Genomic DNA, 56,533 nt, shown 5'->3' with positions numbered 1-56,533 from the left:
CGCAGACACCAATCGTTCATAATCGACTCGTTACCAGCAATCGTGGCCGCTATTCGTTTCCCTCCCCGGCACGGACAGCGCGCGACCGTGCCAAACCGACCGATGATCGAGAGGCTGCCTCGCCAGACAACCTCGCCGACCGGAGCGCCCCGCCCAACGGATCCCAACCCCGCCCGGCAGGGTTTATGATGGCCGACCGCGAAGACCGGGCATGATCCTGGTCCTCGACGACGAAGTCAGGCCGGAGTATCGGTATCTCGCGCCCGAGATCGCCCGGCTCCTCTCGGAGAGCGAGTACCGCGTCTACGCCGACGACGCCGAACTGCCCGACCTCGGGGCGTACGAGGGAGTCGTCATCAGCGGCAGCACCGCGAGCGTCTACGACACCGAGCACGCGTGGATCCCGGAACAGAAGCACCTCGTCGAGGCGTGTATCGAGCGGCGCGTCCCGCTGCTCGGCGTCTGTTTCGGCCACCAGCTCGTGAACGCCGCGCTCGGTGGCGAGGTGGTCGGGCGGCGTCGCCGGGCGACGTTCGTCGAGATGGAGGTTCTGGAGGCGGACTCGATCCTCGACGGCGTCGAGTCCGTCGTGCCGGTGCTGCACTCGGATCTCGTGGTCGAGCCAGGCGACGGGATGGAGTCGACAGCACGGACCGCCTACAACGACCACTTCTGCACGCGGCACGCCGACGCACCCGTCTGGACCGTCCAGTTCCATCCGGAGTTCACCGAGCGCGTGAGGGATCGACCGAGCGACTGGACCGACGGCGAACACACGTTCGCGGACTCGAACGCGACCCGCGTGCTCGACAACTTCGCCGCCGAGTGCGACCGGCGAGCGACCGAGAGTGTGGCGGCGGGCGACGACTGACCGACTCACACAACAGCGTGGGTACCGCTTCGTTCGCTCACCGATCGGGCCAGCGCTCGATGTAGACCGTCTTGTCGGTGTAGAACTGGATCATGTCCTCGCCCTGGGCGTGGAGATCGCCGAAGAAGGAGTCCTTCTGCCCGCCGAAGTGGAAGAACGCCATCGGCGCGGCCGTGCCCGCGTTGACCGCGAGGTTGCCGGCCTCGGCCTCGTGGCGGAAGCGCCGCGCGTCGCCGCCGCGTTCGGTGAACAGGCTCGCGGCGTTCCCGAACCGACTCCGGTTGAGAACCGAGAGCGCCTCGTCGAGGTCGTCGACCGGCGTGACGCCGAACACCGGCCCGAACACCTCCTCGCGCGCGAGCGTCATGTCGGGTGTGACGCCGTCGAAGATGCACGGACCGAGATAGTTTCCGTCCGCGTCTCCCTCGACCGCGTCGCCCTCGGTTGTCGAACCGCCCGCCGCGGCCGTCGCGTCCCGGCCGTCGTACACCAGATCCGCCCCCTCCTCGATCCCGGTCTCGACGAGCTCGCGGACGCGCTCCTCGTGTGCGGCCGTGATGAGCGGGCCGACATCCGTCTCGGGAGCGGTGCCGTCGCCGAGGACCTGGTCGCCGGCGAGTCGAACGAGGTGGTCGACGTACTCCTCGTGAACCGACCGATCCACGAGTGCGATGTCGTTCGCGAGACATCGCTCGCCGGAGCACGCGAGCGCCGAGGAGATCGACTGCTCGGCCGCGAACGCGACGTCGGCGGAGTCGGCGACGATGACGTGGTTTTTCGCGCCGCCCTGGGCCTGGACCCGCTTGCCGGAGGTCGCGGCGCGCTCGTAGACGCTCCGCGCGACCGGCGTGCTCCCGACGAACGAGACGCCGGCGACGTCGTCGTGATCGATGAGCGCCTCGACGGTGGCCTGGCTGCCGTGGACGAGCTGGACCACGCCGTCCGGGAAGCTCGCCTCGTCGATCAACTCGAAGAGATATTTCGCGGTCAGCGGGGTCCGCTCGCTCGGCTTGAGGACGAACGCGTTGCCGGTGGCGACCGCGTAGGGGAGGAACCACAGCGGGATCATCCCGGGGAAGTTGAACGGCGTGACCGCCGCGAACACGCCGAGGGGCTGGCGGACCGCGCTCTCGTCGATCCCGGGGGCAGCGTTCGCGAGCGTCCCGGACTGCATCATCGAGGGGATCCCGCAGGCGACCTCGACGTTCTCGATCCCGCGGCGGAGTTCGCCGCGCGCCTCCGCGAGGGTCTTGCCGTGTTCGGCCGTGAGCTGCTCGGCGAGCTCTTCCTGATGCTCTTCGAGCAGCGTTTTGAGCCGGAACAGCGGTTGGATCCGCTCCTCGACCGGCCGTCGCGACCACTCCTCGAACGCCTCGGTCCCGGCCGTGACGGCCGTGTCGATCTCGCCGTCGCTGCTGAACGCGACCGTGGCGAGCGACTCGCCGGTCGCGGGATTCACGACCGCCTCGCCGTCGTCGCTATCGGGCGTTCGCCACGCCCCGTCGACGTAGTTCTCGACAGTCTCCTCCGTGGAACGCGTTTCGCTCGACGCCATGAGCGGGCTATCGACAGACTGGTGCATAAACCTTCGGTGGCCGTAGCGGTAGCGCCAGACGGACGTCGGCCCGGTTCGTGGACGTTCTGCATCACCGTCCCACGCTTCCCTGTCGTGACTCGTGAGACGGGGGTATGACTTTTTGTTCGACCGGCTCGTCCCTGCCTCATGGCAGAAACCAGTACCCGAATGACCGCTGCCGGTATCGCGAGACGGATCAGGGATGGCGATCTCTCACCGACCGAAGTGGTCGAAGCGCATCTCGACCGCATCCACGAGCGAAACGCGCGGACGAACGCCTTCGTGACGGTGACCGACGACCTCGCCCGCGAGACGGCCGCGGCCGCCGAGCGCGCCATCGACGACGGCGAACCGCTCGGCCCGCTTCACGGCGTCCCGATCGCGATCAAGGACCTCGCCGACGTCGAAGGGGTGCGGACCACGGACGGCTCCCTGCTCTTCGCGGACCGCGTCGCCGACGCCGACTCGCCGTTCGTCGCGCGGCTGAGGAGCGCGGGCGCGATCGTCGTCGGCAAGACCAACACGCCCGAATTCGGACTCGGCACGACGACCGATAATCTGTTAGTGGGGCCGACGGGAACGCCGTTCGATCCCGACCGCGTCGCCGGCGGTTCCTCGGGTGGGGCGGCCGCGGCGCTCGGCGATTCGCTGGTGCCGCTCGCTCCGGGCTCCGACGCGGGCGGTTCGATCCGCATCCCGGCGAGTCTCTGCGGTGTCTACGGACTCAAACCCACCTACGGACTGGTGCCGAACGTCACGCGCCCCAACGCCTTCGCGGACCACACGCCGCTGTCACACAACGGGCCGATGGCCCGCACCGTCGAGGACGCGGCACTCTCGCTCGACGTGATGGCCGGCGCGCATCCACGCGATCCGTTCTCGATACCAGCACAAGAGAAGTACCACGCCGCCGTCGACCGGCCGATCGACGGGATGAAGATCGCCTACAGTCCCGAAATGGGGACCTTCCCCGTCGAGCCGGCGGTCCGGGAGACGCTCGACGACGCCGTCTCGGCGTTCGAGCGGGCCGGTGCGACCGTCGACGAGGTGGACCCAGATCTCGGCCACGACCAGGGTGAGATCGTGGACGCCTACTACACGATGGCCACCGTCCGGTGGCAATCGCTGTTCGACGACCTCGAGGCCCAGGGGTTCGACCCGCGCGGTGAGGACCGCGACCGCGTGCGCCCCTATCTCGCCGATCTCGTCGTGGACACCGAAGAACCGACCGTGCGGGAGTACAAGCGGGCCGACGTGGTTCGGACCCACGTCTTCGACGGGCTACAGGACTGCTTCGAGGAGTACGATCTGCTCGTCACCGCGACGCTCGGAACGACGGCGTTCCCCCACGGCGAGGAGCCAACCCGAATCGACGGCGTCGAGATCGAACCGCTCCGCGGGTGGGTGCTCACACAGCCGTACAACTTCACCGGCCACCCCGCCGCGTCGGTGCCCGCCGGGTTCGTCGACGGACTGCCCGTCGGGATGCAGATCGCCGGCCGACGCCACGCCGACGCCACGGTCATCGCCGCCAGCGCCGCGTTCGAGCGGCAGCGGCCGTGGCACGATCGGTACCCTTGACGTCGATTCGGGGTTCCTCGGACGAAACGGGATTCGGCGATCGAGAGACGACTACCTGGTGAGGACGACCGCGTTCCCCGGCTTCCAGCCGACGGTGACGTCGTTGCCGGCCGAGAGATACTCGCCCCGGTCGGTGATCTGGAGGTCGAGACTGAGCTCCCGGCCGTTCGCGAGGCGGACGGTGAACTTCCCGACGTTGCCCTTGTAGATCTCCTCGATCACCTCGGCCTCGAACCGGTTTGCGAGCCCGGCGGCTTCCTCGCCGAGCCGGATCTTCTCCGGCCGGATGGCGAACGATACGGTGCCGTCGGCCCCCTCGGTCGCGGGGACTCGATACTCGGTGCCGTCGGCCTCGATCACACCGCCCTTCGCGTCCTCTCGGTACTCGCCGCGCACGAGGTTGGTCTCGCCGATGAAGTCCGCGACGAACTCGGAGGCGGGCTCCTCGTAGATCTCGGTCGCCGTCCCGAGCTGTTCGAGCCGGCCGTCGTTCATCACCGCGATCTCGTCGCTCATCGTGAGCGCCTCCTCCTGGTCGTGGGTGACGTAGACGAACGTGATCCCGAGCTGCTCCTGGATCTCCTTCAGCTCGACCTGCATGTTCTTCCGGAGCTTGAGGTCGAGCGCCCCGAGGGGTTCGTCGAGCAACAGGACTGTGGGCTCGGTCACGAGCGCGCGGGCGAGCGCGACCCGCTGTTGCTGGCCGCCCGAGAGCTGGTCGATGTCGCGGTCCTCCATTCCCGGCAGCTCGACGAGTTCGAGCGTCTCCGAGACCCGCGTGTCGATCTCCTCGGAGTCCTCCCGGCTGACGAGCCGGCGCAGCGACGTCCCGACCCCGCTCCGGGTGGCGGTCGCACCGCCGTCGGCCGCCGTCCGCGTTTCGGGGATCCCCTGCATCTGGAGGCCGAACGCGACGTTCTCGCCCACCGTCATGTGGGGGAAGAGTGCGTAGGACTGGAACACCATCGCGGTGTCGCGCTCGAACGGCTGGAGGTCGTTCACGCGCCGGCCGTCGATGGCGACCTCGCCCTCGGTCGGCGTCTCGAACCCCGCGATACACCGGAGGGTCGTGGTCTTCCCACACCCCGACGGCCCGAGCAGGGTGAGGAACTTGCCCTGCTCGATATCGAAGTTCACGTCGTCGACCGCCACGACGTCGTCGAAGCGCTTCGTGACGTGGTCGAGGCTGACGTCCTGCTGGGTCATCGATCCGTTCCACCGCCGGATTGGTGCGCGCGTGGTGTTGTCATGCTGGTGCGTTGAGCGGAGAGCGAGTTAGGCGTTCTGGATCTCGGTCCACGCCTGGCTGTACGTCTGGGTCGCCTGGCCGATGTTCTCGATGAACTCGAGTTTGTCCATCGTGGCCTGTTCGGGGTAGATCGCCTTCATCTCCAGCAGGGAGTCGTCGATGTACTCCTTGGCGGCCTTGTTCGGGCTGCCGTACGCGACGTAGTTCGCGTTCTTCGCGGCAATCTTGGCGTTGAGGAGGAACGTCATGAACGCGTACGCGGCGTTGACGTGCGAGGCGTTCTTCGTGATGTCCATCGTGTCCATCCACACGACGCCGCCCTCCTTCGGGACGAAGTACTCGATCGGTGCCTCGCCGTCCTCGACCATGGCGTAGTACGCCTTGATCGCGTCGCCGTTCCAGAGGTGGACCGGGCTCGCGTTCTCCTTCTGGAGCGCCGCGTCGCGGCTCACCGACGAGTACGTCGTCAGGAGCGGCTTCTGCTCGATGAGCGCCTCCTTCGCCTCCTCGATCTTGGCCTCGTCCTTCGTGTTCAGCGAGTAGCCGAGTCGCTTGAGCGAGGCCCCGATGGTCTCGCGCATGTCGTTGAGCATCGTCATCTGCCCCTTGTACTCCTCGTTCCACATCAGGTCCCACGAGGGCGTGTCGCCGATGCCGTCGACCATGTTCGTGTTCCAGCCCGTCCCGCTGGTGCCCCAGAAGTACGGAACCGAGTAGCGCTTGTCGCTCGGATCGTACGACGGGTTCTTCGCCCACCGCTCTTCGAGGTTGTCCCACGTCGGGATCTTTCCCTTGTCGATCGGCTGGATCAGGTCCTGGGACGCGAGGATGTTCACCATGTAGTCCGACGGGAAGATGAGGTCGAACTGGCCGGAGCCACCGGCCTTGAGCTTGTTGAACATCTCCTCGTTCGACGCGAAGTTCGAGACGTTCACCTTCACCCCGTAGGCCTTCTCGAAGATCCCCACCGTCTCCGAGGGCCAGTAGTCGGTCCACTGGAAGATATTGAGTCTGTTCTCCAGCTCGTAGTCGAGTTCGGGGAGCCCGTACTCCTCGCGAACCGACGCGTCACCGCCCGACGGAACGCTACTGTTGTTTCCCGTTCCGCCGCCCCCGCCGCTGATGTTCCCGCCGCCAGTGCCCCCGTTGGTGTTCCCGCCGCCGTCACTCCCGCCTCCGCCACCGCTGCCGACGCAGCCCGCGAGTGCGATGGCGGAGCCGACGCCGAGCGTGCCGGTTGCTTGGAGGAATTTCCGACGGGACGCTGTGGTATCTCCTTTCATGATCGTACCGCTCCTCTCGACAGTTGGGAACTTCGGTAATAAACGTTCCGGTAAAATCCACCGTCAGATGTGGCGGGAAGATCTCACCACGTGATCCCGCCGATCCACTGGGCGAGCGCGACGAACCCGAACGTCGCCACGAGGATCGCCGTCGCGATGACGTTCACGCCGGGGGAGATCCCCTGGCGAACCATCCCGAAGAAGAAGATCGGGAGGGTGTTCTCGTTCCCGATGATGAAGAACGTCACCACGAAGTCGTCGAACGACATCGCGAAGCCGAGCAGCGCCCCCGCGATGATCCCCGGCTTGATCAGCGGGAACGTGACCCACCGGAACGTCTCGAACTCCCGCGCGCCGAGGTCCTTCGCGGCCTCCTCGAGCGTCCGGTCGAAGCTCTGGAGGCGCGCGAGCACGATCACGGTCACGTAGGAGATGTCGAACGCGATGTGGCCGACGATCGCCGTCCCGACGCCGGTGGCGATCCCGAGGAGATTGAAGAAGAGGAGCAGCGAGATCCCCATCACGATGCTCGGGATGATGAGCGGCATGTAGGTCACACCCTGGAGAAGGCCCTTGCCGGGGAACTCGTAGCGGTTCAGCGCGAGCGCGAGCATCGTCCCGAACGTCGTGGAGACGACGACGGTGACGACGGCGATCAGGAGGGAGTTCTGGAGGGCGTTCCACGCGACCGTGGGGTTGACGCGCGCGATGGTCTCGCCGCTGAACAGCGCCGCGTACCACTCGGTCGTAAAGCCCTGCCAGACGATCGCGAGCCGGGAGTCGTTAAAGGAGAGCGCGACCATCACCGCGATCGGGGTGTAGAGGAACGCGTAGACGAGGATCGCCTCGATCCCCAGCGCGGTGCCGCCGTGGCGGTCGATGAGCCGCGATCGGATCCGCTTGAACCGGCTCACGGTGGTGGTGCTCACAGGAAGTCACCCCCGGCCCACGTCTGGTACGCCCAGAGCGCGCCGAACATGATGACCATGAGGACGAACGCCGCCGCCGCCCCGAGCGGCCAGTTGCCCGCCGCGCCGAACTGACTCGCGATGAACTCCCCGATGGTCGCGGTGCTCGTCCCGCCGAGCAGTTCCGGGATGACGTACGTCCCCACCGCGGGGATGAACACGAGGATGCTGCCGGCGATCACGCCGGGCAGCGACAGCGGCAGCGTCACCTTCCGGAACGCGTCGAGACGGTCCGCACCGAGGTCCATCGCGGCCTCCTCCAGGGTCGGGTCGAACTGTTCGAGGCTCGCGTACACGGGCAGGATCATGAACGGGACGTAGACGTAGATGAGGCCGGTCCCGACCGCGATGTCGGAGTAGAGCAGCGTGACGTTGTCCGCGATCCCGAGGGTGGTGAGCAGGCTGTCGACGAGGCCGCCCCTCGCGAGGAGGATCTTGATCGCGTAGATCCGGACGAGGTACGACGCCCAGTACGGCAGCACGACGAGCGCGACGAGGAGGTTCTGATAGCCCGACGGCGTCTTTCGAGCGACGAAGTATGCGAGCGGGTAGCCCATCGCAAGCGCGAAGACCGTCGTGATCACGCCGAAGTAGAGGCTCTTGAACAGCAGCTGGACGTACGGCGTCGGCGTCCCGCCCGCGACGTTCGGCACGAACGGCACGAACTGGCCGAACAGCCAGCCGACGGTGTACCACGCGGCCTCCAGAACGGACGCGTCGTCAGGAATGAAAAACGTCACGTACTGCTGGAGGCCGAGGTTGGCGGCGTCGAGGAGCACCACCCCGAACGCCCCGCGGGTGCCGAAGCTGTAGTAGAACATGACTGCGAGCGGGACGAGGAAGAAGGCCACGAGCCACACGCTCGCTGGCGCGATGTTGAACACCAACCCGACGTACCGGTGGCGGCGGAGCCGGTCGAACAGGTCGACCGACTCGCCGCGCGCGTGATCAGTTGCCATGTCGTATCGTGTGCCACGTCTCGACTCGGACGATAAGAAGGTTTCCCCTCTCCGGGCCAGGCCGTCGCACGCGAGGATTCGACTCAGGTGACTCGATACGTGCGTACGAGGGCTGAGAACGTGAAAGCGTCCCGAACCGAACAGGCTGCGGGTCGAACGAACTGCGAGCCGCTCGCGCCTGGCCGACGGCCCGAGCCGAGAGCCGTGCGCGAGAAAGGTTTTTGCGGTAGTAGTTCGCATGGCCGTGAGGACACATGAGACAGCTATACATCGACGGCGAGTGGGTCGAGGCCGATTCGAACGACGGCATCGAGGTCGATTCGCCGATCGACGGATCGGTGCTCGACGAGGTGCCGGACGGTTCGGCAGGGGACGTGCGGCGTGCGGTCGAGGCGGCGCGCCGTGCCGAGCGCGAACTGGCGGCGATGACGGTGTTCGAGCGCGCGGCCGTGCTCGACGAGGTGACCGAGTACTTCGAGGCCCACGAGGACGAGATCGCCGAGGGGATCACGCGCGAGGAGGGCAAGCCCCTTGAGGAGTCCTACGAGGAGACCGAGTACGTCATCGCGTCGAGCGACGACTACGCCCACGACGCGATCCGCCTCTTCGGCGACGTCGTCCCCTCGGAGTTCCGGGGACGGTTCGCCTACACCCAGCGCGAGCCGTACGGCCCGTGTGCGGTCATCAGCCCGTGGAACTTCCCGCTGGAGATCCCGGGTGGCAGCATCTACTCCGCCATCGCGACCGGCAATCCCGTGGTGTTCAAACCCGCCGAGGAGACGCCACTCACCGCCTACCACGTCGCACGGGCGTTCGACCAGTCGAGCCTCCCCGACGGCGCGTTCAACCTCGTCACCGGCGCGGGCGACACCGGCGCGTCGCTCGTCGACCATCGCGACGTCAGGCTGATCGCGTTCACCGGCAGCACCGCGGTCGGTCAGGAGATCGCGAAGACCGCCGCCGAACGCAACGCCCAGTGCCTGCTGGAGATGGGCGGGAAGGATCCGATCCTCGTGCTCGACGACGCCGACGTGGAGCACGCCGCCGAGAGCATCGTCGTCGGAAGCACGGCGAACGCGGGTCAGGTCTGCTGTGGCACCGAGCGCGTCATCACCACCGAGGGCGTCCACGACGAGCTCGTGGAGGCGATCACCGAGAAGACCGAGGCGCTCCAGGTTGGCGACCCGCTCGACGAGGCGACCGAGATCGGACCGATGGTCAGCGAGCGCATCCAGCGAACGGCCGTCGAGCACGTCGAGAGCGCGGTCGAGGCGGGCGCGACGCTCAGAACCGGCGGCGACACCGACGGGCGCTACTACACCCCCGCCGTGCTCGACGACGTGACCGAGCGCATGGACATCGCTCGCGAGGAGACGTTCGGGCCCGTCACGCCCGTCATCCGGGCCGAAGGGTACGACGACGCCATCGAGATCGCCAACCGATCGCGCTACGGGCTCCAGGCTGCGATCTTCACCGACTCGCTCGAACGCGCCCACGACGCCGCGAACAGGCTGCAGGCGGGCGGCGTGTTCGTCAACGAGACCAACAACTACTGGGAGCGCCTGCTGCCGTTCGGCGGGTACGGCGAGAGCGGCTCCGGCGGCCGCTACGGTAGCAAGTGGCATCTCGAATCGATGACCCAGGTGAAGGCCGTCATGATGAACTACAAAAACGACTGACGAGCGGCCGCCCGCCGATCCAGTTAAGGCCCCCACCATCGAACGAACGGAACGACCATGTCGGCCGAGCAGACCCAGACAGCGGACGTGATCGTCGTCGGTGGCGGGGTCGCGGGGATCGCGATCGCACGCGATCTCGCCGCCGACCACGACGTCGCCGTGATCGAGAAGGGCCAGGTCGCCGCCGAGGCGTCGGGGCTCGCGGCGGGCCTCATCGGGCTCCGTGCGACCTACCCCGAGGAGCCCGCGATCAGCGACCACGCGGCGGCCTTCTTCGAGTCGTACGACGGGACCGGACAGTTCGCCTACGAGCGCCGGGAGTACGTCCGGCTCGTCCCGTCGGACGCGGCTGTCGAAATCCACCGCGAGGCGAACGCCGCCGGCGACGGTCACGCCGGCACCTTTCGCACGCCGGCGGAGCTCCGCGAGCGATACCGGCGGCTGAACGCGGACGGATTCGCCGGCGGGGTCGAGTACGACGCCGCGCCAGGCCACGGCTGGCTCGACCCGTTCACCTTCGCCGCGACGCTTCAGGACGACGCGGAGGCCCGCGGAGCCACCGTTCACACCGAGACGCCCGTGACCGACCTCCTCGTCGAGGGGGGTGAGGTCGTCGGCGTCGAGACGCCGGACACGACGTTCCGCGCGCCGACGGTGGTCGTCGCGGCGGGCTGGTGGACGCCGCGGCTGCTCGACGGAATCGTCGAACTCCCGATCCGGCCGTACCGCACCCAGTGTCTCGTGCTCGATCCCGGCGAGGACGTCTCGGATCTCCCGATGGGGTCGCTCCCCGAGGAGCACGTCTACTGGCGACCCGAACGGAACGGCGACCTCCTCGTCGGCGGGTGGTCGTTCGCCGTCGAGGAGCCCGCAGCGGCGAGTCGCTCCGAGGACGAGGGGTTCCGCGATCACGTCGCGCGGGTCGTCCCGCGGATCTTCGAGGGGATGGACGGGGCAGGCTTCGTCGACGGCTGGGCGGGCGTCGACGCCGCGACGCCCGACACTATACCTGTGATCGACGCGCCGGCCGACGCTCCCGACGGCCTCGTGGTCGCCACCGGCTTCCACGGCCGCGGGGTGATGACCGCTCCCGTGACCGCGACCGCGGTCCGCTCGCTCGTCACCGACGCCGACGCGCCGTTCCCGCTCGATCCATTCCGGGTGAATCGGTTCGAGTCCCGATCACCCGACTTCGAGTTTCGGAGCATCAGCGCGACGGAGTGAGCAAGGCGATCACGGCAGTCCGAGCACAGCCGGGAGAAACGATACGGCGTCGTGCTCAGAGCGTGGGGACGTACCGCTCGCGCTCCCAGTCGGTCACCGTCTCGTCGAACGCGGCGCGGTCGCGGCGCTTCGACGCGACGTACGCCCGGACGAGCTCCGCCCCGAGTGCGTCGACGAGCTCGTCGTCGGCTTCGAGCGCGGCGAGCGCCTCGCCCTGGGTGCGCGGCAGCCGCGGCCGCCGGCCCGATGGATTGCCCTCGACCGCCTCGCCCGGATCGATTTCGTCGCGAAGCCCGTGGAGCCCCGCCACCAGTGTCGCGGCGATCACGAGGTAGGGGTTGGCGTCCGCGCTCCCGATCCTCGTCTCCACGCGGGGCGTCCCGTTCGGGAGCCGGACGGCGACGCGGCGGTTGTCCCGGCCCCACGAGGCGGTGGTCGGGACGAACCCCTCCGGATCGTAGCGCTTGAACCCGTTCATCGTCGGCGTGCCGATAGCTGTCAGCCCGGCAGCGTGTTCGAGGAGCCCGCCGACGAACTGGCGTCCCCGCTCGGAGAGGCCGCCGTCGCCGTCGGCGAAGACGTTCTCGCCGCCGTCGAACGCGCTCACGTGGAGATGATAGCCGCTGCCGGAGTGGTCGGCGAACGGTTTCGCCATGAACGTGGCGTACCGATCGGCGGCCCGCGCGGTTCGCTCGACGACCCTCTCGAAGTCGAACGTCCGGTCGGCCTGGTCGAGCGGTGCGCCGTGCTCGAAGAGGATCTCGAACTGGCCGGGCCCGTGTTCGTGCTGGAGCGAATCCAATGGGATACCGTACTCGCGCGCCCACGCCGCCAGGCGCTCGTAGAACGGCGTGATTTCCTCGGTCGCCCACGAGACGTACTCGTGGGGGCCATCCGTGACCGGCTCGTAGCCCGCGTCGGTGTCCTCCAGCAGGTAGAACTCGAGCTCGCTGCCGACGCCGAACTCGAACCCGAACTCGTGGTCGTCGAGGACCCGTCGGAGGGCGTCCCGCGGCGCGGCCGCCACGGGCTCGCCGTCGAACGCCAGATCGCAGAGCACGCGGGCGGTGTTCTCGCGCCACGGCAGCACGCGGAACGTCGTCGGGTCCGGTCGGAGCGTGGCGTCGGCGTAGTCGACCGCCGCCGCGAGCCCCGATCCGACGGGCATCTCGTTGCCTGGCGTCTGGCCGAGCACGGCGAGGTTCATGCTCGGGCCCTCACTCCAGGTTTCGAGGAACTGCTCGGCGGCGAACTGTTTCGAGCGCGAGATCCCGTTGAGGTCGGCGAACTCGGTGAGGACGTGCTCGATCCCGGCGGTCTCGATCCGCTCTTCCATCTCGGCGGCGGTCGTGGGTGCTGTCATGGCTGAATCGGCTGTGGTGACATTGCTTCGTCCCGTTCGCTCGCTCTATGACCAGTCGGTACTTGTAACTACCCCTGCCGAGGGGTCGGTACCGATCGACCGAAGCGAATGGTGGCTGTCCCGATCGTCGTGCCGGGATCGTGATGACAGCGAGCGGGTAAATACGCTTATTACCTCCCACCGATTGGGTCCGCTCATGAGTCTGCAAGACTCAGACAGCCACTTCCAGCGGTTGCGCGAGCAGACGCCGGAAAGCGAGTCGTACCACGAGCGCGCCCGCGAGGTGACGCCGCTCGGTGTGGAGTCGAACGTCCGGTCGATGGACCCCTATCCGTTCTACCTCGGCGAGGCCGAGGGGTCGTACGTCACCGACATCGACGGCAACGAGTATCTCGACTTCCTGATGGGGCTGGGGCCCGGAATCCTCGGCCACAACCACCCGGCGGTCGTCGAGCAGGTCAAAGCCCAGGTCGAGAAGTGTGGCGACATCTCCGCGCTGCCCCAGACCGTGGCGATCGACGTGATGGAGCAGATCCGGGACATGACGCCCAGCATCGAGACGGTCCGGCTCGCGAACAGCGGGTCCGAGGCCACGATGCACGCGATCCGGGTCGCGCGCTCCTATACTGGCAAGTCGATGATCGCCAAACCCGAGGGCGGGTACGCGGGCGCGCACGACTACGCGCTCCAGTCGGTTTCCGCCTCCGTCGAGGCACTCGGGCCGGAAGAGCGTCCGAACACCGTGCCCTATGGGACTGGGATCCCCGACGAGGTGGCCGAGACCGTCGTGGCGTTCCCGTTCAACGACCGCGAGGCCACCGAAGAGATCCTTCGCGAGCACGCCGACGACCTCGCCTGCGTCGTCATCGAACCCGTGCTCGCGTCGTGTGGCGTCCTGCCGCCCGCCGACGGCTACCACGAGTTCCTCCGCGAACTCACCGCGGAGCTCGACATCGTGTTGCTCTGGGACGAGGTCATGACGGGGTTCCGGCTCGGGCCGGAGAGCGCCCAGGGCCGGTTCGGCGTCACGCCCGACATGACGACGCTCGCGAAGGTCGCGGGCGGCGGCTACCAGCTCGGCGCGTTCGGCGGCCGCGAGGAGATCATGCGCGAGATCGAGCCCCCGGCGGACGATCCCGAGGCCGCGTGGCGCGAGTCGGCGTTCCACGGCGGGACCTACAACGGCCATCCGGTGTCGTGCGCGGCGGGCCTCGCGACCCTCGAACTGCTCGACGGGGAACCGGTGTACGACCACATCGAGCCGCTCGCCGACCGACTGTTCACCGGGCTCGAAGAGGCCGCCGACGAGGCCGGCGTCGACGCCGCGGTCCAGCACATCGGCTCGATGGGGACGGTGTTCATGATGGACGAGGTCCCCGAGACCCAGCGCGAGACGTGGGAGGCCGACGCCGACCGCTTCGCCGACTGGTGGTTCGAGGCCGCGGCGAACGGCGCACTGTTCGGCAACGACGACCAGTACGAGCGCTTCTTCACCGCCTACTCCAATACGGAAGAACAGATCGACGAGGCGATCGAGATCGCCGAAGACGCGTTCCGGGCCATCGCCGACGAGTGAGCGAGGGTTCGTCACCGAACTGACACGGTCGTCGCGCGTCGACGCCGTTTTCCGTTGCTATTCGCCGCGTGCGTGAGTCGCCACGAACTCAGTCGAGTTCGACTGCTGCATCCAGAATCGAGAGTCCGTCGTCGGTGGCGACGACGGGGTTGAGGTCGAGTTCGTCGATCGCGGGGTTCTCGATCACGAGGTCGGAGACAGTACACAGAAGGTCGGCGAGCGCGTCGCGGTCGACCGCCGGCCGGTCGCGCGGGCCATCGAGGAGGGCTTGGGCCTCGATCTCGTCGATCATCTCTCGGGCGTCGTACGCCGTGAGCGGGAGCGCGCGGAACGCCACGTCGTCGATGGCCTCGACGAGCACGCCGCCGATGCCGCAGGTCACGACCGGGCCGACCTCCGGGTCCTCGACGACGCCGACGATCAGCTCGACGCCGTCGTCGACCATCGGCGAGACCAGGACGCCGTCGATTTCGGCCGACGGGTCGTACGCCGCGACGCTGTCCATGATCGCCTCGAACGCCGCTCGGATCGCGTCCTCGCTGGCGATGTCGAGCTCCACGCCGCCGGCCTCGGTCTTGTGAACGATGTCGGACGAGGCGATCTTCATGGCGACCGGGCCGTCGAACCCCGCGGCGGCGTCGACTGCCTCCTCGGGATTCGCGGCCAGTTCGAACGGCGCGACCGGCGCACCGTACTCCGCGAGAAGGCGTTTCGCGTCGTGTTCGGCGAGCCGCGAGCCGTCGACGATACGGCTCCGGTTCTCGTCGCGCGCGGGGAGAGCGAAGTCGGACTTCTCGTCGGCGTGGCGGCAGTGCCGTCCGTACGCCGCGAGCGCGTCGAGACACGCCGCCGCGTCGGTGACGGCATCGTGGACCGGGACGCCGCCAGCGCGGAGTCGTCGGAACGCTGCCGACCCCAGCTCGGCGAAGAGGCTGTGGATCACGACCGGCTTTCCGGTCTCGTCTCTGGCGTTCACGATGCGATCGGCCGCACGCGGCTCCTCGTCCGGTTCGGCTTCGGTCTCGTGGCCGGTCCAGTGTTCCTCGTAGCCACCGTACGCGCCGGTTATCAACAGCATGTCGACGTTCGGGTCGTCGAGGATGATCTCGGGGGCCGCCGCCCACATGTCGATGTGTGAGGACTGCCCCATCACGTCCACGGGATTGGCGAGGTTCGGTGAGATGGGGAACAGCTCCGCCAGCTCGGCCCGAGTCTCCTTGGTGAGCTCCGGGAGTGTGAGGCCCGCTTCGGTGAGCACGTCCGATGCGACCGTACCGTGACCGCCGCCGTCGGTGAGCACCGCGACGTTCGGGCCGTCGGGGGTCGGCGACTGAGTGAGCGCCGACGCCACGGGGACCACGCGATCGAGGCTCTCGACTCGGGTCACGCCTGCCTGGCGATACGCCGCGTCGACCACGTCGATGTCGCCCGCGAGCGACGCGCTGTGTGACGCCGCGGACTCCTTTCCCGCCGACGTCTGGCCCGCCTTGAACGCGACGATGGGGGTCTCCGACGAGACGCGCTGGGCAGTTTCGAGAAACGATCGGCCGTCCTCCATCCCCTCGGTGTAGATCGTCACGCCGTCGGTGTTCTCGTCGGTCGCGAGGAAGTCGAGGTACTCGCCGAACTGGAGGTCGGTCTCGTTGCCCACACCGATGTTGTAGCTGAAGCCGACGTTGCCGCGGTGCTGGGCGTCGACGGACAGATCGACGCCCATGTTGCCGCTCTGGGTCAGCAGCCCGAGCCCGCCGGGCGTCGTCCGATAGCTCCCGAGGAGGTGGAGCTGCTGGTGGACCGCGTCGATCCCCTGGATGTTCGGGCCCACGATCCGGACGCCCGCTTCCCGCGCCGCCGCCGCGAGATCGGCGGCGAGGTCGTCCTCGCCAACCTCGTCGAACCCGGCGGTGTTGACGACCGCGCCAGCCGCGCCCGCCGCGCCGCTCTCGCGGATGACTTTGGGGACGTACGGGGCGGGGATGGCGACGAACACGAGGTCAACGCCCCCAGGAACGTCGGCGACCGACGCGTAGGTCTCGTGGCCGCGGATCTCGTCGTACCGTGGGTTCACGGGGTAGACCTCGCCATCGTACCCCCACTCGTCGAGGTCCTCGATCGTCCGGTAGCCGCGCTTTTCGGGGTTCGTCGACGCACCGACGACCGCGACGGACTCCGGGTTGAAGAGCCGCTGTAGCTGCTCGGACATCGGTGGAGGTTCGCACACCGCTCGTTAGTAGCTTTCGGTCGTCAGGATCGGCGTGTCAGCGCCTGCGGCCGCAGCGAGTGACGGCGAGCCCGAAACGAGCGGTCGCCACGACGATCCTGCTTACAATCGGCTGTTCCTCGTCGATTCCTTCGGTAGAACTGCGTTTCGCTGGCGAGACCGGCCGTCCTGCCGTTTGCCGTGCCCGATAGCGTTTAGTGAGTGCGGGTGTGCGTACCAACCGCAATGTCCGAGTTCGATGTCGTCATCGTCGGATCCGGTGTCGCGGGTCTGTCTTCCGCGTGGCACTTGGCACCCGATCACGACGTGCTGGTGGTCGACGGCGATCGTATCGGCAACGGGACGTCGAGCCGCGCCTCCGGCGTCATCACGACGCCCGTCGACTACCCCGAGCAGCCGGAGTGGGCCCGTCACGCCGTCGAGTTCTTCGAGGAGATGGACGGAACGGGCGTCTTCGAGTACACGGAGCGCGAGTTCGTCCGGGGCGTCCGCACCGGCGAAATCGAGCGGGCCGAGACGGTCGCCGAGCGGGAGTGGGTCACGCTGCGCGAGCCGGGCGAGTACGATCGGTGGAACGAGACGTTCGACGACGACTCGCCGTACGAGAAGGTGCTCGTCTGGGACGAGTACACCGGCTACTTCGACATCGACGAGTGGCTGTCGACGCTGCAGCGCCTGTGCGTGGAACGTGGCGTCGAGTTTCGGCCGGACACGCTGGTCGAGTCGGTGTGCGTCGAGAACGGAGCCGCAGTGGGCGTCGAGACGGAGTACCAACGGGTCGACGCCGAGTCGGTCGTCGTCGCGGCGGGATCGGGAACGCGACCCCTGCTCGCGGACGTGCTCCCGCTCCCCATCAGGAAGTTCGTCTGGAACGTCGCCTATCTCGACGTCGAACTGCCGGACGAGTACCCAATGGGTGGCGACTGGCAGGAGCAATGCTACTGGCGACCCACGCGGGACGATCACCTGATCGTCGGTATCGAACACTACTACGGCGACGAGGCGCTCGATCGAGGGCCCCACAGCAGCACCCGCAACGGTGCGGAGGGGGCGCAGGAGGCGGAGCCCTCGGGTGTTCGCGGCGAGGATCACGAGCAGATCGGTCCCCGGCTAGAACGGTTGCTGAACGAGGACCTTCCGGAACTGCTCGCGCACGTCGACCCCGCGGACGACGTCGTTCGCTGGGAAGTCTGTCCGATGGCCGACTGCACGACGCCGGACGCCAGGCCGATCGTCGACGCGCCCGACGAGGGGCCCGACGGCCTGGCGGTCGCTGCGGGCTTTCACGGGGCCGGGGTGATGGCGACCAAGAGCATCGGTGCCGCCGTCAGATCGTTCCTCACGGACGAGGCGTGTCCCTTCCCGCGCGACCCCCACCGGCTCGATCGGTTCGACACCCGTGACACCGACTTCGACTTCGCCCCGATGGCGTCGTGGCAGGCGCAGCGGAGCTGACTGGGTGGGAACCACTCCTGGCTGACAGGTACCGACGGGTATAAGCCCGACTGCGAGCGAGACGGAGATGCAACCGATGAGCGACTACGATCACCTCGACGTGCGAACCGAGAACGGCGCGCGTATCGTCACCCTCGACGACCCCGACACGCTCAACGCACTGAGTACGGGGCTCCTCGACGAACTCGAAGCCGCGCTCGCGGCCGCGGAGGACGCGGCCGACGTGCGCGCGGTCGTGCTGACGGGCAACGGCCGCGCGTTCTCGTCGGGCTACGACTTCGGGGCCGACGAGGAGCCGTCGATGGACACGATCATCGAGTCGGAGTACACCCATCTCGACGCGATCTACAATCTATCCATTCCCGTGATCGCCGCCGTCGACGGCTACGCCCTCGCCGGCGGCTGCAACCTCGCGCTGGTCTGTGACCTCACGTTCGCCACCGAGCGCTCGGAGTTCGGCTTCCCCGACATGCGGATGGGCGAGCTCCCGCCGGCGATGGTGCTGCCGTTCGTGACGGGATCGCTGAAACACGCGCGCGAGCTGTTCTACACGGGCAAGCACGTCGACGCCACGGAGGCCGAGCGGATGGGGATCGTCAACCGCGTCGTGTCCGAGGAGGAACTCATGGACACGGTGATGGACGAGGTCGATCACATGAAGCGCGTCCCGAGCGCGATCACGAAGCTGCTGAAGGACACCCTCAACGACGTCCAGGAGACCCAGGGCTACCGGTCGAACTCCGCCGCGAACGTCGCGAAGTACCTCTACGCGGCCTCCGCCGAAACCGAGACCGCCCAGGAGTTCCACGAGATCGCCGACGAGGAGGGCGTCTCGGCCGCCATCGACTGGATGCGAACCGCCGAAAAGAACTGAGCAGCACCGCGACCGTTCGGTGATTCGTCCGGATCGCGAAGCGAGTGGACCGGAGCGAGAAAGCCGAACGAACCGCGCGTTCTCAGACGTCCCAGGCCGCGAAGAGCTCGTCCTTCGATTCGATCCCGTCCTCGGGGAGCGCGTGGTTGATGACGTACGATCCCTCCTCGTGGTTGTTCTCCCACATGTCCTGATGGGCTTCGGGGGCGTCGTCCCAGTCGACGAGATGGGTCCGCGGGACGTCGAAAACCCCGCGCTCGATCTCCTCGTTCATCTTCAGCACCTCGTAGGTGTTCTTCATGTGCGTGCCGAAGATTTCGGTCGTCGGCATGTGGATCCGGCGCTGGCGCATCCAGACCTGGGGCGCGTAAAACGAGTAGCGCCGGTCGGCCATCGCCTCGGCGTACACCACCTCGCCCTCGAACGACGCACAGAGCATCGTCGACGTCCCGAGCGTGTTCTGACCCGCGCGCTCGAAGACGACGTCCGGGTTCCCACGGGGATTGTTCGGCGTGGCGAGGAGCTCGCCCGTGGCGATCCCGACGGGTTTGAACAGCTTGTTCGTGTACTCGCCGACCGTCGCGGCGAGCGCGTCGGGTTCGGATGGTTTCGGAAGCTCGGGCAGCGGCTCGAACGCGACCGCGTCGTTCTCGGCCGCCAGGTGTTCGAGGCTGACCGCACCCTCGACGTCGTGTGCCGACTCGACGGCGTCGGCCTGTTCCTCCGATTCGGTGACGACGGCCACACGTGCGCGCCGATCGAGCGCCGCCTCGATCGCGGCCTCGCCGACCTCGTCGGTGGTCCCCTCGATCCCGTCGGGGGTGCCGTACCAGACGAGCACGCCCCCGCCCGGCCGGAGCGCCGAGCGGTCGTACATCTCGCCCGGCGTCGTCGCACCGCCCTTGCCAACGAACGCCATCTCGTAGCCCGTCGACGCGCCGTAGAACGTGAGCCGGCCGCCCTCGTCGAGGAGTTGGTAGGATCGGGAGAACGCCTCCTGACCGGCGTGGGAGATGGCGTAGTCGGCGAGCTCGCCGTCGTTTTTCGCACGGAACTCCTCCAGCAGCGGCTCGCCGGCGGCCACCCAGTCCTCGACCGCGGCGGGATCGTTCGGCACCATCCGCATGGCTCCGGAGAGTGCGTCCTGCGTGCGGTCGATCGCCGCGTCGGCTCCGACCCCCTTTGCGCGCTCGGCGCGCTCGTCGCTCGAAACGAGCCCCGTGACGTCGAGCCCCCGGCTCACCGCCATCTCGACGGCGTCACGGCCGGTACCGGTCGAGGCCCCCTCGACGAAGAGATCACTCCCCGGCTCCACGTCGAGCGTGTTCGTCAGCGCGCGGTAGATGGTCCCCATCGTGAGGATGTAGCTGCCCGCCTCGGTGAGGTCGAGGGTCGAGGGGGGCTCGAACAGCTGGGTCGCCTGGGCGGTCACGAACTGCTGGTGGGAGCCGTCCGGCGTCTCGTACCCCTGGATCCGGAAGTCGGCGAACATCGGGTCCCGGCCGGCCTTCGGCGAGAGCGCGTCGAACTTCCCCGCGTAGACGTGGACGAGGTCGCCGACCGCGATCCGGCCCTCGTCCGCGACGCCGGCCCCGGTTTCGGCGACCAGCGCGAGCCCGCCCGAACCCGTGACGTGCCAGTCGCGGTCGTGGCCCGCGAACGTCGAGACCGGCACGCCGGTGACCGCCCAGACGTCGTTGTAGTTGACCTCCGAGGTGAGCATGTACAGCAGCGCCTCGTTGGGCCCCGGCTCCTCGACCGGGATCACGAGCTCCCGTTCGGCGTCGTCGGCCGTGGGCTCGCCGTGAATCGGGTCGCCCTCGTCGTCGCTCGTGATCCCCCACGCCAACTGGTAGTCGGGGATCGGCGTTTCGCCCGGGACGAACGCCGAACCGGTCGGAAGGAGATCGTCGGTGTCGACGAGCTCACGCCTGGTTTCGTCGTCGATAGCGCTACCGATGGTGGTGTCGTCGGCTGCCATGGTATCCACGTCGGCCGACGAAACGGCCCGACAAAACACTTTCGTCGCAGCTCCGACATCTCGGAGATAGTTCGTCCTCAGTCCGACGACGTGGCAGCGATCCGCTCTTCGATCGACGCGGCGGTGTCGAGCAGCTGCTCGATGACTTCGGCATCGACGCCGTCGCTGTAGAGGTACGTCGGCCAGCCCACGCTGATCCCACCGAGGACCCGCCCGTCGGGGTACTGGACGGCGGTCCCGGCGTTGGCGAACCCCTCGACGACCTCCTGTTCGGTCTCGGCGTACCCCTGTTCGCGGATCGTCGCGAGCTGGGCGTCGAGCTCGTCGCGGTCGGTGACCGAGTACGGGGTTTCCGCCGGGAGACCCCACTGATCGAGGATCGCCTCGACCCGCTCGTCGGGGAGTTCGGCGAGGATCGCCTTACCCGAGGCCGTGTTGTGGAGGTAGTAGTACTCGCCAACCCGCAGCCACTTGCCGTCCTCCGGCGGCCCGAACCCGCCGGCGTCGCCGATCATGTCCACGATCGAAATGAGCCGGCCGTACTCCTCGACGAGGAACTCGACTTCGAGGTTGGTCCGCTCGGTCAGCTCGTGCATGTGTCGCCTCGCGACGTCGTAGTGGGGCGTTCGACGCCGTGCGTACTCCCCGAAGGAGAGGAACTTCAGGCCGATGTCGTACTCGCCGTCGTGCTTGACGAGCCAGTTGTTCGCACAGAGCGTCGCGAGGTGGTTGTGGGCGGTGCTGTACCCGATGTCGAGTCCGTCGGCGACCTCGGTGAGCGTCGCCCCGTCGCGATCGCGAACGGCCTCGACGATGGCGAGCGACGTCTCCGTCGCGTTCACCAACCGCGGCGTGTTGCTCCCGGACATACCGCGACCCGAACGGCCGCGCGATCAAAAGGATTTCGTCAGGGGAGAAACGACGACGTGGTACGATTCGGGACGTTCCCGTGATATCTGTTCGATAACTGCCGATTGCGACGGTTCTCGGCCGGATCCGATCCTGTAGACGGTAGTTTTTCACTCGGAAGTGACGAACGAAACGACGGGCCCGATCTACCCTGTCGTCTCGGGACGAACGAGACGGTATTTTTCACCAGAGGCGAAGCACCCTCGTCGCCACACCGTTCATACACGGTAAACGATGGGTTCGAACGGGCAGTGTCGTGATACCGAGCCTCACGATGATGCGTGGCTACTCGACGTATCGGTTGTTTTTCACCCGGTGTGAACCAGTCGCGATCGAGTGTTCGTCACTCAACAGATGCGGGGGTGACGTGCGGCTCCGTCGCTATAACAGCCGTAGTATCGTTACAGACCGTGACGCGGGGCGACCGAGTAGTGTCCCGAGCAACAAGAACTTAGTAGCCCCCCCTGTTACGGGAGGACGAACGATGAGTCAATCACGGGCTACCGAAGAACACGCCGAGCTCACCGTCGAGAACGTCGGCGGCATCGACACCACCGAGATCGCGTTTTCGCCCGGCGTCACCTCCCTCACCGGCCGAAACGCTACCAACCGAACGTCGCTCCTCCAGGCGTTGATGGCCACGCTCGGGAGCGATCGCGTCTCGCTCAAGGGGGACGCCGACCACGGCGAGGTCGCGCTCGATCTCGCCGGCGAGACCTACACTCGCACGCTCGAACGCCGGAACGGTACGGTGGTCTTCGACGGCGATCCCTACCTCGAGGACACCGAGGCTGCCGAACTGTTCGCGTTCCTGCTCGAATCCAACGAGGCCCGCCAGGCGGTCGCGCGCGACGACGACCTCCGCGAGGTCATCATGCAGCCCGTGGACACCGCCGCGGTCAACGCCGAGATCGAACAGCTGGAGGCCGAGAAACGCAACCTTGACGACGAGCTCGACAGGCTGAAATCGCTCGACTCGCGACTGCCCGAGCTCGAAACCGAGAAGACACGCCTCGAGGACCGGATCGAGGACAAGCGCGCCGAGCTCGACGAGAAGGAGGCCGAGATCGAGGACGCCGACGAAAGCGTCGACGACACCAGAGAACAGAAAAACGCCTTCGAGGACGCGCTCGACGATCTCCAGGACGTGCGCTCCGATCTGGAGGACGTTCGCTACCGGATCGACACCGAACGCGAGAGCATCGGGGCGCTCGAAGACGAGCGCGACGAGCTCGAAGCGAACATGACCGACCTCCCCGAGACGCCCGCGGGCGATCTCGACGAGATCGAGGCCGAGATCGACCGCCTCCGCGATCACAAGCAATCCCTGGAGTCGACGATCAACCAGCTCCAGCGCATCCTCCAGTTCAACGAGGACCTCCTCGACGGCGACAACCCCGAGCTTCACGCCGCACTTCAGGACCGTGAGAGTACCGGCACGGAGACCGAGGGCGAGGCGCTCACCGACCAGTTGGTGGAGGACACCACGGTGTGCTGGACCTGCGGGAGCGAGGTCGAGCGCGACACGATCGACGACACGCTCGACAGTCTCCGGGAGCTCCGTCGCGACCGGTCGTCGAAACGCAACGAGGTCGACGCCGAACTCGACGAGCTGACCGACCGACGCGACGACCTTCGGGGCGATCGCGACCGACGCGAGCGCGTCGACCGCAAGCTCGACGAGGTCGAGCGCGAGATCACCCAGCGCGAGTCGACCCTCGAAGAGCTCACCGACGAGCGCAGCACTCTGGAGGACGAGATCGACGAGCGCGAGGCCGCCGTCGAGGAGCTGGAGGGGCAAGAACAGAGCGAGCTGCTCGATCGGCACAAGGAGGCAAACCAGCTCGAGTTCGAACTCGGCCGGCTCGAAAGCGATCTCGACGACGTTCGCGAGGAGATCGCGAGCGTGGAGGAGGATCTCGACGAACGCGATCGACTGACCGACCGCCGCGAGGAGCTCCAGGACGAACTCGCCGACCTCCGCACCCGGATCGAACAGTTGGAGGCCGAGGCGGTCGAGGCGTTCAACGACCACATGGAGACCATCCTCGGTGTGCTCGATTACGCGAACATCGAACGGATCTGGATCGAGCGCACCCAGCAGACAGTACGGGAAGGTCGGCGGAAAGTCGAGCGCGGCGTGTTCGACCTCCACGTGATCCGGAGCACCGACGAGGGTGCGACCTACGAGGACTCGATCGCCCACCTCTCGGAGAGCGAACGCGAAGTCACCGGGCTGGTCTTTGCGCTCGCGGGCTACCTCGTCCACGACCTCCACGAGTCGCTGCCGTTCATCGTGATCGACTCGCTGGAGGCGCTCGACTCCGATCGGATCGCGGCGCTGGTCGAGTACTTCGAAGAGTACGCCGAGTACCTGGTGGTGGCCCTCCTCCCCGAGGACGCCGCCGCGCTCAGCGACGAGTACCAGCGTGTGACGAACATCTGAATCGGATCCCGCCGCTTCCGAGAGGCGGTACCGAGTTCACCGAGGAACGTAGACCGTACATAACCAGCTGCACTATCCGATCGCCTGCGAAACAAGTATTACTTGAGGATCGACCGGACCAACCGCAGTAGCGGTTGCTCGCGTCGATAACGAACGAGGAGCGAATCGACCGTGTGGTTTGTCCAACCGATTGTATTTCTCGACCACACTTCCCGAAGCACGCACGATTCGTTCACATCGACGAACGGGATCGCTTCGACCGACTATCGACGATCGACGTGGGAAGGTTTATTGGATGTCGATCTCCGCCACCAACCGGTCACGATGCAGTTCGACTGTCCGAACTGCAGGGAACGGATCGCGCGCGTCGACGGATCGCTACAGTGTGAGAACTGCGGCTACACACCGCGACACGGTGCGGACTAGCACGGAGTCGCCTCCCCGCGTCGTCCCGAGGGGGGTGCTCCGCGCCCATCGAGCGTGCCCCGACACCGCCTCGACCGACCGGCTTCCCGATCGGTTCCCGGTCCGCGTCAGTCGTCGCTACCGGTCGCGTCGACACCGCTCTTTCGAGCGAGGAAGCCGTCGAGATGGGCGCGACGGGCGATCTCGGGGCGGTAGACCCACGCGTTGAGGAGCACGATGGGGATCATCGAGATCCCCACGACGGCGTAGCCGACGTGGAGGGTTCCGAAGAGCGACGAGGAGTACACCAGGGGGTAGACGATGCCGCCGATGGTACCGATCCCGCCGACGACGCCCGCGACGGCCCCCGAACTGTTCGGGAACATCGCCGGCACCTGGGCGAAGATCGCTCCCTCGGCGAACGCACACGCCGTCCCGACGAGGAAGCCGGCCCCGACCGCCACGGTGACCGCACCGGAGAGGCCGGCGAGGGTCATCAACATCATCGTCACGACGACGAAGACGAGCGCGACGAACGTCCACTGCTCGCGGTAGCGACCCCGGAAGAACGGCAGGATGTCCCGCTCACGCCGTGCGAGCACGTCGCTGACGTAGCCACCGATGGGGCGCAACAGGCCGGCCGCGAGCGAGAACGTCGCCGCGAACGTGCTCGCGAGCACGAGATCGTCGGTGGCGAACCCCTCCCGGTAGTAGGTCGCGAGCCACCCGTTCATCGAGAGTTCGAGACCGAAGCTCATCACGTACGCGAGCGCGAGCACGACCGTTCCGTACCGCGTCGCCGTGTGAACCCACTGCTTCAGGGTCGCGCTCTCGGCGGTCGTCTGGCGACGCTGCTCGCTCGATGCGGCCTCACCGATCGCGTAGTAGACGACGGCCATCAGGATCGCGACGACGCCCGTGTAGAAGAAGGCCGCCCGCCAGTTCGTGTCGAACAGCGGCCCGTTCCAGTTCGTGCCGAACACGCGCGGGAGGATCAACGCGCCGCCCGCGGCCCCGGCGTTGCCGATGCCGGCATAGATCCCCTCGGCGGTGCCCAACTGCTCCTCGGGAAACCACTCCGAGACGTGCTGGATGCCGATGACGAACGTGATCCCCGCGGTGGCGACGATCAACCGCTCGACGAAGAAGACCGCGTAGCTCTCCGCGAACGCGCTCGCCATCGAGAACACGCCGACGTACGCGAGCACGATCGCGAACACGGTCGGCGCGCCGTACTTGTCCGAGAGCCACCCCGTCAGGATCCGCCCGAACGGCGCGAGCCAGATCGCCGCGCTCGCGAGGATCCCGATCTCCGCGAGCGAGAGGCCGAACTCCGCGGCCATCGGGCCGGTGAAGGGGGCGAAGGAAAACCAGATCAGAAAGGAGAGGTTGAATCCCGCGGTGGCGAGCACCAGCGTCCGCCACTTCGTCATCCGGACGAGGCTCACTGACGCACCCCCGCGGGATGACCGGCGAGTTCGGAACGTTCACGTTCGGTCGCACTCGCGCCCTCCGAACCGGTCTCCGTCCCGCGCTTCGAGCGCTCGGGGGCGGCGAGGCGCACCGCACACTGCTTGTAGTTCGGTTCGTCCGAGTCGGGGTCGGTCGCCGCGATGGTGAGGTGGTTGGTCATCGGCTGGTGGATCGGCAGCCAGACCATCCCTTCGGGGATGGCGTCGTCCGGTTCGACGCGCGCCGATACCGACGCACGCCGGGATTCGATGGTGGTGATCGGTTTCGACTCGTCGTCCGCGCGAACGCACTCCTCGTGATCGGCGAGCGTCGCCGGATCGACGCGCGCGACGAGGGGATCCGCTTCGTCGATCGAGGGTCGCGTCCGCACGCCCGTGTTGTAGCCGTCGGGATCGCGCGCGGTGGTGAGCGTCAGCGGGTACGCCTCGCTCGGCGGTTCGGGAACGCTCCCGGCGAAGCCGGTCGAGAAACGCGCCCGGCCAGAGGGCGTCGGGAACGTCCACGCCGCCCCGCCGTTAGCGGTCCCGGACTCCTCGTCGGTCGTGGATCGTGAGTCGTCGTCGACCCCGGTCGATGGATCGCCGTCGGTCCCGATCGATCGATCACCGTCGGGGTCGTAGTAGCGATAGCCACCCGCTGTCGCCGCATCGGGTGCGGGCCAGCGGACCGCCACCTCCTGTTCGAGGCGGTCGTAGGTGATCCCCGAGCAGTCGGCGTCGGTCCCCTCGGTCAGCGCGGCGAACTCCGCGAAGATTCCCTCGGGATCGCGAGCGTCGAACAACCCCGGTACGAGTCGGTCCGCGAGCGTCGCGACGATGGCGAGATCGCTTCTGATACCCGAGGGGCTGTCGGTCGCGGGGCGGACCCGCGAGACGGTGCGCTCCATGTTCATCGCCGTCCCGCTCGACTCGCCCCACGTCGCCGCCGGGAGCACGACGTCCGCCAGTTCGACGGTCTCGCTCCGGAACGCGTCCTGGACCACCAGAAACGTCTCGTCGAGGCGCTCGCGGGCCGCCGTCGCGTCGGGCAGCCCCGCGACCGGGTTGGTCGCCACGGTCCAGAGCGCCTCGATCGGGCCGTCGTTGATCGCCTCGACGATGCCGACCGGGCCGGGACCGGTGTCGTCGGGCAGTCGTCCCTCGGGAACCCCCCATGCGTCCGCGACGACGGCCCGTTCGTCGGGATCGCCGAAGTCGCGATGGCCCGGCCAGGTTCCCTTCGAGGAACACACTCGGGTTCCCATCGAGTTCGCCTGACCGGTCAGCGAGAACGGGCCCGAGCCGGGGCCCACGTTCCCGGTCGCGAGACAGCAATCGATCAGCGCGCCCGCCGTCGCCGTTCCCTGCGTGCTCTGATTGACGCCCATTCCCCAGTAGAGCAGCGTCGGATCGGCGAGCGCCTCCACCAAGGCGTCGACCGTTTCGAGGGGAACGCCGGCGGTCGCGGCCGCTGCCGTCGGCGTCGGCAAATCCTTACAGAGGTCGTCGAACCCGGTCGTCGCCCGATCGACGAACTCCCTGTCGACGCGGCCGCGCTCGACGATCCTCGCGAGGACGGCCCGCGCCAGCGCGAGGTCGCCGCCCGGCTCTGGACTGACGTGCGCGTCGGCTGCCTCGGCCGTCGTCGTTGCGACGGGATCGACCACCACGAGCCGACTGTCCGGATCCTGGGCGCTCTCGTGGATCCAGCGAAACATGACTGGATGGGCGACCGCGGGGTTCGCCCCCCAGACGAGATGGGTCCGTGCGTCGGGGATGTCGTCGTAGGTGCAGGGGGGTGCGTCGCTGCCGAAGGCGTCGTAGTAGGCCGCGACCGCGCTCGCCATGCAGAGGGTGGTGTTGGCGTCGTAATGGCGGGTCCCGAAACCGCCGCGGGCGAGCTTGCCGAGCGCGTACGCCGCCTCGTTGGTCTGCTGGCCGCTGCCGAGCACCCCGATCCCGTCGCGATCGCGGTCGAGAATCTCCTCGAACACCCTGACGACGCGACCGAGCGCGACGTCCCACGTCGTGGGGAGCAGTTCACCTCCCTTCCTGACGAGCGGCTGTGTCAGCCACTCGCCGTCCGGATCGCCGCTCTCGCGGATGCCGCGCGGGCACGCGAGGCCCTTGCTGACGGGATGGGAGACGTCGCCCTGCACCGAGGCGATGCCGTAGCCGATGTCGACGCCCTCGTGGACGTGGCCGCAGCCGACCGCACACCGCATACACGTGGTCTGCACCGGCTCACTCATCGGTCGACCTCCCCTCGGCGCGTGGCTCGCGCCTAGTCCGATCGGCCGTCGTCGGGGCGAGCTCCGGCGCGACGTCCATCGGTGCCTGCGGTATCGCGTCGACCGAGGTGGATGGGTCGTCAGTCATCGCTCGGAGTTGGGGTTCCGTCGGCGGCGGTCGGTGCGGGGCTCTCGCCGTCGGCGAAGGGGTACCACGACTGTTTGGCGTCGGTCAGACAGGGGTCGTCGTAGCTCGTCTCCTCGGGCTCGGCGAGTTCGACGATCGTCGCGTGGCCGGTGGCTGCGACCCACTCCCGGAACGTCTGGTCGTCCTCCCGGAGGGCGGCGAACGCTTCGAGGAGGTTTTTCACCATTCCCGGGACCTCGTCGGCGGGCACGCGCTGGCGGACCCACTCGACGAATGTGGGGTTCTGCCCGATACCGCCACCGACGCCGACGTCCATCGCCTCGACCATCTCGCCGTCCTTCCTCGCGCGCATTCCCTGCAGCCCGATGTCGGCGGTCATCGCCTGGCCGCAGTCGGCGGTACAGCCCGAGAAGTGGATCTTGAGCTGGCCGAGGTCGTCGGGGAGTTCGAGGGTGGCCCGGAACCACCGGATCATCGCCGCCATCCGGGCCTTGGTCTCGGTCAGCGCGAGCGAGCAGAACTCGGTGCCCGTACAGGCCATCGCTCCCCGGGTGAAGAGATCCGGCTCGGGTGAATGGACGTCGAGCAACGGTTCCGCGAGCAGCTCCTCTAGCCTGTTCGCCGGAACGTCCATCACGAGCGGGTTCTGTCGGCGGGTGAGCCTGACCTCGCCGCTGCCGTACTCGTCGGCGAGGTCGGCGAGCTCGATCGCCTCTTCGGCGGGGATCCGCCCGACCGGCGTGCTCAGCCCGACGTAGTGTCGGCCGTCGGCCTGGTCGTGAACGCCGACGTGGTCGCCCTCGTCATCGGATCTCCCGGCGTTGTAGGTGTACTCCTCGCGGAGGTCCGTCCCCGCGGATTCGAGCGCGAAGTCGGTCCGCTCGACCAGCGCTTCGCGAACCGCCTCGACACCCCAGTCGTCGACGAAGAAGCGCGCGCGATTCTTGTTGCGGTTCTCGCGATTCCCTTCCTCGTGGTAGAGTTCGACGAACGCGCGCACAACCTCGTACGCCCGGTCCGGTCGCACGAAGACGTCGAGCGAGCGCGCCCGGCGCGTCTCGCGCCCGCCGAGCCCGCCGCCGGCACGGAGGTTGAAACCTCTCATACGCTCGCCGTCGACGAGCTTCCGCGCGGGTTCGAGCGCCACGTCGTTGATCGAGTCCTGGGCACACCCCTCCCGACAGCCCGTCACGGAGATGTTGAACTTCCGGGGCATGTTGCAGAGCGCGTCGTCCCCGCGCAACTCCGTCTGGATGCGGTCCAGCAGCGGTCGCGTCGCGACGTACTCGTCGGCGTCCTTACCGGCGACCGGACAGCCCGAAACGTTGCGCATGGTGTCCCCGCCCGACGATCGCGTGGAGACGCCCACACTCTCCAACTTCTCCCAGATCGCGGGCACGTCCTCCAGTTTGATCCAGTGGAGCTGGATCGACTGACGGGTAGTGAGATCGACCCATCCATCGCCGAACTCCGGGTTGTCGACCGGGCCGGTGGCGTAGTCGCGCGCCACCTCGCCGATCGCCCGCAACTGACCGGGTTCGAGGACGCCGCCACAGTTGGTCAGGCGCAACATGAAGTAGCTCTCCTGGCCGGTGCGCTGGTGGAAGACTCCCCAGAACTTGAACCGGGAGAACCACCGCTCGCGCTCCTCGTCGGGAATCGACTTCCACCCCGATTCGGCGAACTCGACCAGTCTCTCGCGCACGTCGTCGCCGTACAGCCCGTCCTTCCACTCCTCCTTGTCGTTCATCGTCCAACAGTGCTTTTCGTGCCATCGGTCGCTTTTCCACGGTTCTTCCACCCGTATGATTCGTTCGACACGGAGAGGGCTCCACAACGGATGCAGATAAAACTATCCGTTGACATTGTACACTTTTTCGTTTGTGAAAGGAACGTGTGGTCGATGTGGCATGGCCAGCTCAGTATTTAAGGTAATATTAGGCCGGGCCGGCGTGTCGCCACGGAAACGCTGGATCGACTCCCACCGGGAGTGCTCTCCCCGACTCCGAGCGTTCGACCACGTTTCACGTCTCGCAGCAGTGAAACCGACTGAGCGACCGTAGCGGCCGACGAAAGCGCCCGTTCGTGGGCCAGATTCCGTGACCGATTCCTCGGGGAACGACGGATCCACGAGGAGGTTCACCGGGTGTGGTCCGTCCGGTCGTCGGTCCGCGCGCGACGCCTGGCCTCACAGTGCCGCCGGAACACGGTCGACGAACGTGGCGTTTCGACGGTGTGAACGAACCATTTCTGCAGGAATACGTGCTTATAGAGATAATATCCCATTTGAAATGCCACGCTCGTCCACCGATTCGTCAGCAAACCGGCGGTTGAAAACACGTGTCTTTATGTAGCAGCTTCGGGTGAGTGTCTCACGTGATTCGGGTGACGAAGTTGGACGAAAACGGTGGTGATATGGACGAACGGGAAACAAACCGGGAAAACCACACCGAAGTGGGAAAGCGAAGGGGCACGTCCCTTCCCAACCGGGGGCGTGTCCGGAGCGTCGACCAGCGGTGTCGACGACGGTGGGTGCTCTCGGTGACGACCCGGCTCCCCTCCGTGCAGACCGGTTTCGGTGCTTTCGAGGGGATTACGGGCAGGACACGGCCACCCCGATGAGAGACACCGATCGGAGCGACATCGACGTACAGCTGCTGAACGCTCTCTCCCGTGATCGATGGTGTGGGGCGAGTGCGTTCGCGGAACAGCTCGGTGTTCCTGTCTCGACCGTTCGTGAGCGCCTCCGGGACCTCGAAGCGACCGGCGTGATCACGGGATACGTGCCACGGCTGAACTACACGGCGCTCGGGTTCGACGTCACCGCGATCTTCGAACTCGCGGTTGCCGCCGACGCGCTGTGTGACGTCACGTCCGAACTTCGAGACGACCGGCGCACGGTGGCGGTCTATCGGGTCACCGGCGACACCGATCTGATCGCGATCGGAAAGTACGAAACCACCGAAACGATGCACGAACAGCTCCGGACGTTCGTGACCAGCTCCACGATCGAGCACGTCGACGTGAAGGTGGTGTTCGAAGCCGTCTCCGAGTTCGAACCGATACAGCTCGGATCGGGAACCTCGATCCGGAAGTGACGGCGGAACTATCGACGGCTCACGGCACGAGATGGCGGTCCACCGGTGATTTCGATCCGATCCACGGAACGAAACGGCCGCTGGGGTCCCGTCGTGGTCGCGCTGCGGAAGACAGATTCATGTGGCTGCCCGGAGAGTGTTCGGGCATGGACGACGGAATCGACGTCGAGTCCCCCGAGCACGAGACGTGTGCGCTCGGCGACGCCGGCTACGGCGGGTGGGTGACGATCGAACACGAACCGTTCGACCGGGACCCGCTCCCCGAGCCCCGCACGAGCCTCGACCGTCTTCGGGAGTGGCTCGGCGAACCATGAGCCCGGGACCGCTCCGGCGTCTCTGGGGTCTGTTCAGCGCGTCCGCACCCGAAGACGGGGCCGAAGAGGCATACCGGTGCATCCAGTGTGGCGCGGGGTTCGATCGCGAGTACCAGACGTGCCGGGAGTGCGGTGGATCCTTCATCGTGGCGACCGACGCCGAACAGGGCGATGCCGATCTGGAGCGATCCGACCCTCACGAGTAGTCGAGCTGGATTTCGATGACGTTGGCCGTCTGGCGGACGAGCCGCGGGATCTCGGTCTCGAAGCGTTCGCCCTGCATCCGATTGACCGGTGCTGAAACGCTGGTGGCCCCGACCACCCTGTCCGGCTGCGTGACGATCGGACAGCCGACACAGCGCATTCCCTTGACCCGCTCCTCGTCGTCGACCGAGTATCCCGTTCGCGGATCCGATCCAGCTTCCCGAGCAACGCTTCGCGATTCTTCCGCAGACGGGAACGATCAGCCCCCGACACCGTGTTCGGTGTCGTCGGACGAACCGATCCCGACCGCTGCTCGACAACAGTATCGGACGCAACGCCGACCGAATCCGGGAACAGCAACGGATTCACGACGTTCTGTGAGAACCACCACTGTCCGTCGAACTGGAACGCCGCTATCGATCCGTCGTCGCTCCGTAGGTACGTCTCGGCACCCCGTTCCCGTAACGCCAGTATCCCTGTTACTGACGCTCTCTCCGGCTCGAAGACCGATCGTGGTCCGGATCCGTTCGTCCGCTAACGGCGAACACGCTCGGGGTTCGCCGACGGACCGCTTCGGCTGTGGTGGTCGTGATGCTCCCGTGCTTTTCGATCGATCGCATACAGCGGGCGTGCTTTCGCTGTTCGTGGGTTTCACGCGCTCTCGCTGTCGAGAAGCACCGCGACGATGTACAGCATTCGTGTCCGATCCCTGCCATTCGTGGAGAGATACACCTACATGGGGTGCTCGGTGCGCTACGCGAAGAAGATGTGCAGCCGGCTGGAGAAGTACGACCTCGAGTGAATCGAGGAGCCGGTGATCCCCGACGACATCGACGGCTATGCCGAGATCAACGCCGCGACCGCCATCCCGGCCTCGGGTGGCGAACACGCGTTCACCAGATGGGGTCACGAGGAACTCCTGGAACGCGACGCCGTCCGGCCTCGGGCTCGACCGTGCGGGGATCACCGTCGATCCGCGATCAGCGCCCGCCGCCGAACGTCGGCCGTGCGTAGCGCCCGATCCCGCGCTCGATCGCCAGCAGGCGGTTGTACTTCGCGAGGCGTTCCGAACGGGCGAGCGACCCGATCTTGATCTGTCCGGCGTCGAGCCCCACCGCGAGGTCGGCGATCGTGGCGTCGCAGGTCTCGCCCGAGCGTGCGGAGACGATCGGCGCGACCCCGTTTCGCTGGGCGGCGCGGACGACGTCGATCGCGCGGGTCAGCGTGCCCGCCTGGTTCGGCTTGACGAGCACCGCGTTCGCCGCCCCGCGCTCGATCGCGCGGTCGAGTCGATCCGCGTCGGTGACGATGAGATCGTCGCCGAGCAGCTGGACGTCGTCGCCGATCCGGTCGTGGAGCGTCGTCCACGCGTCCCAGTCGTCCTCTGCCAGCGGGTCCTCGACCGATACCAGCGGGCGTTCGTCGGTCCACCGGGCGACGAGGTCGGCCATGCCCTCGGCGTCGAGCCGGTGATCCACGCTGTCGAGCGCGTAGGTTCCCGACGCCTCGTCGTAAAAGTGCGTCGCGGCGACGTCGACGGCGAAGGCCACGTCCTCGCGCGAAGGCTCGTGACCGGCGTCGCGAACGCCCGCCGCGAGCAGGTCGAACGCGTCGTCGATCCCCGCGAGCGGCGGCGCGAACCCGCCCTCGTCGGCGACCAGTGGTCGATGGCCGGCGTCGACGATCCGCCGCCGGACGGCCTCGCGCACGCCCCGGACGGTTTCGAGCGCCTCGCTGTAGGAGCCGGCTCCCGCCGGAATCACGAGGAAGTCCTGGATCTCGATCCCTCCCTCGGCGTGGAGCCCGCCGCTGAGGACGTTGACCATCGGCAGCGGGAGCGCGCCCGGGTCGGCGCTCCGCGTGTCGTCTGCCGCGAGCCCGGCGACGTGCTCGTAGATCGATACGTCGCGCGCGGCGCTCGCCGCGTGCGCGACCGCACCCGAGACGCCGAGTACGGCGTTCGCACCACACCGCGAGAGATCCGCGGTTCCATCCGACTCGACCAACGCGGCGTCGATCGCGCGCTGATCGGTTGCGTCGCGGTCACACACCACGGGCGCGAGCTCCTCACGAACCGCTGCGACCGCGTCGCGAACGCCCTGCCCGCCGTAGCGGTCGCCGCCGTCTCGGCGTTCGACCGCCTCGTGCGCACCGGTGCTCGCCCCCGATGGGACCGTGAACGTGCCGCTGCCGTCGGGGGTTTCGACGCGGACGCGCACTGTCGGCGATCCGCGCGAGTCGAGCACCTCCCACGCGTCGACCGACGCGATTCGACTCACAGCGACTCACGCTCCTCGGCGACGAGTGCCGCGAAATCCGCCACCGTTTCCGGCGTCGACCGGAGCGCACGCTTCGCGACTCCCCGCAGCGCCTCGGCAACGGGTCCGTCCGCGACGTACTCCACGGGCGACTTCCCGTCGACGCGAGCGAGCATGAGAACCGCGAGCTCCGCCACCGTCTCGCGCTCGATCTCCCACTCCACGGCGTCACGATACGCCGCCCGGAACGCCATCGCGGCCTCCGCGTACGCCTCGCCGTGCTCGTGATTGTAGAGCGATTTGATGAAGAGGTGGTTCAGCATGAACGCGACGTCGAACGCCGGATCGCCCCAGTGAGCCACCTCGAAGTCGAGGATCCACGCCTCGAACTCGCCGTCGGCGTCGGTGTTCCCCGTATCCGGATCGTCGCCGACCGTCCCGGGGCGATCGACGAGCACGTTCTTCGGGCTGTAGTCGCCGTGGACCAGGGTCCGCTCGACGCCGGTCACGCGATCGATCTCGGTCTCGATCGCCCCGGCGACGTCCGGGTGACGCCGCGCGACCGCTCGGTGATAGGGGTCGATCCGGAGCTGCTCGAACGGTCGTCCGCTCGCGAACGCCTCGCGGAGGCCGACGTCACCGGTCGCCGTCGTGTGGACCGCACCGAGAACGCGACCGACGAGCGTCGCGACGCGCACGTCGACGTGGCCATCGAGGAGTTCGTGCTTCCACGTCGTCGCCGTCTCGGGCGCACACCCGATCCCGATGGTGTGAGAGCCGTGATCCTCGAACACCACGCGGGGAACCCGTGCGCGTTCGATCCCCCTGCCGGATCGATCGCGCTCGGCCGGCCGATCGAGGGCGTCGGCGTACGCGCGCGCCGCCGCGGCCTCGTTGTGGACGCGGTCGACGTCGGCGGGCCACTCGCGCTCGACCGCGAGGTCGGGGTACGGCCGTTTGACCACGACGCAGCCGGGATCGGTCCGCACACGCAGTACGCTGTTCGAAACCCCGCCGCCGAGTCGCTCGGCGGTCGCCTCGCTCCCGAGATCCATCTCGTCCCGCCCGCGAAGGTATTCGACGACCGTGCCGGGCCCCAGTTCGGTGCTCATGCGAGGAGGGGCGTCGTGACGGATGTTATACGTTGTGGAACGTGCCACGGTGTGTCGGATCGTTCGTGAGGGTCGAACGGCAGTTCGACACTCGACCCCCGACTCGTCGAGTTCGTCCCCGAGATCGGCGAGCGCGGCGCGATCGTCGCGTTCCCGGCTGCCGGCTCGGAGAACGAGCTCGCTTCCGTCCACGAGGTGTGTTTCGGCCACGTGGATATGCGTCGTCGAGAGCTCCATCACTCGTGACGCCTCGGTGATGGATTCCTCGCGGACCGTGATGCTGCTGCTCGCTGCGACCGCGCTCGACGGCAGCGCCGTGGGGCTGCTCGGCATCGTGGGCGTGAGCACGCTGGTGTACGCCGCTCTTGTGTATATCGCGCTGTGCCTCGTCGGCTACAGCTGATCGGCAGCTCCGATCACGGCAGCGATCGCTGGATCGAACTCCGTCCGGAGGGCGAACGGTTCGCCGACCGTCGCAGCGACGATCAGTCGGTGGTGACCGTGACCGCACCGTCGAAGTTGAGGATGACCGCCTGGGCGGTGTCGCCGAAGAGCGCCTTCCCGGTCGGCGAGCGGTGCGCACCGCGGAGGAAGACGTGATCGCAGTCGCGCTCCTCGGCCACGCTCACGATCCGGTCCGCCCATTCGGCCTCGTCGTCGATCACGCCGGAACTCTCGTGATCGACCTCGATGTCGGCGAGGGCGGTCTTCGCGGCGTCGGTGGCGGCCGCGCGGGCGTACTCGGGACCGGAGTGCGATTCGGGGGAGGTGCCCTCGACCTCCGCGATCCGTTCCAACGTCTCCATGTCGGCCTCGAACGATTCCTCGGTGGCGAGTGCGAGCACGACGAGCGATCCCCCGACGCCGGCGGCGAGCGTGCCGGCCTCGCGGAGCAGCTCGTGGTTCGGGTCGTCGGAATCGACGACGACGAGTGCGCGATCCATGCATGTCCCCATCACGTCCATCGGTATAAACGCCTAGCTCCCGGGGCCGACTCCACGGGATCGACAGGGGTGGAGGGGGGTCGTCTCACCGCCACGCTTATCCGCCGACCGATCGACGCGGAGCACGATGAACGACACCGCACCTGTTCGCGCCCTCGTGATCGGCGAAGACGCGTTCGAGTTCCACCGGTTCGGCGCGAAGTACCCACTCCTGCGGGCGTTCCTCGTGGCCGACGGCATCGCCCTCGACGGAACGACCGATCGCGCCGCGCTCGCCGATCTCGCGGGGTACGACGTCGTGGTCGACTACCTGACCGACCCGACGATGACCGACGCGGAACGCGAGGGACTGCTCGGATTCGTCCGCGACGGTGGCGGGTACGTCGGGATCCACTGTGCGGCCGACCACGAGACGTTCGCCGACCAACCGGCCGACCACTTCGAGGAGCTCGTCGGCGGCGCGTTCGTCGATCACCCCGAGCCGTGCGATCTCGACGTGCGAGTCGTCGACGCCGACCACCCGATCACCGAGGGCGTCGATCCCGCGTTCACGATTCACGACGAACCCTACGAGGTCCGATGGGACGAGTCGGTGCGTGTGCTCGCGCGGATGGCCCACCCGGAGCTCGGCGACCTGCCGGTGGCGTGGACCAAGCCCTACGGCGACGGAAGCGTGTTCTACTGTTCGCTCGGCCACACGAACGCGGCGTTCGCCCATCCCGCGGTCCAGCGCCTTCTCACGCGAGGGATCCGGTGGGCCGCGGACACGTGAGAGGGCCCTGGGATCGATCTCGCCATCGAGTGGGGCGGCCGCTGCGGGGTCGGCCAGGCGGATCACGGCTCGGGGCGACGAATCCTGTACGTCTTAAGACTCAGACTACACTACGACGATCATGGAACGATACGAGACGCGGTTCGAGGACGGGACGTACGCGATCGAGGCCGACGACGGCTGGTTCGACGTCGGCGAGATCGACGACATCCACGACCTCGTCGGCGGCGAGACGTACACCATCGAGTACGACGATCGGGCCCGGACGGCAGCGTGGCTCCGGACCGACGCGGACGGGCGGATCACGTTCGACGTTCGCGAGACTCTCGCGAGCATGACGTTCGAGCGATCGTTCGTCGAGAACGTGAAGGGTACTCCACTCGGGGAAACCGACGAGGACGGCTACCCGCTCCGCACGGTGCTGTTCGCCGACCTGATGACCGAGATCTGGGACTCGAAGGGGAACCTCGACGAGGAGTAGTCACGGCCGTCGGCCGATCACGAACCGATCGGTTCTCGATCGCGGTGTGACTGATACCGCCTCCAGCGCCCGTATCGGCTTCCCGCATCCATGTCCGCGAGGAGACGTTCGGTGGTGTAGACCGGCGGGACCGAGTAGCCCTCGACGTCGCTCATGATCTCGGTCGTGACCCACGGGTGGGCCTCGCTCGGCGGTCCCCACGCGTGGGTGTGCGTGTCGAACACCATGCTCCGGGGTGCGGCGAGGCCGACCGAGCTCTCTTCGTCGGCGAGCGGTGGGTTTAGGCCGTCGGCCTCCGTACCGTGCCGACGATGCCCGAACCACTCCGTATCGGTCTCGTCGGTGGCGGTTTCATCGGCGGCGTCGTCGGCGCACAGTTCTTCGACAACCCCGACGCGAGGGTCGCGGCGCTCGCCGACCCCAGCGAGGCCGCCCGCGAGGAGATCGCGACGCGGTTCGACCTCTCGTCGGGGGCGCTCTACACCAGCTACGGCGCGATGCTGGCGAACGAGGCGCTCGACGCCGTCTCGATCGGCACGCCGCACGCGCTGCATCACGATCAGATACTGGCCGCGCTCGACGACGACCTCCACGTGTTCTGCGACAAGCCGCTGACGGTCGATCTCGACAGCGCACGGGAGATCGCCGAGCGGACCGAGCGGAGCGATCGGACGGTGATGGTCGGCTACCAGCGCCATCTCGATCCCGCGTTCGTCGCCGGCCGCGAGCGCTGGCACGATCGGGAACCCGACTGTCTCACCGCCGAGATCACCCAGGACTGGGTGACTGCGAACGAGGGAACGTGGCGGCTCGACCCCGACACGAGCGGTGGCGGGTTCCTCTACGACACCGGCAGCCATCTCCTCGACATCGTTCTCTGGATGGTCGGGCTCGAACCGGTCTCGGTCGCGGCGGACATGTCGTTCGCCGACGACGCCGCGAGAGTCGACGAGCGCGCCCGGCTCTCGCTCGACTTCACGAACGGCGCGACCGCGACGATCACCACCCACGGCGGCGCGTGCAGCCACCAGGAGGCGATCCACGTCTGGGACGACGAGGGCGCGACGTACTTCGAGAGCAGCCAGTGGGGATCGCCCGAGGTGACCGAGATCGACGCCGCCGGCGGGCGCTACACGCCACACTACGACCGCTTCGACACGCGGACCAAGGGCGACGCGTTCGTCGAGTCGATCCGCGAGGGAACCGAGCCGCCAGCGACCGTCCGGGATGCGTTCGCCGTCACCGCGGTCACCGAGGCCGCCTACGAGTCGGCCCGAACCGGCGAGCGCGTGTCGATCGACCGTCGATGACGTGCGTGGAGGGAGCGGCGCGCGAGCGGACGATCGGTGACGGCGGAGCGGCGAGGAGCCATCGGATCGACCTCGACGTCATCGAGAGCGGCGAGTCCAGGATCGACTGGATCGAGCACCAGCGCGTCGGCGTCGTCAACGTCGAAGCCTCGACCGCCGCCCCAATGTCGTCACCGATCGTTCGCTCGCGCTCCCCGTCACGGACGCCGACGACCGTCGTGTCGGGATGTTCGTGGGCCACCGCAGGTTCTCGGCGACGTGGATCGTGATCGAAGTCGACGGCGGCGACCCTCCAGTCGGTCATCGGTCGAGCGCGACGACACGCTCCGCACGGTTGTAGTCGAGGGGGTGTCGCCGCGTGCCGAACCCACCGGACGCCGCCACCGACGTCGCCGGAACGTTTATTTGCTGACGCGATGATCCGTGTGCATGGACATCGGCGTGCTCACCGTCCCGCTGGCGGACCGATCGAAGGAAGACGCGTTCGAGTACCTCGCGGACATCGGGGTCGACGCGGTCGAGCTCGGCTGTGGCGGACTCGTCGGCGACGACCACCTTCCCCAGGACGAGTACCTCGGGAACGACGACGCCCAGGCGGACCTTCAGGACCTGCTCGACGAACACGATCTCCGGATCTCGGCGCTCGCGACCCACAACAACCCGCTCCATCCCGACGACGACCGATCGAGCGAAGCGGACGAGGACCTCCGTGGGGCGATCGAACTCGCCGGCGAGCTCGGCGTCGACGCGGTGACGTGCTTCTCTGGTCTCCCCGCGGGCGGCCCGAACGACGAGACGCCCAACTGGATCACCGCGCCGTGGCCGACCGAGCACGCCGAGATGCTCGCCTACCAGTGGGAGGAGGTCGGGATCCCCTACTGGACCGAGATCAACGACCACGCCGAGGATCACGGCGTCGACGTCGCGATCGAGATGCACCCCAACATGCTGGTGTACGAGCCCGAGGGGATGGTCCGACTCCGCGAGGCCACGGGTGAGCGGATCGGCGCGAACTACGACCCTTCCCACCTCTACTGGCAGGGCATCGACATCACCGACTCGATCCGCTATCTCGGGGAGCACGACGCGATCCATCACTTCCACGCGAAGGACACCAAAGTGTACGAGGCGAACGCGCGGACGAAGGGCGTTCTCGACACCGCACCGTACACCGAGGAGGAAGACCGCTCGTGGCTGTTCCGCTCGATCGGGTACGGCCACGGCGAGACCCACTGGAAGGACGTCGCCTCGACCCTCCGGATGGTGGGCTACGACGACGCCATGAGCATCGAACACGAGGACTCGCTCACCAGCGGTCGCGAGGGCCTCGAAAAGGCGGTCGACGTGCTCTCGCGTGCGGTGTTCGAGACCACGCCCGGCGACGCCTACTGGGCGGAGTAGGGCCGTCTACGCGGCGGCCGACCGTGACGCTCGTCGACGTCTGAGCCGGCTCGGCCGCTCGGGATCCCCGCCTTTCGGAGCGGCCGCGACGGCCCCATTCACGGGAACCCACAGACTCAACACCCGTCCCGACGAACCGCCGGGCGTGCTACCGATCGCCATCAATCTCTACAGCGTCCGTGCGCTCGACGAACCGCTTCCCGAGACGATCGACCGCGTCGCCAACGCCGGCTACGACGGCGTGCAGTTCTCGGGCGGACTCGACGGCCACGACCCCGCCGACGTCCGGAGCCGACTCGACGATCACGGCCTCGACGCCGTCGGTCCCCACGTCGGTGTCGACGCGCTCGAATCCGACCCCGACGCGACGGCCCGCACCTACCGCGACCTCGGCACCGACGCCCTCGTCGTTCCGTACCTCGGTCCCGACGCGTTCGAATCGTCCGATGCCGTCGCGTCGACCGCCGATCGGCTCTCGGGGCTCGTCGAGGCGTTCGACTCGCGCGGCTTCGATCTCCACTACCACAACCACGACCACGAGTTCGTCGACGTGGACGGCCACACTGCCTTCGAGCGGCTGTTCGACGCCGCACCGGGGCTCGGCGCGGAGATCGACGTCGGCTGGGTCGCCACGGCGGGTCACGATCCCGAAGCTCTCCTCCGGGAGTACGGCGATCGACTCTCGCTGGTTCACATGAAGGACATGCACACCCGGGACGGTGTGTTCGCGGAGATCGGCGAGGGCGACGTCGACATGGCGGCCTGTGCCGACGCTGCCCGCGAGATCGGTGCGGACTGGCTGATCTACGAACACGACGATCCCGACGATCCGGTGGAATCGATCGACACCGGCGCGTCGTTCCTCGGCTCGCTCTGATCCGGGGATCGGCCGCGGGTCGCTATCCGTCCCTCACGTCCGCCTCGTCGAGCACCGACCGGAACGCTGCCGTGGCCCGTTCGAACCCCTCGGGGCCCGAGAAACCGCTTTTCGCCCCGCCCCGTCGCTCAGGTCGAGCACGTTCGTTCCATCGATCCCTCGAAGGTCGATGTGCCCGATCCCCGGCTCACAGAGCACGTCGAGCTGGACGGTGAGCGAGTCGTCGATCTCGTCGGCGAACCCGCTGAGGACGAACTGGGCGTCCGATCGTGTCGTCATCGAACGGTGGTTCGTCGTGAGAGGGCAATGACTCTTTCGGCGAGTGCTCTCCCTCTCAAGAACCCCACGTACAGCGTCAGTCGAGCACGACGGGCGCACCCCGGTCGGCGGACTCGTAGATCGCCTCGATGACCGCGACGGCCGTGCGTGCGGCGGTCACGTCGAGGGGGTAGGGAGCGTCACCTTCGCGGGCGTCGAGGAACGCCTCGATGTTGCGAGCGTGGTTGTCGTGATCGACGTCGGTGGGGTCGGCCGCACCGCCGCTGGTCTCGCTGCCGGCGAAGCGCTCGCGCAGATCGGCGTCGCTCTCCCGTTCGTCGCGGAATTTCCATGTGCGGAGTTCGTCCTCGCGGACCGTCGCCGTGCCGTCGCGGCCGGCGAGCTGGAGGCGACGCCGCGATCCGGGGTACATCGACGTCGCGCCGAGTACCTGGCCGAGCGCACCGTTCTCGAATTCGAGAGCGGCGACCGCGGTGTCCTCGACCTCCAGTCGGTCCTCGTCGTGGGCCCGCCGCGCGGTGTAGGCGCTCACTTCCGCCACGGGGTTTTCCCCGCGCGGGAGGTCCATCGTCGCCCCGGCGAGCCAGCAGAGCGCGTCGATCGCGTGGATCGACTGGTTCATCAGCGCGCCGCCGCCGTCGAGATCCCGAGTTCCCTGCCAGCGCTCGGGCGCGTAGTAGTCGTCGTCGCGCCACCACGGAACGTGAGCGTTCGCGACGGCGAGATCGCCGAAGCGGCCCCCGGCGGCGGCCTCGTGAACCGCCCGCACCACGGGGTTGAAGCGCTGCTGGAACACGCCCCCGAGGAGGACGTCGGCCTCGTTGGCGATACGCTCCATCGCGTCGATCCGGTCGGTCGTGATCTCCAGCGGCTTCTCACAGAGGGTGTCGATCCCGTGCTCGGCGGCGAGTTCGACGCTCGAAAGGTGTGCGCCGCTCGGGGTACAGACCGTGACGACGTCCGGCGTCTCGCCCTCCAGCATCGTCGCCGCGTCCTCGTACCACGCACAGTCGAACGCCTCGGCGAAGGTTTCGCCCTTCGACTCGGCACGACACGATCCGGCGACCAGCGTCGCGCGATCGAGGCTCTCGATGGCGTTGGCGTGCATCTCCGCGGCCGCGCCGATGCCGACGACGGCGATCCGGTGATCGTCACTCATCGCCGTAGGGTTCCCCGGCGAGCGAAAAAAGCTACCGCTCGCAGCCGTTGCCCGCGGATCACTGCTCGCGGATCTCGGCGACCGCCACCGGTTCGCCACGTTCGTCCGACTCGTAGGCCGCGAGAACGACGTCGACCGCCCTCCGGGCCTCGTTCGCGGGCACCATCGGTTCGCGGCCCTCGTGGAGCGAATCGACGAACTCCTGGATCTGCGTCGTGTGGCCGACACCCCACTCCGGTCGGTCGTCGACGTCGACTGCCATCGGCCCGTCCGTGGTTTCGAACGCGTCGATCTCGTCGCGCTGCAGTCGGAGTGACCCCCTCTCGCCGGTGAGTTCGAGTGTGATCGGGTGATCCGTGTGAGCGGCCGTGGTCGCGCGGATCTGGCCGAGCGCACCCGAGCCGAGGCGAACGTCGATGACTGCGGTGTCCGGCACCTCGATGTCGCGTGCGAGCGTGTCGAGGTCGGCCGAGACGCGCTCGACGCCGCCGCCGAGCCACCCGAGCATGTCGATCCCGTGGATCGCCTGGTTCATCAACACGCCGCCGTCCATCTCGCGGGTGCCGCGCCAGTCGGCGCTGTCGTAGTACTCCTGGGAGCGGTGCCACCGGACGTCGACGGTGGCGAGCACGAGCGAGCCGAGGTCGCCCGCCGTGACGGCCTGCCTGGCACGCTGCGCGCCGGGATGGGTGCGGCGCTGGAAGATCCCCGACAGGGTGACGTCCGCCCGCTCGCAGGCCGCGATCATGCCGTTCACCCGCTCGGCCGTGACGTCGAGCGGTTTCTCACAGAGCACGTCGAGGCCGAGATCGGCACACTCCCGTACGATCGAGGAGTGCGTCCCGCTCGGCGTGCAGACGCTGACGGCGTCGATGGCTAGCTTCTCGACTGCCGCCGTCAGATCGGTGGTGCCGACGACGTCGTACGTCGCGGCGAACTCGCGGGCCGCGGCGTCGTCGAGATCGACGCCGGCGACCAGTTCGACGCCATCGGCGGCGCGGACCCCGTCGGCGTGCGTCCGCCCGATCCCCGAACAACCGACGACCGCGTAGCGGAGTGGTTCTCCCGACATCGTGTGTCTGCATACCGTGTCGTCACCACACAGAAAGCGGTTGCGGTCGGCGGTACGACACAGGCCGAGTCCGGCGGAGGGTGGGCTTGGCGAGCGGTCAGTGGACGCTGCGATCGTCGTCGGTGTCGACGTCCTCGATCGGGTCGTGGTTGCCGAAGTCGGGCGTCGGGCCGTCGTCCGGCGTGGCCCATTCGGCGGCGTTCGCGAGCACCTGCTGGATCGCGTCGTCGTGGTAGACCGGGTACGTCTCGTGACCGGGACGGAAGTAAAAGATCCGTCCGCTGCCGCGGCGGTAACAACAGCCCGACCGGAACACCTCGCCGCCCTCGAACCACGAGGTGAACACGAGTTCGTCCGGAGCCGGGATATCGAAGCGTTCGCCGTACATCTCGGCCTCGGGAACCTCGACGTACTCGTCGATCCCGTCGGCGATCGGATGACCCGGCTCCACGGTCCAGAGCCGTTCGGTCTCGGCGGCCTCACGCCACTTGAGCGAGCAGGTGGTTCCCATCAGCTTCCGAAAGATCTTCGAGTAGTGCGCGGAGTGCATCACGATCAGTCCCATCCCGTCGAGGACCCGCTCGTGGACCCGGTCGATGATCTCCTCGTCGACCTCGTCGTGGGCGGCGTGGCCCCACCACGTCAGCACGTCGGTGTCGTCGAGGATATCTTCGGTGAGCCCGTGTTCGGGCTCGTCGAGCGTCGCCGTCCGGGTGTCGAAGCCGTGTGATTCGAGCGCCTCGGCGACGACGGTGTGGATCCCGTCGGGGTACACCTCGGCGACGGTGTCGTTCTCCTGCTCGTGTCGGAACTCGTTCCAGACTGTGACGGTCGTCATATCTCCCCATCCGCCGTTCGGCGGTTAAGCGTTCGGGTCACCGTCGTCGCGCCCGGCGTCACAGGGGGCGTCGGTGAAACGCTTTTGTCCCGCCTCGGGCTACGGCTCGGCAATGACCGACGACACCCCGGATCGGTGCTGTGCCGCCTCCCGGTCGGATGGCGCGTCCGGCCGGAGTCAGGCAGCCGGACGGTCGAGGTCCGGCGTGGAGCGAAACGAAGCCGAGCCGTCGTCGCGGATGGTCGAAGTCCCGGCGGGGGAGTTCCGGATGGGCACCGACAGCGACGTCGGATTCCCGGCCGACGGCGAGGGGCCCACCCGTGACGTCTACCTCGACGCCTTCCACATCGACAGACACGCCGTGACCAACGCCGAGTTCCTCCAGTTCGTGCGGGACACGGGCTACACCACCGAAACGGAGGAGTTCGGCTGGGCGTTCGTCTTCGAGGACTTCGTCGCGCCGGCGGACGAGGAGCACGTCATGCAGTCGGTCGACGCCGCGCCGTGGTGGGTGGCGATCGAGGGGGCGAACTGGCTCCGGCCCGACGGCCCCGCCTCGTCGATCACCGATCGGCTGAAACACCCCGTCACGCAGGTCTCGTGGGCCGACGCACAGGCCTACGCCGAGTGGGCGGGCAAGCGCCTCCCGACCGAGGCCGAGTGGGAGAAGGCTGCTCGCGGCGGTTTGGTGGGAAAACGCTACCCGTGGGGCGACGAGCTGACGCCCGACGGCGAGCACCGCTGCAACATCTGGCAGGGCGAGTTCCCCGAGCACAACACCGGAGCCGACGGGTATCGTGGCACTGCGCCGGTCGACGCGTTCGCCCAGAACGAATACGACCTCCACAGCGTCTCGGGCAACGTCTGGGAGTGGTGTGCGGACTGGTTCAGCCCCGATCACCACGTCGACGGCCCGCGAGAGAACCCGACCGGCCCCGAGAACGGCGATGCGCGGGTGATGCGCGGCGGGTCGTACCTCTGTCACCGGTCGTGGTGCAACCGATACCGGGTCGCCGCCCGGAGCAAGAACACCCCCGACAGCGCCACCGGGAACATCGGATTTCGGCTCGCGATGGACGCCTGAGCGGCCATCGATCGACGGTCGCTCTTGGCGAACTGTCGCCGAGAACGGTACCGTCGGGGAGAACGAAACGTTCGACAGGAGCGACCCCTCTGACACGGGCTTCGCGTCCAGCGTCGGGTTCGGTCCGGCAAGTGATAGCGACGATGGCGGCAGGTCGATACCTGCGCGATCAGCCAGGGGAACCGCGAGGGCGAGGGCAGCGTCGGCGAGACCCACCTCGACGCCTACGAGAACGTCCGTGACGGTGGGCGACCCCCACGACCTCGAGATGTCGATGACGATCGAGCGCGACGACACGACGGTCTTCGAGGGATCGGCCTCGACGAGCGAGATGGTGCGGACCTGCGAGGAACTGGTCGAGCACTTCCGGCGGTGCAACTACGTCCCCGAGACCACCGCCCCTCTCACGGGAACGTCGATCATCCCGCCGAGGTGGTCGCCATCGGCCACGGGCACGGTGTCCCGGCCCTCCCGAGCGGCCCTGACTGCGGCGGCGATGTCGCCAGGCGTCCCGCCCCAGACGGCGATCGAGCACGTCATACCGACCTCTCTGCCGAGTCGACCTGAAACCCACCGTCCGGGACGCACTCTCGATGGTCGGGATCGACGACTGCCGCGTGGCTGTGATTTATGTCGACGGCGTCCGACCCCGGAACATGGATCGACGAGAGCTCGGGGACACGGGGCGGGCGGTCACGGAGATCGGTCTCGGGACGTGGACGATGGGCGGCAGCTGGGGTGACGTCGACCGAGAGGACTGCGAGAACGCGATCCGGGCGGCCCTGGATTCGGGAACGAACTTCATCGACACCGCCGACGTCTACGGCGGCGGTCGTGCCGAGGAGATCGTCGCGGACGTGCTCGCCGAAGAAGATCCCGACGAGGAGATCCACGTCGCCACCAAGGCCGGACGGGGGCTCTCGCCCCACGAGGCCGACCAGTACACCCACGAGAACCTCGAAGCCGCGGTCGACGAGAGCCGCGAGCGCCTCGGCGTCGAGTCGCTCGATCTCCTCCAGCTTCACTGCCCGCCGACCGAGACCTACTACCAGCCCGAGACGTTCGAGGCGCTCGCGGCACTGGAGGGTGCGGGCAAGATCGACTCGTACGGCGTCAGTGTCGAGAAGTGTGAAGAGGCGCTGAAGGCCATCGAGTACCCCGGTGTCGAAACAGTACAACTCATCTTCAACGCCTTCCGCCAGCGGCCCGCGGAGCTGTTCTTCGAGGAGGCGAAACGCCGAGACGTCGGCGTGATCGTTCGCGTCCCGCTCGCGTCGGGACTCCTCGCGGACGCGTTCGACGCCGACACGGAGATCGCGGAGGGTGACCACCGCAAGGCCGCTGCCGAGGGTGGCGTCGCCGACGGCGTCGGCGGCAAGGGCGGCGAGACGTTCGCGGGCGTTCCGTTCGAGGAGGGGCTCCGAGCCGTCGAGGAGCTCCGACCGCTGGTGCCCGAGGACGCGACGATGGCCCAGTACGCGCTCCGGTGGCTCCTCGACTTCGACGCCGTGACGACCGTGATTCCCGGTTCGACGTCGCCCGAGCACGTCCGCGACAACGCCGCCGCGGCCGACCTCGACCCGCTCAGCCACCGCGAGCACGGTGCGGTGCGCGATATCTACGAAGAGTACGTCGCCGAGCACGTCCACCACCGGTGGTAGATCCCCGTTGATTCCGGAATCGACACGCGAACGGTCGTCCACTCGGTTTCGCCGCTTTCCACGAAACCCGCTCACGAACCCGTCGTCGGTCCGATCCGATTTTGCATGCAGATGCTCGTCGGGTGCGTCCTCGCCGGGTTCGACGCCGAGGGCGATCGCGTGTCGACTGCTGGGACGCCGACTGCGGAACCGTCGTTCGTGAGCGGTTGTTCGTCTCGCCCCTCGAACGGAACCGATAAGCGGCGGTTCGGGACCGACGGCGGATTCGAAATCGCCAGGCTCCCCGCCCGAAAACAGCGCTGTCTTCCCGATCGGTAAGCGGTGAGCCGATCGCTGTTCCAACACAAACGGATTCTGTGGTATGTGTGCGTAGAATCGATTGGAGAAATCCCGGAATCGGATATCAAACGGCAGTCGTTGCTGGACGGACTTCCGACAGGGTGACTCGGTACGAGCGATCGACACCGGCCTTCAACGTGTTTCCGTCGGACGTTTCCGATCGCGACAGTATCGATCGCCACCGACAGGAGCAGCGGTGGATCGAGCCGAGACAGTTTCAGTCGAACCGATGAAGTGCAGCGATTTCAGTAGCGGTGGAAAAATCATCATCTGTTTTATGTTCTTTAGAGGTCGTGGACTGCATCGACGACCGCTTCCACGGTCTCGATCGGGACCTCGTGTTCGGCTGCGATCGCTTCGACATCGGCGGGCGATAGCTCGTATCTCCCCGCCATCGCCTCGTCCTCGACGTGGAAGCTGTTCTTCTGGAGTTCGACCACGAGATCGGTCCAGCGCGGGATCGAGACGCTGCCGCGCCAGTACGGGTAGCCGGGGAAGTACGTCTCGGGGAACACCACGAGATCCGCGCCCTCGCGACCGGCTCGCTCGATCCACTCGCACGTCCTGTCGAGGGTCGCTTCCTTGTCGTGATACACTGGCTCGACCTGTGCCGCCGCGAGCGTGAACGTCTCTGCCGGCATGATCGAGGCACTCGTCCGACCGAGGTAGGTGTTTCCCCGCACGCGCTGCGGCGACGCCACGACGATCCCGTGGGTGTTCGTCGGCCACGACGCGATACGGGCCACCCGCATCGAACGCGACGTCTTCGAGTCGAGACGCGGTCGAACGGGCGACCGACGGCGACACGTCGGTCCGAGTAAGTCTGCAGAACTAATCGCACCGGCCGAGACAAGCACTACGACGAACGTCCCGTCGCGAACGCACGCGATGGCTCGATTCGGACCGACGACAGTTCGGGCCAGACGGGCGCTACGGCGTCCACCGGCCGCTACCGCGTCCGTCGGACGCCCCATCGCCGCTCGATCCTGTTCCGGCGGGCGGTTGCGGCGGCTTGCGGTACTCGAGCCCGGCCTCCTTCATCAGCCGGCGACAGCTCGGCTCGGAGTACTCGACGCCGAACGCGTCGCGAACGAACCGGCCGACGAGCGCCGGCGTCCACGCCGGTTCGTCGTAGCCGACCTCGGTCGGGGGCTCGTGGAGCGCGGTTTCGAACGCCTCGCGCTGCTCCGCGGTGAGCTTCCGCGGCCGGCCGGACCGCGGTGCGTCGGTGACGGCCTGGTCCAGCGGCCCGTCGTCGAGGCGCTTGAGCCAGCTGTAGATCGTGCGCCGCTGGACGCCGTACCACTCGGCGAGCTCGGTCTGCGTGACGCCGTTCTTGTAGGCGATCGCCGCGGTGAGTCGCTGGGCCGGCTTCGCGTCGTCCACCTCGTCGAGCGCGTCCTGCAGTCGTTCGATCGGGATTTCGTCGAGATGATCCATGGCCTACCTCCGTACTCCGGGTAAAAAATTCTGCCGACAGCCGCCGCCGAAACGTCCCCGGAGTCCGAACGCGTCGCTACGAGGACCGAACCCTGGTCGAACGAACGGCTCGCCGTTCCGTGGCGATTCGAGAAGTGGATCGGATACCGTACGGAACGCCGATGGTCGATCGCCGGTCGCGGAACGTCGGGGCTCAGGCCCGCCTGAACCCGAGGAAGAACCCCCCGACGAACCCCGCCCCGACGGGCAGCGTCGTGCCGAGCGCCGTGAGCCACGGCGGAACCGTCTGGAGGTGCTGCTGTGCGCCCGCGAGCGCGTGGTCGAGTGCCTGCCACTGGACGTCGAGGACGCCCTGGTGGTCGAGATACGTGACCACCGCCAGCTGTAGTCCGACGATCGCGACGGCGATCTTGGCCAGCTTCTTCGCGGCGAACCCGGTGACACCGCCCGCGAGCGCGCTCCCGCCGAACGCCGTGCCGAGATTGCCGAGCGCGGTTTCGAACCCCATCACGTGTCTTCGTCCCCTCCGTTGTGGCGGGGATACTTATAATCCGCCGTTCGAGAGGGTGCGGTGCGACCACCGGGAACGATTCGACAGCTCGGGCCGCTGCGTCAGAGATGGCGGCGGATTCCGACGTGACCGACAGCGGTTGGTGTCCGGCTCGCCAAACACGGGTATAGTGAATTCGGCACCCGTCCGTCGTGCAGCAAGCGCGTACCGCTCGGTCCCCATCGTCTACCGCATCGCCGCCGGGTTCGTTCTCGGCGCGATCGTCGGGCTGGTCGTCGGCGAACCGGCGACCCGGCTCCAGCCGCTCGGGGATCTCTTCCTCTCGCTGCTCAACATGCTCGTCGTCCCGCTGGTCGTGTTCACGCTGCTCGCCGGCATGGAGCGCCTCTCGCCCGCGCGGCTCGGTCGCGTCGGTGGCACGGTCGTCGGACTGTACGTGGTGACGACCGCGATCGCGGCGACCATCGGCCTCGCGGTCGCGAACCTGCTCCAGCCGGGAGCCGGCCAGGAGTTCGTCCCCGGCGAGGCCGAGTCGGCGAGCGCACCCTCGATCGCCGAGGTCGTGCTCGGGATCGTGCCAGACAACCCGATCGGGGCGATGGCGGAGGGCGATCTCCTCTCGATCATCTTCTTCGTCGTGGTGTTCGGGCTCGGCCTCGCGTGGGTCCGGGATCGGACCGACGACGAGCGGGTGCGGGCGGGGAGCGAGACGTTCTTCGAGTTCGTCGACGCCGGCACGGAGGCGCTGTTCGCGATCGTCTGGGGCGTGATGGAGTACGGCGTCCTCGGCGTGTTCGCGCTGACGGCGGCGTCGCTTGCGACCAACGGGATCGCGGGGATCGTCTCGCTCGCGTCGCTGGTCGGCGTGGTCGCGCTCGGGATCGCGATCCACATCGGCGTGACCTACCTCGGACTCATCACCGCGGGGCTGCTCGGCCAGTCGCCGATCGCCTTCCTCTCGGGCGCGAAGGACGCGATGGTGACCGCGTTCTCGATCCGGTCGTCGAGCGGCACGCTCCCGGTGACGATTGCCGACGCCCGCGACAATCTCGCGGTCGACGAGTCGGTGTACGGGTTCTCCCTCCCGCTGGGCGCGACGATCAACATGGACGGCGCGGCGATCCGCCAGGCCGTCACGGCAGTCTTCGCGGCCAACGTCGTCGGCGTTTCGCTCGGGATCGGCGAGCAGGTGACGGTGCTCGCGACGGTCGTGCTCGTCAGTATCGGCACCGCGGGCGTCCCCGGTGCCGGGCTCATCATGCTCACGATCATCCTCAATGCGCTCGGGCTCCCCCTGACCGTCGTGGGCTTCGTCGCCGCCGTCGACCCGATCCTCGGTCGGATCGCCACGACGAACAACGTGACCGGCGATCTCGCGGTGACGGCGCTCGCGGCGAAGTACAACGACGCCATCGACTTCTCCAAGGGTGTGTGGGTCGGCAGCCGGTCGTCGCCGGATGCAGCCGCCTCCAGCGCGAACGACTGAGACCGTTCCGGCGACCGATGGCCGATCACGAGCGCGATCGAGACGCAAACCGTTTGTCCGCAGTGGCCCTCCCTCCGAGCAGTGACCGACGCGAACGACGGCTCGCCAGAAGAGAACGAGGGGGAGACCGAACCGGCGATACGGGACATCGACGCCGAACCGACGGAGGACCATCCTGATCCGGCGATGACGGCGGCGGAGTTCCGGGCGGCGCTCGAAGACCTCGGTCGACCCGTCGCGACGGCGGGGCAGATCGCCCGCGAACGCGACTGGTCGCACGCCGAGGCGAGCGACGCGCTCGACGAACTGGCCGCAACCGGCGGGATCGAGCGTGCTGACGTGGAGGGCGACCCCGTGATCTGGTATCCGGCCGAGTTCGCCGCGTTCGTCGACCGCGAGCACGTCGTCGTCTTCCCGGAGCGTCGGGAGATCGTGGTCGAACATCCGGAGCAGTTCACCCGCGCCCAGCTCACCCAGTTCGCCCACCTCGTCGACTCGTCGGGTGAGGGGGCGTACATCTACGAGATCCGCGAGGAGGACGTCTGGTGGTCGCCACAGGACCATCTCGACGAGTTCATCGGCACGATCCGCGACGTGCTTCCGGAGCGCGCGCCCGACTTGGAGGAGTGGATCACGAGCCAGTGGGATCGCGCCCGACAGTTCGCGCTGACAACCCATCCCGACGGGTACACCGTGCTCGAAGCCGCAAACCCGTCGCTGATGGGCAACGTCGCCCGTCAGCATCTCGACGACGATCACCTCCACGCGCCGATCACCGACACCGAGAGCTGGGTGGTCGAAGGAAGCGAGAGCGAGATCAAGCGGACGCTCTACGACGCGGGCTACCCGGTCCAGGACCAGCGCGATCTCGAACGCGGTGCGGCACTCGACGTCGATCTCGGACTCGATCTTCGAGAGTATCAGCGCGAGTGGGTCGAGCAGTTCCTCGACTCGGGTGCGGGCGTGCTGGTCGGGCCACCGGGCAGCGGAAAGACGATCGCCGCGATCGCCGCACTCGCTGACGTCGGCGGCGAGACTCTCGTGCTCGCACCGAGCCGCGAACTCGCGGGCCAGTGGCGCGACCAACTGCTCACCCACACCGATCTCGACCCGGACCAGGTCGGCGAGTACCACGGCGGCGAGAAGTCGATCCGTCCGGTGACGATCGCCACCTACCGAACGGCCGGGATGGATCGCCATCGCAAACTCTTCGACGAGCGCCGGTGGGGACTGATCGTCTACGACGAAGTTCATCACATTCCTAGCCGGATCTTCCGCCGGAGCGCGGATCTCCAGGCCAAGCGACGACTCGGATTGTCGGCAACACCCGTCCGAGAGGACGACAAAGAATCAGAAATATTCACCCTCATCGGTCCGCCGATCGGGACCGACTGGGCGAAGCTGTTCGAGGCGGGGTTCGTCGCCGAGCCCGAGGTCGAACTCCGGTACGTACCGTGGGGGAGCGAGATCGACCGCGAGGCGTACGCGAGCGCCGAAGGTCACGAACGTCGGCAGGTCGCCGGGACGAACTCAGCAAAGCTCGACGCCGTCCGCTCCTTGCTCGACGACCATCCCGACGCGAAGGCACTCGTGTTCGTCGACTGGCTCGATCAGGGAAGTGAGTACGCCGAAGCGCTCGACGTGCCGTTCATCAGTGGCGAAACCCGCCACGCCGAGCGCGAGCGGCTGTTCGACGAGTTCCGGCGTGGCGAACGGACTCGCCTGATCGTCTCGCGGGTCGGCGACGAGGGGATCGACCTGCCGAACGCCGAGGTCGCCATCGTGGCCTCCGGACTGGGTGGGTCGCGCCGTCAGGCGTCCCAGCGCGCCGGCCGGACGATGCGCCCGGCGGGCAACTCCCGGATGTACGTCCTCGCGACCCGGGGCACGCGCGAGGAGGACTTCGTCCGCCAGCAGCTCCGCCACCTCGCCGGCAAGGGCATCCGGCTGTCCGAGACCGAGATGGACGAGCCAAGCGATCCGTAGCAACCGACGTCACCGGCAGCAACCGACGCATCGACCGCCGACGCACCTGGACGAGCGTGAAACGTCATCACCGATCGCACTGAATCAATTCGTGCAGTTAGTTGTAATCTCGCGGCTACGAACGGACGATCGTTCGTTGCTTTGCGACGCACTACTCCGTGCCGAGTTTCGTCTTCGTGTACGGTTTCAGCCCACCCTCGTCGACCAGGGACTGGAGGAACTCGGGGAGCGACTCGGCGTCGTAGGTTTCGTCGGTCGTGTGGTTGCGAACGGAGCCCTCGTCGAGGTCGATGCTGACGTCGTCGCCGTCGTCGATCCGGTCGGCGGCCGGGCAGATCACGACCGGGAGCCCGAGGTTGAGCGCGTTCCGGAAGAAGATCCGTGCGAACGACTGCGCGACGATCCCCGCGACGCCCGCGCCGACGAGCGAGAGCGGGGCGTGTTCGCGCGACGAACCGGAGCCGAAGTTGTGGCCCGCGACGACGTAATCGCCCGCCGAGACCTCCGCCGCGAACGCCGGGCGGAGGTCCTCGAACGCGTGCTCGGCGAGTTCGTCCGGATCACTGGAGACGATGAACCGCGAGGGCGTGATCTGATCGGTGTCGATGTCGTCGCCGAACGTCCACGCTCGGCCCCGATCGCGGTCGGTCGTCATGAGGATGCCTCCTCGGCCAGAATCACGTCGTCGTATCGCTGGGGATCGCCACGGCGGGGGTCGGTGATCTCGCCGTACAGCGCCGAGACGCCGACGGTGGCTGGCGACGCGAGGTAGACGTCGCTATCCATCGATCCCTCGCGGCCGGGGAAGTTCCGGTTCGCGGTTGCAAGGCAGACGTCGCCGTCGCCGAGGACGCCCTGGTGGTAGCCCGCACACGGCCCACAGCCGGCGTTCTGGACGATCGCGCCGGCGTCGACGAGCGTCTCGAAGACACCCGTCTCCAGCATCCGTCGGTACACCGAGCCCGAGGCGGGGACGACCACCATTCGGACGTTCGGCGCGAGTTCCTCCCCCTCCAGAACGTCGGCGACCAGCTTGATGTCCTCGTAGCGCCCGTTCGTGCAGGTCCCGACGAACAGTTGATCTACTGTCGTTCCCTCGACTGCGCCGACGTCGACCGCGTTCTCGGGGTTCGCAGGTTTCGACACCTGGGGTGCGAGGTCGGTCGCCCGGTAGGTGTGGACGGACTCGTACGCCGCATCCTCGTCGGGCGACGTTGTTCCGTCGGGATCGTATTCGATATCCGCCTGGCGTTCGAGGTACGCGGCGGTCCGCTCGTCGGGTTCGACGAACCCGGTCTTGCCGCCCATCTCGATCGCCATGTTCGTGAGGACCAGCCGCTCGTGGATCGGGAGCGACTCGATCGCGCCGCCGCCGTACTCGGCGGCCTGGTACGTGCAGCCGTCGAAGCCGACGTCGCCGATGAACTTCAGGATGAGGTCTTTGGCGTAGACACCAGTTGGAAGATCACCGTGCACCTCGAAGCGCTTCGTCTCCGGAACGCGAAACCAGAGGTCGCCCGTCGCGAGCGCGGTGCCGAGATCGGTCGACCCCACGCCGGTGCCGAACGCGCCGACTCCGCCGTAGGTCGTCGAGTGGGAGTCAGCTCCGATGACGAGATCGCCGGGACGGACGAACCCCTCCTCGACGAGGACGGCGTGACAGATGCCGTCGCCGACGTCGAACTGGTGTGCGCCGTGCTCGGCGGCGAACTCCCGGACTGCGTTGTGGTTGTTCGCCGCCTCGACGCCGTCGGCGGGGGCGTGATGGTCGATGGTGAACACCGTCCGCTCTGGTGCGAACAGCTCGGCGTCGTCGGGAGTGACGTCGTCGAACGTCTCGAACGCGAGCGGCCCGGTGATGTCGTGGGCCATCGCCACGTCGATCTCCGCCTCGACGTACTCGCCCGCTCGAACGTCCGTGTCGGCCTTCTCCGAGAGGATCTTCTCGGCGATTGTCTTGCCGGTCATGATAGTGTATCGTGCTGCGTCGGTCTCGTTTCGTGGTTGGTCACGCGCGGTTGTCAGTCCTGCGGTCGGTCGTCGGCGACGGTCGCCAACACCTGTTCCTCCGTCCCACCCATCAGGACGTGGCTCGTCGCGCCGAGATCGAGCTGTTCGGCGACGGTTCCGGCCGCCTCGGCCACGTCCTCGAAATCGGCAGCCACGTCGACGTCCATTCTGGTGAGCATGTGAAGGAGGTCCTCGGTCGGCGTGTTGCCGACCCCCGCCATTCCCTCGGGGAGCACGACGCCGCCGCCGAGGCCGCAGACCGACGCGTCGAAGCGGTCGACGCCGCACTGCATCGCGACGAGCGTGTTCGCGAGGCTCATCCCGTTGGTGTCGTGGAGGTGGAGCCCGCAGTCGAGATCGGGCCAGCGCTCGAACACCGCCCTGAACGTCGCGGCGATCTGGGCGGGGTCCGCGAGCCCCATCGTCGTCGCGAGCGTCACCTCGTCGACGCCGGCCTCGACGACCCGCTCGACGACCGCGAGGGTGCGCTCCATTGGAATCCGGCCCTCGTAAGGGCAGTAGAAGCTCGTCCCGATCCCGGCCTCGACCTCAATGTCGGCGTCGTGGGCGATCTCGACGATCGACTCGACCCCGGCGAGGCTCTCCTCGACGGTCATGTTCTGGTTCTTCCGGCTGTAGCTCTCGCTCACCGTCACCAGGGCGTTCACCTTGTCCATCCCGGCGTCGACCGCGCGCTCCATCCCCACCGTGTTTGGCACGAGCGCGCGGTAGGTCACGTCCTCGCGGCGGTCGATCCGTGCAGCCACCTCGTCGGCGTCCCGTAGCGTCGGCACCGCCTTCGGATGGGTGAACGACGTGACCTCGATTTCGTCGACACCAGTCGAACTCAGCCGATCGACGATCTCGACTTTCCGATCGGTGGGGACGAACTCGTCGAGCCGCTGGAACCCGTCGCGGGGGAGCATCTCGACCACCGACACCTCGTTGGGCACCGAGAGCGGCCCGCGATCCATCAGATCACCCCCTCCTCGGCGAGCTTCTCGCGGAGCGACGCGTCGTAATCGAGGAGTTCGCCGTACACGGCGTCGTTGTGCGCCCCGAGTTCGGGGCCGAGGTGGTCGACGGTGCCCGGCGTCTCGCCGAACTTCGGCACCGCGTTCTGGACTAATCCTGTGCCGAGTTCCGCGTCGTCGACCTCGACGAGCGCCTCTCGCGCGCGGTAGTGCTCGTCGTCGGCGATGTCCGCGACGTTGAACACGGGTGCGACGGTCGCACCGGTCTCGTCGAAGGTCGCGAGCACCTCCTCGCGGCTGTGCTCGGCCATCCAGTCCTGAATGACCGCGTCGAGTTCGTCGACGTTCGCGAGCCGGCGTTCGTTCGTCTCGAACCGGGGGTCGTCCTTGAGGTCGGGCCGCCCGATCGCGTCGAAGATCCGCATCGCGGTCGGCTGGGTCGACGCCGAGATGGCGACGTACCGCTCGTCACG

49 protein-coding genes and 3 pseudogenes (1 of these 52 running past the window's edge) are annotated in these 56,533 nt (G+C 67.6%); 23 read left to right on the top strand and 29 right to left on the bottom strand.

Annotated elements, in window-relative coordinates; translation table 11 throughout:
• Positions 1-211 precede the first annotated feature (211 nt).
• A complete protein-coding gene (locus TX76_RS08270) occupies positions 212-871 on the top strand; it encodes a type 1 glutamine amidotransferase (RefSeq protein ID WP_049901443.1) in 660 nt (219 codons plus the stop codon).
• Positions 872-908: 37 nt separating this feature from the next.
• Here TX76_RS08270 and TX76_RS08265 read toward each other — a convergent pair whose 3' ends face one another.
• Positions 909-2,426 carry a CoA-acylating methylmalonate-semialdehyde dehydrogenase gene (locus TX76_RS08265; protein ID WP_049901441.1) on the bottom strand — a complete coding sequence of 506 codons (1,518 nt, stop codon included), beginning with the start codon at positions 2,424-2,426 and terminating at the stop codon, positions 909-911.
• A gap of 168 nt (positions 2,427-2,594) precedes the next feature.
• On the opposite strand from TX76_RS08265, the gene TX76_RS08260 reads away from it, so the two are divergent.
• Complete coding sequence (locus TX76_RS08260) at positions 2,595-4,028, top strand: amidase (RefSeq protein WP_049901438.1); 1,434 nt, start codon at positions 2,595-2,597, stop codon at positions 4,026-4,028.
• Between the two features lie 51 nt (positions 4,029-4,079).
• On the opposite strand, the gene TX76_RS08255 is transcribed toward TX76_RS08260, so the two are convergent.
• The 4 genes from TX76_RS08255 to TX76_RS08240 all read right to left on the bottom strand — a co-directional run bounded on the left by TX76_RS08255 (position 4,080) and on the right by TX76_RS08240 (position 8,487).
• Entirely contained in the window at positions 4,080-5,234 is a 1,155-nt protein-coding gene (locus tag TX76_RS08255) for an ABC transporter ATP-binding protein (RefSeq protein WP_049901436.1), read from the bottom strand.
• Positions 5,235-5,303: 69 nt separating this feature from the next.
• Positions 5,304-6,560 (bottom strand): polyamine ABC transporter substrate-binding protein, encoded by a 1,257-nt coding sequence (locus TX76_RS08250; protein ID WP_049901434.1) that lies wholly within the window; start codon positions 6,558-6,560, stop codon positions 5,304-5,306.
• 83 nt (positions 6,561-6,643) lie between these two features.
• Positions 6,644-7,489, bottom strand: a complete 846-nt coding sequence (locus TX76_RS08245) for an ABC transporter permease (protein ID WP_228842339.1) — start codon at positions 7,487-7,489, stop codon at positions 6,644-6,646.
• Entirely contained in the window at positions 7,486-8,487 is a 1,002-nt protein-coding gene (locus TX76_RS08240) for an ABC transporter permease (RefSeq protein WP_049901432.1), read from the bottom strand. Before TX76_RS08240 ends, TX76_RS08245 begins: the two co-directional genes overlap by 4 nt.
• A gap of 254 nt (positions 8,488-8,741) precedes the next feature.
• Here TX76_RS08240 and TX76_RS08235 point away from each other — a divergent pair, with 254 nt between their 5' ends.
• A complete protein-coding gene (locus TX76_RS08235) occupies positions 8,742-10,166 on the top strand; it encodes an aldehyde dehydrogenase family protein (RefSeq protein ID WP_049901430.1) in 1,425 nt (474 codons plus the stop codon).
• Positions 10,167-10,223: 57 nt separating this feature from the next.
• Complete coding sequence (locus TX76_RS08230) at positions 10,224-11,390, top strand: NAD(P)/FAD-dependent oxidoreductase (RefSeq protein ID WP_049901428.1); 1,167 nt, start codon at positions 10,224-10,226, stop codon at positions 11,388-11,390.
• Positions 11,391-11,445: 55 nt separating this feature from the next.
• Here TX76_RS08230 and TX76_RS08225 read toward each other — a convergent pair whose 3' ends face one another.
• Positions 11,446-12,753, bottom strand: a complete 1,308-nt coding sequence (locus TX76_RS08225; protein ID WP_049901426.1) for a glutamine synthetase family protein — start codon at positions 12,751-12,753, stop codon at positions 11,446-11,448.
• Positions 12,754-12,949: 196 nt separating this feature from the next.
• Here TX76_RS08225 and TX76_RS08220 point away from each other — a divergent pair, with 196 nt between their 5' ends.
• Entirely contained in the window at positions 12,950-14,329 is a 1,380-nt protein-coding gene (locus TX76_RS08220) for an aspartate aminotransferase family protein (RefSeq protein ID WP_049901423.1), read from the top strand.
• Positions 14,330-14,417: 88 nt separating this feature from the next.
• Here TX76_RS08220 and TX76_RS08215 read toward each other — a convergent pair whose 3' ends face one another.
• The gene (locus tag TX76_RS08215) at positions 14,418-16,532 is read right to left on the bottom strand and encodes an acetate--CoA ligase family protein (RefSeq protein ID WP_049901420.1); all 2,115 of its coding nucleotides are present in this window, start codon (positions 16,530-16,532) and stop codon (positions 14,418-14,420) included.
• A 243-nt stretch (positions 16,533-16,775) separates the two neighbouring features.
• Here TX76_RS08215 and TX76_RS08210 point away from each other — a divergent pair, with 243 nt between their 5' ends.
• Both TX76_RS08210 and TX76_RS08205 read left to right on the top strand, forming a co-directional pair.
• On the top strand, positions 16,776-18,005 hold the full coding sequence (locus TX76_RS08210) for an NAD(P)/FAD-dependent oxidoreductase (RefSeq protein WP_049901417.1): 1,230 nt from the start codon (positions 16,776-16,778) through the stop codon (positions 18,003-18,005).
• Between the two features lie 76 nt (positions 18,006-18,081).
• Complete coding sequence (locus TX76_RS08205; RefSeq protein ID WP_049901550.1) at positions 18,082-18,879, top strand: enoyl-CoA hydratase/isomerase family protein; 798 nt, start codon at positions 18,082-18,084, stop codon at positions 18,877-18,879.
• A gap of 82 nt (positions 18,880-18,961) precedes the next feature.
• Here TX76_RS08205 and TX76_RS08200 read toward each other — a convergent pair whose 3' ends face one another.
• Positions 18,962-20,860, bottom strand: a complete 1,899-nt coding sequence (locus TX76_RS08200; protein WP_049901414.1) for a zinc-binding dehydrogenase — start codon at positions 20,858-20,860, stop codon at positions 18,962-18,964.
• Positions 20,861-20,937: 77 nt separating this feature from the next.
• Entirely contained in the window at positions 20,938-21,729 is a 792-nt protein-coding gene (locus tag TX76_RS08195) for an IclR family transcriptional regulator (RefSeq protein ID WP_049901413.1), read from the bottom strand.
• A 524-nt stretch (positions 21,730-22,253) separates the two neighbouring features.
• Here TX76_RS08195 and TX76_RS08190 point away from each other — a divergent pair.
• Positions 22,254-24,215: an archaea-specific SMC-related protein gene (locus TX76_RS08190; RefSeq protein WP_049901411.1), complete on the top strand. Its 1,962-nt coding sequence runs from the start codon at positions 22,254-22,256 to the stop codon at positions 24,213-24,215.
• A gap of 533 nt (positions 24,216-24,748) precedes the next feature.
• Here TX76_RS08190 and TX76_RS08185 read toward each other — a convergent pair.
• The 3 genes from TX76_RS08185 to TX76_RS08175 all read right to left on the bottom strand — a co-directional run bounded on the left by TX76_RS08185 (position 24,749) and on the right by TX76_RS08175 (position 30,200).
• Positions 24,749-26,053: an MFS transporter gene (locus TX76_RS08185; RefSeq protein ID WP_049901548.1), complete on the bottom strand. Its 1,305-nt coding sequence runs from the start codon at positions 26,051-26,053 to the stop codon at positions 24,749-24,751.
• A gap of 11 nt (positions 26,054-26,064) precedes the next feature.
• Positions 26,065-28,323 carry an assimilatory nitrate reductase NasA gene (gene nasA, locus TX76_RS08180; RefSeq protein WP_195156026.1) on the bottom strand — a complete coding sequence of 753 codons (2,259 nt, stop codon included), beginning with the start codon at positions 28,321-28,323 and terminating at the stop codon, positions 26,065-26,067.
• A 119-nt stretch (positions 28,324-28,442) separates the two neighbouring features.
• Positions 28,443-30,200, bottom strand: coding sequence for a nitrite/sulfite reductase (locus TX76_RS08175; protein ID WP_049901408.1), 1,758 nt, complete (start codon positions 30,198-30,200; stop codon positions 28,443-28,445).
• 868 nt (positions 30,201-31,068) lie between these two features.
• Here TX76_RS08175 and TX76_RS08170 point away from each other — a divergent pair.
• From TX76_RS08170 to TX76_RS08165, 3 genes are all read left to right on the top strand, one after another.
• Positions 31,069-31,548, top strand: a complete 480-nt coding sequence (locus TX76_RS08170) for an Lrp/AsnC family transcriptional regulator (protein ID WP_049901407.1) — start codon at positions 31,069-31,071, stop codon at positions 31,546-31,548.
• 146 nt (positions 31,549-31,694) lie between these two features.
• Positions 31,695-31,862, top strand: a complete 168-nt coding sequence (locus TX76_RS17565) for a hypothetical protein (RefSeq protein WP_154019037.1) — start codon at positions 31,695-31,697, stop codon at positions 31,860-31,862.
• Positions 31,859-32,068, top strand: a complete 210-nt coding sequence (locus TX76_RS08165; RefSeq protein ID WP_049901405.1) for a penta-EF hand family protein — start codon at positions 31,859-31,861, stop codon at positions 32,066-32,068. Before TX76_RS17565 ends, TX76_RS08165 begins: the two co-directional genes overlap by 4 nt.
• Here TX76_RS08165 and TX76_RS17055 read toward each other — a convergent pair.
• Positions 32,059-32,256: pseudogene (locus TX76_RS17055) on the bottom strand (IclR family transcriptional regulator domain-containing protein); the annotation flags it as partial. The gene TX76_RS08165 and the pseudogene TX76_RS17055 overlap by 10 nt on opposite strands.
• Positions 32,257-32,799: 543 nt before the next feature.
• On the opposite strand from TX76_RS17055, the pseudogene TX76_RS18640 reads away from it, so the two are divergent.
• A pseudogene (locus TX76_RS18640) lies at positions 32,800-33,003 on the top strand (enolase C-terminal domain-like protein); the annotation flags it as partial.
• 43 nt (positions 33,004-33,046) lie between these two features.
• Here the strand turns inward: TX76_RS18640 and eno are convergent.
• Complete coding sequence (gene eno, locus TX76_RS08155) at positions 33,047-34,345, bottom strand: phosphopyruvate hydratase (RefSeq protein ID WP_049901402.1); 1,299 nt, start codon at positions 34,343-34,345, stop codon at positions 33,047-33,049.
• On the bottom strand, positions 34,342-35,436 hold the full coding sequence (locus TX76_RS08150; RefSeq protein WP_195156025.1) for an aminoglycoside phosphotransferase family protein: 1,095 nt from the start codon (positions 35,434-35,436) through the stop codon (positions 34,342-34,344). The genes eno and TX76_RS08150 overlap by 4 nt, the downstream gene beginning before the upstream one ends.
• A gap of 256 nt (positions 35,437-35,692) precedes the next feature.
• Here TX76_RS08150 and TX76_RS18075 point away from each other — a divergent pair, with 256 nt between their 5' ends.
• The gene (locus TX76_RS18075) at positions 35,693-35,839 is read left to right on the top strand and encodes a hypothetical protein (protein WP_195156024.1); all 147 of its coding nucleotides are present in this window, start codon (positions 35,693-35,695) and stop codon (positions 35,837-35,839) included.
• Between the two features lie 82 nt (positions 35,840-35,921).
• Here TX76_RS18075 and TX76_RS08145 read toward each other — a convergent pair whose 3' ends face one another.
• On the bottom strand, positions 35,922-36,380 hold the full coding sequence (locus TX76_RS08145; protein WP_049901394.1) for a universal stress protein: 459 nt from the start codon (positions 36,378-36,380) through the stop codon (positions 35,922-35,924).
• A gap of 127 nt (positions 36,381-36,507) precedes the next feature.
• On the opposite strand from TX76_RS08145, the gene TX76_RS08140 reads away from it, so the two are divergent.
• Entirely contained in the window at positions 36,508-37,152 is a 645-nt protein-coding gene (locus tag TX76_RS08140) for a ThuA domain-containing protein (RefSeq protein ID WP_049901392.1), read from the top strand.
• Positions 37,153-37,273: 121 nt separating this feature from the next.
• Positions 37,274-37,633, top strand: a complete 360-nt coding sequence (locus tag TX76_RS08135) for a hypothetical protein (RefSeq protein ID WP_049901389.1) — start codon at positions 37,274-37,276, stop codon at positions 37,631-37,633.
• A 17-nt stretch (positions 37,634-37,650) separates the two neighbouring features.
• Here the strand turns inward: TX76_RS08135 and TX76_RS08130 are convergent, their stop codons facing one another.
• On the bottom strand, positions 37,651-37,860 hold the full coding sequence (locus TX76_RS08130; RefSeq protein ID WP_049901387.1) for a hypothetical protein: 210 nt from the start codon (positions 37,858-37,860) through the stop codon (positions 37,651-37,653).
• Between the two features lie 84 nt (positions 37,861-37,944).
• Between TX76_RS08130 and TX76_RS08125 the strand changes: the two genes are divergently transcribed.
• The 4 genes from TX76_RS08125 to TX76_RS08110 all read left to right on the top strand — a co-directional run bounded on the left by TX76_RS08125 (position 37,945) and on the right by TX76_RS08110 (position 41,221).
• On the top strand, positions 37,945-38,943 hold the full coding sequence (locus TX76_RS08125; RefSeq protein WP_049901384.1) for a Gfo/Idh/MocA family protein: 999 nt from the start codon (positions 37,945-37,947) through the stop codon (positions 38,941-38,943).
• A complete protein-coding gene (locus TX76_RS08120) occupies positions 38,940-39,212 on the top strand; it encodes a hypothetical protein (RefSeq protein WP_049901382.1) in 273 nt (90 codons plus the stop codon). Before TX76_RS08125 ends, TX76_RS08120 begins: the two co-directional genes overlap by 4 nt.
• Before the next feature lie 160 nt (positions 39,213-39,372).
• Entirely contained in the window at positions 39,373-40,344 is a 972-nt protein-coding gene (locus TX76_RS08115) for a sugar phosphate isomerase/epimerase family protein (RefSeq protein WP_049901379.1), read from the top strand.
• A gap of 145 nt (positions 40,345-40,489) precedes the next feature.
• A complete protein-coding gene (locus TX76_RS08110; protein ID WP_049901377.1) occupies positions 40,490-41,221 on the top strand; it encodes a sugar phosphate isomerase/epimerase family protein in 732 nt (243 codons plus the stop codon).
• 33 nt (positions 41,222-41,254) lie between these two features.
• On the opposite strand, the gene TX76_RS08105 is transcribed toward TX76_RS08110, so the two are convergent.
• The 4 genes from TX76_RS08105 to TX76_RS08090 all read right to left on the bottom strand — a co-directional run bounded on the left by TX76_RS08105 (position 41,255) and on the right by TX76_RS08090 (position 44,569).
• Positions 41,255-41,500 carry a hypothetical protein gene (locus TX76_RS08105; protein WP_049901375.1) on the bottom strand — a complete coding sequence of 82 codons (246 nt, stop codon included), beginning with the start codon at positions 41,498-41,500 and terminating at the stop codon, positions 41,255-41,257.
• Between the two features lie 76 nt (positions 41,501-41,576).
• Entirely contained in the window at positions 41,577-42,659 is a 1,083-nt protein-coding gene (locus TX76_RS08100; RefSeq protein WP_049901374.1) for a Gfo/Idh/MocA family protein, read from the bottom strand.
• 58 nt (positions 42,660-42,717) lie between these two features.
• Positions 42,718-43,731, bottom strand: a complete 1,014-nt coding sequence (locus TX76_RS08095; RefSeq protein ID WP_049901373.1) for a Gfo/Idh/MocA family protein — start codon at positions 43,729-43,731, stop codon at positions 42,718-42,720.
• Between the two features lie 97 nt (positions 43,732-43,828).
• Positions 43,829-44,569: a ThuA domain-containing protein gene (locus TX76_RS08090; protein ID WP_049901372.1), complete on the bottom strand. Its 741-nt coding sequence runs from the start codon at positions 44,567-44,569 to the stop codon at positions 43,829-43,831.
• A gap of 112 nt (positions 44,570-44,681) precedes the next feature.
• Between TX76_RS08090 and TX76_RS08085 the strand changes: the two genes are divergently transcribed.
• A complete protein-coding gene (locus TX76_RS08085) occupies positions 44,682-45,653 on the top strand; it encodes a formylglycine-generating enzyme family protein (RefSeq protein ID WP_049901370.1) in 972 nt (323 codons plus the stop codon).
• Between the two features lie 378 nt (positions 45,654-46,031).
• On the opposite strand, the gene TX76_RS17555 is transcribed toward TX76_RS08085, so the two are convergent.
• Positions 46,032-46,193: an FAD-dependent oxidoreductase gene (locus TX76_RS17555; RefSeq protein ID WP_154019035.1), complete on the bottom strand. Its 162-nt coding sequence runs from the start codon at positions 46,191-46,193 to the stop codon at positions 46,032-46,034.
• Between the two features lie 116 nt (positions 46,194-46,309).
• On the opposite strand from TX76_RS17555, the gene TX76_RS08080 reads away from it, so the two are divergent.
• A complete protein-coding gene (locus TX76_RS08080; protein WP_049901546.1) occupies positions 46,310-47,314 on the top strand; it encodes an aldo/keto reductase in 1,005 nt (334 codons plus the stop codon).
• A gap of 623 nt (positions 47,315-47,937) precedes the next feature.
• On the opposite strand, the gene TX76_RS18310 is transcribed toward TX76_RS08080, so the two are convergent.
• The 3 genes and pseudogenes from TX76_RS18310 to TX76_RS08060 all read right to left on the bottom strand — a co-directional run bounded on the left by TX76_RS18310 (position 47,938) and on the right by TX76_RS08060 (position 49,601).
• Entirely contained in the window at positions 47,938-48,405 is a 468-nt protein-coding gene (locus TX76_RS18310; RefSeq protein ID WP_049901365.1) for a nitrilase-related carbon-nitrogen hydrolase, read from the bottom strand.
• 241 nt (positions 48,406-48,646) lie between these two features.
• Positions 48,647-49,093: pseudogene (locus TX76_RS08065) on the bottom strand (helix-turn-helix domain-containing protein); the annotation flags it as partial.
• Between the two features lie 193 nt (positions 49,094-49,286).
• Positions 49,287-49,601, bottom strand: coding sequence for an FUN14 domain-containing protein (locus TX76_RS08060; RefSeq protein ID WP_049901360.1), 315 nt, complete (start codon positions 49,599-49,601; stop codon positions 49,287-49,289).
• A gap of 172 nt (positions 49,602-49,773) precedes the next feature.
• Here TX76_RS08060 and TX76_RS08055 point away from each other — a divergent pair, with 172 nt between their 5' ends.
• Together TX76_RS08055 and TX76_RS08050 are read left to right on the top strand one after the other, a co-directional pair.
• The gene (locus TX76_RS08055; protein ID WP_049901358.1) at positions 49,774-51,090 is read left to right on the top strand and encodes a dicarboxylate/amino acid:cation symporter; all 1,317 of its coding nucleotides are present in this window, start codon (positions 49,774-49,776) and stop codon (positions 51,088-51,090) included.
• Positions 51,091-51,171: 81 nt separating this feature from the next.
• The gene (locus TX76_RS08050; protein WP_049901355.1) at positions 51,172-53,076 is read left to right on the top strand and encodes a DEAD/DEAH box helicase family protein; all 1,905 of its coding nucleotides are present in this window, start codon (positions 51,172-51,174) and stop codon (positions 53,074-53,076) included.
• 151 nt (positions 53,077-53,227) lie between these two features.
• Here TX76_RS08050 and TX76_RS08045 read toward each other — a convergent pair whose 3' ends face one another.
• The 4 genes in view from TX76_RS08045 to TX76_RS08030 are tightly spaced (at most 53 nt apart) and all read right to left on the bottom strand, a layout consistent with a single transcriptional unit that may run on beyond the window.
• Entirely contained in the window at positions 53,228-53,731 is a 504-nt protein-coding gene (locus tag TX76_RS08045) for a 3-isopropylmalate dehydratase small subunit (protein ID WP_049901353.1), read from the bottom strand.
• On the bottom strand, positions 53,728-55,044 hold the full coding sequence (locus TX76_RS08040; protein ID WP_049901351.1) for a 3-isopropylmalate dehydratase large subunit: 1,317 nt from the start codon (positions 55,042-55,044) through the stop codon (positions 53,728-53,730). Before TX76_RS08040 ends, TX76_RS08045 begins: the two co-directional genes overlap by 4 nt.
• A gap of 53 nt (positions 55,045-55,097) precedes the next feature.
• The gene (locus tag TX76_RS08035; RefSeq protein ID WP_049901349.1) at positions 55,098-56,060 is read right to left on the bottom strand and encodes a hydroxymethylglutaryl-CoA lyase; all 963 of its coding nucleotides are present in this window, start codon (positions 56,058-56,060) and stop codon (positions 55,098-55,100) included.
• On the bottom strand, positions 56,060-56,533 hold the 3' portion of the coding sequence (locus TX76_RS08030) for a CaiB/BaiF CoA transferase family protein (protein WP_079890783.1). The gene runs 825 nt beyond the window's last position; only the last 474 of its 1,299 coding nucleotides appear in the window; its start codon lies off the right edge, out of view; the stop codon is at positions 56,060-56,062. Before TX76_RS08030 ends, TX76_RS08035 begins: the two co-directional genes overlap by 1 nt.

Source organism: Halococcus agarilyticus, from assembly GCF_000334895.1.
GTDB lineage: Archaea > Halobacteriota > Halobacteria > Halobacteriales > Halococcaceae > Halococcus > Halococcus agarilyticus.
Note: the sequence above shows the minus strand (reverse complement) of the source record. Positions and strands in the feature narration are given on the sequence as shown.

What these genes read in the sequence shown, in the direction of transcription:
- TX76_RS08270 (WP_049901443.1), top strand. Translation starts at nt 212, where the DNA reads ATGATCCTGGTCCTCGACGACGAAGTCAGGCCGGAGTATCGGTATCTC.
- TX76_RS08265 (WP_049901441.1), bottom strand. Translation starts at nt 2,426, where the DNA reads ATGGCGTCGAGCGAAACGCGTTCCACGGAGGAGACTGTCGAGAACTAC.
- TX76_RS08260 (WP_049901438.1), top strand. Translation starts at nt 2,595, where the DNA reads ATGGCAGAAACCAGTACCCGAATGACCGCTGCCGGTATCGCGAGACGG.
- TX76_RS08255 (WP_049901436.1), bottom strand. Translation starts at nt 5,234, where the DNA reads ATGACCCAGCAGGACGTCAGCCTCGACCACGTCACGAAGCGCTTCGAC.
- TX76_RS08250 (WP_049901434.1), bottom strand. Translation starts at nt 6,560, where the DNA reads ATGAAAGGAGATACCACAGCGTCCCGTCGGAAATTCCTCCAAGCAACC.
- TX76_RS08240 (WP_049901432.1), bottom strand. Translation starts at nt 8,487, where the DNA reads ATGGCAACTGATCACGCGCGCGGCGAGTCGGTCGACCTGTTCGACCGG.
- TX76_RS08235 (WP_049901430.1), top strand. Translation starts at nt 8,742, where the DNA reads ATGAGACAGCTATACATCGACGGCGAGTGGGTCGAGGCCGATTCGAAC.
- TX76_RS08230 (WP_049901428.1), top strand. Translation starts at nt 10,224, where the DNA reads ATGTCGGCCGAGCAGACCCAGACAGCGGACGTGATCGTCGTCGGTGGC.
- TX76_RS08225 (WP_049901426.1), bottom strand. Translation starts at nt 12,753, where the DNA reads ATGACAGCACCCACGACCGCCGCCGAGATGGAAGAGCGGATCGAGACC.
- TX76_RS08220 (WP_049901423.1), top strand. Translation starts at nt 12,950, where the DNA reads ATGAGTCTGCAAGACTCAGACAGCCACTTCCAGCGGTTGCGCGAGCAG.
- TX76_RS08215 (WP_049901420.1), bottom strand. Translation starts at nt 16,532, where the DNA reads ATGTCCGAGCAGCTACAGCGGCTCTTCAACCCGGAGTCCGTCGCGGTC.
- TX76_RS08210 (WP_049901417.1), top strand. Translation starts at nt 16,776, where the DNA reads ATGTCCGAGTTCGATGTCGTCATCGTCGGATCCGGTGTCGCGGGTCTG.
- TX76_RS08205 (WP_049901550.1), top strand. Translation starts at nt 18,082, where the DNA reads ATGAGCGACTACGATCACCTCGACGTGCGAACCGAGAACGGCGCGCGT.
- TX76_RS08200 (WP_049901414.1), bottom strand. Translation starts at nt 20,860, where the DNA reads ATGGCAGCCGACGACACCACCATCGGTAGCGCTATCGACGACGAAACC.
- TX76_RS08195 (WP_049901413.1), bottom strand. Translation starts at nt 21,729, where the DNA reads ATGTCCGGGAGCAACACGCCGCGGTTGGTGAACGCGACGGAGACGTCG.
- TX76_RS08190 (WP_049901411.1), top strand. Translation starts at nt 22,254, where the DNA reads ATGAGTCAATCACGGGCTACCGAAGAACACGCCGAGCTCACCGTCGAG.
- TX76_RS08185 (WP_049901548.1), bottom strand. Translation starts at nt 26,053, where the DNA reads ATGACGAAGTGGCGGACGCTGGTGCTCGCCACCGCGGGATTCAACCTC.
- nasA (WP_195156026.1), bottom strand. Translation starts at nt 28,323, where the DNA reads ATGAGTGAGCCGGTGCAGACCACGTGTATGCGGTGTGCGGTCGGCTGC.
- TX76_RS08175 (WP_049901408.1), bottom strand. Translation starts at nt 30,200, where the DNA reads ATGAACGACAAGGAGGAGTGGAAGGACGGGCTGTACGGCGACGACGTG.
- TX76_RS08170 (WP_049901407.1), top strand. Translation starts at nt 31,069, where the DNA reads ATGAGAGACACCGATCGGAGCGACATCGACGTACAGCTGCTGAACGCT.
- TX76_RS17565 (WP_154019037.1), top strand. Translation starts at nt 31,695, where the DNA reads ATGGACGACGGAATCGACGTCGAGTCCCCCGAGCACGAGACGTGTGCG.
- TX76_RS08165 (WP_049901405.1), top strand. Translation starts at nt 31,859, where the DNA reads ATGAGCCCGGGACCGCTCCGGCGTCTCTGGGGTCTGTTCAGCGCGTCC.
- TX76_RS08150 (WP_195156025.1), bottom strand. Translation starts at nt 35,436, where the DNA reads ATGAGCACCGAACTGGGGCCCGGCACGGTCGTCGAATACCTTCGCGGG.
- TX76_RS18075 (WP_195156024.1), top strand. Translation starts at nt 35,693, where the DNA reads ATGGATTCCTCGCGGACCGTGATGCTGCTGCTCGCTGCGACCGCGCTC.
- TX76_RS08145 (WP_049901394.1), bottom strand. Translation starts at nt 36,380, where the DNA reads ATGGATCGCGCACTCGTCGTCGTCGATTCCGACGACCCGAACCACGAG.
- TX76_RS08140 (WP_049901392.1), top strand. Translation starts at nt 36,508, where the DNA reads ATGAACGACACCGCACCTGTTCGCGCCCTCGTGATCGGCGAAGACGCG.
- TX76_RS08135 (WP_049901389.1), top strand. Translation starts at nt 37,274, where the DNA reads ATGGAACGATACGAGACGCGGTTCGAGGACGGGACGTACGCGATCGAG.
- TX76_RS08130 (WP_049901387.1), bottom strand. Translation starts at nt 37,860, where the DNA reads ATGGTGTTCGACACGCACACCCACGCGTGGGGACCGCCGAGCGAGGCC.
- TX76_RS08125 (WP_049901384.1), top strand. Translation starts at nt 37,945, where the DNA reads ATGCCCGAACCACTCCGTATCGGTCTCGTCGGTGGCGGTTTCATCGGC.
- TX76_RS08120 (WP_049901382.1), top strand. Translation starts at nt 38,940, where the DNA reads ATGACGTGCGTGGAGGGAGCGGCGCGCGAGCGGACGATCGGTGACGGC.
- TX76_RS08115 (WP_049901379.1), top strand. Translation starts at nt 39,373, where the DNA reads ATGGACATCGGCGTGCTCACCGTCCCGCTGGCGGACCGATCGAAGGAA.
- TX76_RS08105 (WP_049901375.1), bottom strand. Translation starts at nt 41,500, where the DNA reads ATGACGACACGATCGGACGCCCAGTTCGTCCTCAGCGGGTTCGCCGAC.
- TX76_RS08100 (WP_049901374.1), bottom strand. Translation starts at nt 42,659, where the DNA reads ATGAGTGACGATCACCGGATCGCCGTCGTCGGCATCGGCGCGGCCGCG.
- TX76_RS08095 (WP_049901373.1), bottom strand. Translation starts at nt 43,731, where the DNA reads ATGTCGGGAGAACCACTCCGCTACGCGGTCGTCGGTTGTTCGGGGATC.
- TX76_RS08090 (WP_049901372.1), bottom strand. Translation starts at nt 44,569, where the DNA reads ATGACGACCGTCACAGTCTGGAACGAGTTCCGACACGAGCAGGAGAAC.
- TX76_RS08085 (WP_049901370.1), top strand. Translation starts at nt 44,682, where the DNA reads ATGACCGACGACACCCCGGATCGGTGCTGTGCCGCCTCCCGGTCGGAT.
- TX76_RS17555 (WP_154019035.1), bottom strand. Translation starts at nt 46,193, where the DNA reads ATGACGTGCTCGATCGCCGTCTGGGGCGGGACGCCTGGCGACATCGCC.
- TX76_RS08080 (WP_049901546.1), top strand. Translation starts at nt 46,310, where the DNA reads ATGGATCGACGAGAGCTCGGGGACACGGGGCGGGCGGTCACGGAGATC.
- TX76_RS18310 (WP_049901365.1), bottom strand. Translation starts at nt 48,405, where the DNA reads ATGCGGGTGGCCCGTATCGCGTCGTGGCCGACGAACACCCACGGGATC.
- TX76_RS08060 (WP_049901360.1), bottom strand. Translation starts at nt 49,601, where the DNA reads ATGGGGTTCGAAACCGCGCTCGGCAATCTCGGCACGGCGTTCGGCGGG.
- TX76_RS08045 (WP_049901353.1), bottom strand. Translation starts at nt 53,731, where the DNA reads ATGACGACCGACCGCGATCGGGGCCGAGCGTGGACGTTCGGCGACGAC.
- TX76_RS08040 (WP_049901351.1), bottom strand. Translation starts at nt 55,044, where the DNA reads ATGACCGGCAAGACAATCGCCGAGAAGATCCTCTCGGAGAAGGCCGAC.
- TX76_RS08035 (WP_049901349.1), bottom strand. Translation starts at nt 56,060, where the DNA reads ATGGATCGCGGGCCGCTCTCGGTGCCCAACGAGGTGTCGGTGGTCGAG.